This is a genomic window from Halalkalibacter oceani, from assembly GCF_023715705.1.
Lineage (GTDB): Bacteria > Bacillota > Bacilli > Bacillales > Bacillaceae_D > Halalkalibacter > Halalkalibacter oceani_A.
On the sequence record NZ_JAMBOS010000026.1, the window covers coordinates 1 to 56,783 of the forward strand.

General features: G+C 47.6%; 58 protein-coding genes and 2 pseudogenes (1 of these 60 running past the window's edge). 44 read left to right on the forward strand and 16 right to left on the reverse strand.

Annotated elements, in window-relative coordinates; translation table 11 throughout:
• Nucleotides 1-129: 129 nt before the first annotated feature.
• Nucleotides 130-945, reverse strand: a pseudogene (locus M3212_RS17770) (AAA family ATPase); the annotation flags it as partial.
• A 181-nt stretch (nt 946-1,126) separates the two neighbouring features.
• Here M3212_RS17770 and M3212_RS17775 point away from each other — a divergent pair.
• From M3212_RS17775 to M3212_RS17810, 8 genes and pseudogenes are all read left to right on the forward strand, one after another.
• Nucleotides 1,127-2,465: pseudogene (locus M3212_RS17775) on the forward strand (ISLre2 family transposase).
• Nucleotides 2,466-2,636: 171 nt separating this feature from the next.
• Complete coding sequence (locus M3212_RS17780) at nt 2,637-2,906, forward strand: hypothetical protein (protein ID WP_251195317.1); 270 nt, start codon at nt 2,637-2,639, stop codon at nt 2,904-2,906.
• Between the two features lie 30 nt (nt 2,907-2,936).
• Complete coding sequence (gene yidC / locus M3212_RS17785; RefSeq protein WP_251195318.1) at nt 2,937-3,698, forward strand: membrane protein insertase YidC; 762 nt, start codon at nt 2,937-2,939, stop codon at nt 3,696-3,698.
• Between the two features lie 149 nt (nt 3,699-3,847).
• A complete protein-coding gene (locus M3212_RS17790) occupies nt 3,848-4,219 on the forward strand; it encodes a hypothetical protein (protein WP_251195319.1) in 372 nt (123 codons plus the stop codon).
• 447 nt (nt 4,220-4,666) lie between these two features.
• On the forward strand, nt 4,667-5,350 hold the full coding sequence (locus tag M3212_RS17795) for a response regulator transcription factor (RefSeq protein ID WP_251195320.1): 684 nt from the start codon (nt 4,667-4,669) through the stop codon (nt 5,348-5,350).
• Complete coding sequence (locus tag M3212_RS17800; protein ID WP_251195321.1) at nt 5,347-6,735, forward strand: sensor histidine kinase; 1,389 nt, start codon at nt 5,347-5,349, stop codon at nt 6,733-6,735. Before M3212_RS17795 ends, M3212_RS17800 begins: the two co-directional genes overlap by 4 nt.
• A 173-nt stretch (nt 6,736-6,908) precedes the next feature.
• Complete coding sequence (gene yhaM / locus M3212_RS17805) at nt 6,909-7,868, forward strand: 3'-5' exoribonuclease YhaM (RefSeq protein WP_251195372.1); 960 nt, start codon at nt 6,909-6,911, stop codon at nt 7,866-7,868.
• A 67-nt stretch (nt 7,869-7,935) separates the two neighbouring features.
• The gene (locus M3212_RS17810; RefSeq protein ID WP_251195322.1) at nt 7,936-8,241 is read left to right on the forward strand and encodes a sporulation YhaL family protein; all 306 of its coding nucleotides are present in this window, start codon (nt 7,936-7,938) and stop codon (nt 8,239-8,241) included.
• A gap of 275 nt (nt 8,242-8,516) precedes the next feature.
• Here the strand turns inward: M3212_RS17810 and M3212_RS17815 are convergent, their stop codons facing one another.
• Nucleotides 8,517-9,428 (reverse strand): peptidylprolyl isomerase, encoded by a 912-nt coding sequence (locus tag M3212_RS17815; RefSeq protein ID WP_251195323.1) that lies wholly within the window; start codon nt 9,426-9,428, stop codon nt 8,517-8,519.
• A gap of 189 nt (nt 9,429-9,617) precedes the next feature.
• Between M3212_RS17815 and M3212_RS17820 the strand changes: the two genes are divergently transcribed.
• Both M3212_RS17820 and M3212_RS17825 read left to right on the forward strand, forming a co-directional pair.
• Nucleotides 9,618-9,701, forward strand: a complete 84-nt coding sequence (locus M3212_RS17820; RefSeq protein ID WP_251195373.1) for a YjcZ family sporulation protein — start codon at nt 9,618-9,620, stop codon at nt 9,699-9,701.
• Between the two features lie 68 nt (nt 9,702-9,769).
• The gene (locus tag M3212_RS17825; protein WP_251195374.1) at nt 9,770-9,856 is read left to right on the forward strand and encodes a YjcZ family sporulation protein; all 87 of its coding nucleotides are present in this window, start codon (nt 9,770-9,772) and stop codon (nt 9,854-9,856) included.
• A 209-nt stretch (nt 9,857-10,065) separates the two neighbouring features.
• On the opposite strand, the gene M3212_RS17830 is transcribed toward M3212_RS17825, so the two are convergent.
• Complete coding sequence (locus M3212_RS17830; RefSeq protein ID WP_251195324.1) at nt 10,066-10,245, reverse strand: hypothetical protein; 180 nt, start codon at nt 10,243-10,245, stop codon at nt 10,066-10,068.
• 150 nt (nt 10,246-10,395) lie between these two features.
• On the opposite strand from M3212_RS17830, the gene M3212_RS17835 reads away from it, so the two are divergent.
• Nucleotides 10,396-10,995 carry a YpmS family protein gene (locus tag M3212_RS17835; RefSeq protein WP_251195325.1) on the forward strand — a complete coding sequence of 200 codons (600 nt, stop codon included), beginning with the start codon at nt 10,396-10,398 and terminating at the stop codon, nt 10,993-10,995.
• Between the two features lie 50 nt (nt 10,996-11,045).
• Here the strand turns inward: M3212_RS17835 and M3212_RS17840 are convergent, their stop codons facing one another.
• The gene (locus tag M3212_RS17840) at nt 11,046-11,588 is read right to left on the reverse strand and encodes a DUF3267 domain-containing protein (RefSeq protein ID WP_251195326.1); all 543 of its coding nucleotides are present in this window, start codon (nt 11,586-11,588) and stop codon (nt 11,046-11,048) included.
• Nucleotides 11,589-11,762: 174 nt separating this feature from the next.
• Entirely contained in the window at nt 11,763-12,320 is a 558-nt protein-coding gene (locus M3212_RS17845; RefSeq protein ID WP_251195327.1) for an HTH-type transcriptional regulator Hpr, read from the reverse strand.
• 295 nt (nt 12,321-12,615) lie between these two features.
• Between M3212_RS17845 and M3212_RS17850 the strand changes: the two genes are divergently transcribed.
• Nucleotides 12,616-12,804 carry a hypothetical protein gene (locus M3212_RS17850; protein WP_251195328.1) on the forward strand — a complete coding sequence of 63 codons (189 nt, stop codon included), beginning with the start codon at nt 12,616-12,618 and terminating at the stop codon, nt 12,802-12,804.
• A gap of 56 nt (nt 12,805-12,860) precedes the next feature.
• Here the strand turns inward: M3212_RS17850 and serC are convergent, their stop codons facing one another.
• Both serC and M3212_RS17860 read right to left on the reverse strand, forming a co-directional pair.
• Entirely contained in the window at nt 12,861-13,937 is a 1,077-nt protein-coding gene (serC, locus tag M3212_RS17855; RefSeq protein WP_251195329.1) for a 3-phosphoserine/phosphohydroxythreonine transaminase, read from the reverse strand.
• Between the two features lie 267 nt (nt 13,938-14,204).
• The gene (locus tag M3212_RS17860; protein ID WP_251195330.1) at nt 14,205-14,630 is read right to left on the reverse strand and encodes an HIT family protein; all 426 of its coding nucleotides are present in this window, start codon (nt 14,628-14,630) and stop codon (nt 14,205-14,207) included.
• A 164-nt stretch (nt 14,631-14,794) separates the two neighbouring features.
• Between M3212_RS17860 and M3212_RS17865 the strand changes: the two genes are divergently transcribed.
• The 4 genes from M3212_RS17865 (at nt 14,795) to M3212_RS17880 (ending at nt 18,613) form a co-directional block, all read left to right on the forward strand.
• The gene (locus tag M3212_RS17865) at nt 14,795-15,319 is read left to right on the forward strand and encodes a PCYCGC domain-containing protein (protein ID WP_251195331.1); all 525 of its coding nucleotides are present in this window, start codon (nt 14,795-14,797) and stop codon (nt 15,317-15,319) included.
• A 555-nt stretch (nt 15,320-15,874) separates the two neighbouring features.
• Nucleotides 15,875-16,618: an ABC transporter ATP-binding protein gene (locus M3212_RS17870; protein WP_251195375.1), complete on the forward strand. Its 744-nt coding sequence runs from the start codon at nt 15,875-15,877 to the stop codon at nt 16,616-16,618.
• Nucleotides 16,615-17,823: an ABC transporter permease gene (locus M3212_RS17875; RefSeq protein WP_251195332.1), complete on the forward strand. Its 1,209-nt coding sequence runs from the start codon at nt 16,615-16,617 to the stop codon at nt 17,821-17,823. Before M3212_RS17870 ends, M3212_RS17875 begins: the two co-directional genes overlap by 4 nt.
• A gap of 40 nt (nt 17,824-17,863) precedes the next feature.
• Nucleotides 17,864-18,613 carry an EcsC family protein gene (locus M3212_RS17880; protein WP_251195333.1) on the forward strand — a complete coding sequence of 250 codons (750 nt, stop codon included), beginning with the start codon at nt 17,864-17,866 and terminating at the stop codon, nt 18,611-18,613.
• A 120-nt stretch (nt 18,614-18,733) separates the two neighbouring features.
• Here the strand turns inward: M3212_RS17880 and M3212_RS17885 are convergent, their stop codons facing one another.
• Nucleotides 18,734-19,450 carry a cytochrome c biogenesis CcdA family protein gene (locus M3212_RS17885; RefSeq protein WP_251195334.1) on the reverse strand — a complete coding sequence of 239 codons (717 nt, stop codon included), beginning with the start codon at nt 19,448-19,450 and terminating at the stop codon, nt 18,734-18,736.
• A 268-nt stretch (nt 19,451-19,718) separates the two neighbouring features.
• Between M3212_RS17885 and M3212_RS17890 the strand changes: the two genes are divergently transcribed.
• From M3212_RS17890 to M3212_RS17920, 7 genes are all read left to right on the forward strand, one after another.
• Nucleotides 19,719-20,117: a LiaF transmembrane domain-containing protein gene (locus M3212_RS17890; protein ID WP_251195335.1), complete on the forward strand. Its 399-nt coding sequence runs from the start codon at nt 19,719-19,721 to the stop codon at nt 20,115-20,117.
• A 22-nt stretch (nt 20,118-20,139) separates the two neighbouring features.
• Nucleotides 20,140-20,784: a PspA/IM30 family protein gene (locus tag M3212_RS17895; RefSeq protein ID WP_251195336.1), complete on the forward strand. Its 645-nt coding sequence runs from the start codon at nt 20,140-20,142 to the stop codon at nt 20,782-20,784.
• A gap of 138 nt (nt 20,785-20,922) precedes the next feature.
• Entirely contained in the window at nt 20,923-21,783 is an 861-nt protein-coding gene (locus tag M3212_RS17900; protein WP_251195337.1) for a DUF4097 domain-containing protein, read from the forward strand.
• Between the two features lie 26 nt (nt 21,784-21,809).
• Nucleotides 21,810-22,631 carry a cell wall-active antibiotics response protein LiaF gene (liaF, locus tag M3212_RS17905; protein WP_251195338.1) on the forward strand — a complete coding sequence of 274 codons (822 nt, stop codon included), beginning with the start codon at nt 21,810-21,812 and terminating at the stop codon, nt 22,629-22,631.
• On the forward strand, nt 22,628-23,704 hold the full coding sequence (locus tag M3212_RS17910; RefSeq protein ID WP_251195339.1) for a sensor histidine kinase: 1,077 nt from the start codon (nt 22,628-22,630) through the stop codon (nt 23,702-23,704). Before liaF ends, M3212_RS17910 begins: the two co-directional genes overlap by 4 nt.
• Nucleotides 23,679-24,311, forward strand: a complete 633-nt coding sequence (locus M3212_RS17915) for a response regulator (protein WP_251195340.1) — start codon at nt 23,679-23,681, stop codon at nt 24,309-24,311. Before M3212_RS17910 ends, M3212_RS17915 begins: the two co-directional genes overlap by 26 nt.
• A 443-nt stretch (nt 24,312-24,754) precedes the next feature.
• The gene (locus tag M3212_RS17920; protein WP_251195341.1) at nt 24,755-26,902 is read left to right on the forward strand and encodes a transglycosylase domain-containing protein; all 2,148 of its coding nucleotides are present in this window, start codon (nt 24,755-24,757) and stop codon (nt 26,900-26,902) included.
• 765 nt (nt 26,903-27,667) lie between these two features.
• On the opposite strand, the gene M3212_RS17925 is transcribed toward M3212_RS17920, so the two are convergent.
• Nucleotides 27,668-28,903 (reverse strand): EAL domain-containing protein, encoded by a 1,236-nt coding sequence (locus tag M3212_RS17925; RefSeq protein ID WP_251195342.1) that lies wholly within the window; start codon nt 28,901-28,903, stop codon nt 27,668-27,670.
• Nucleotides 28,904-29,184: 281 nt separating this feature from the next.
• Here M3212_RS17925 and hemE point away from each other — a divergent pair, with 281 nt between their 5' ends.
• From hemE to hemY, 3 genes are read left to right on the forward strand one after another with little or no spacing between them, the layout of a single operon-like run.
• Nucleotides 29,185-30,222, forward strand: coding sequence for a uroporphyrinogen decarboxylase (hemE, locus tag M3212_RS17930; protein ID WP_251195343.1), 1,038 nt, complete (start codon nt 29,185-29,187; stop codon nt 30,220-30,222).
• An 11-nt stretch (nt 30,223-30,233) separates the two neighbouring features.
• Entirely contained in the window at nt 30,234-31,166 is a 933-nt protein-coding gene (hemH, locus tag M3212_RS17935) for a ferrochelatase (protein WP_251195344.1), read from the forward strand.
• A 6-nt stretch (nt 31,167-31,172) separates the two neighbouring features.
• Complete coding sequence (gene hemY / locus M3212_RS17940; protein ID WP_251195345.1) at nt 31,173-32,564, forward strand: protoporphyrinogen oxidase; 1,392 nt, start codon at nt 31,173-31,175, stop codon at nt 32,562-32,564.
• 328 nt (nt 32,565-32,892) lie between these two features.
• On the opposite strand, the gene M3212_RS17945 is transcribed toward hemY, so the two are convergent.
• The gene (locus M3212_RS17945) at nt 32,893-33,372 is read right to left on the reverse strand and encodes a hypothetical protein (protein WP_251195346.1); all 480 of its coding nucleotides are present in this window, start codon (nt 33,370-33,372) and stop codon (nt 32,893-32,895) included.
• 394 nt (nt 33,373-33,766) lie between these two features.
• Here M3212_RS17945 and M3212_RS17950 point away from each other — a divergent pair, with 394 nt between their 5' ends.
• Nucleotides 33,767-34,753: an aldo/keto reductase gene (locus tag M3212_RS17950; RefSeq protein ID WP_251195347.1), complete on the forward strand. Its 987-nt coding sequence runs from the start codon at nt 33,767-33,769 to the stop codon at nt 34,751-34,753.
• A 206-nt stretch (nt 34,754-34,959) separates the two neighbouring features.
• Here M3212_RS17950 and M3212_RS17955 read toward each other — a convergent pair whose 3' ends face one another.
• Genes M3212_RS17955 through M3212_RS17965 form a run of 3 tightly spaced genes read right to left on the reverse strand, consistent with a single transcriptional unit; the run spans nt 34,960 to nt 37,532 of the window.
• Entirely contained in the window at nt 34,960-35,970 is a 1,011-nt protein-coding gene (locus M3212_RS17955) for an aliphatic sulfonate ABC transporter substrate-binding protein (RefSeq protein WP_251195348.1), read from the reverse strand.
• A gap of 25 nt (nt 35,971-35,995) precedes the next feature.
• Nucleotides 35,996-36,754, reverse strand: coding sequence for an ABC transporter permease (locus tag M3212_RS17960; RefSeq protein WP_251195349.1), 759 nt, complete (start codon nt 36,752-36,754; stop codon nt 35,996-35,998).
• A complete protein-coding gene (locus tag M3212_RS17965) occupies nt 36,687-37,532 on the reverse strand; it encodes an ABC transporter ATP-binding protein (RefSeq protein WP_251195350.1) in 846 nt (281 codons plus the stop codon). Before M3212_RS17965 ends, M3212_RS17960 begins: the two co-directional genes overlap by 68 nt.
• 316 nt (nt 37,533-37,848) lie before the next feature.
• Between M3212_RS17965 and M3212_RS17970 the strand changes: the two genes are divergently transcribed.
• The 4 genes from M3212_RS17970 to pheA all read left to right on the forward strand — a co-directional run bounded on the left by M3212_RS17970 (nt 37,849) and on the right by pheA (nt 41,289).
• Nucleotides 37,849-38,379, forward strand: coding sequence for a Spo0B C-terminal domain-containing protein (locus tag M3212_RS17970; RefSeq protein ID WP_251195351.1), 531 nt, complete (start codon nt 37,849-37,851; stop codon nt 38,377-38,379).
• A gap of 11 nt (nt 38,380-38,390) precedes the next feature.
• Nucleotides 38,391-39,674, forward strand: coding sequence for a GTPase ObgE (obgE, locus tag M3212_RS17975; protein ID WP_251195352.1), 1,284 nt, complete (start codon nt 38,391-38,393; stop codon nt 39,672-39,674).
• 286 nt (nt 39,675-39,960) lie between these two features.
• A complete protein-coding gene (locus tag M3212_RS17980) occupies nt 39,961-40,407 on the forward strand; it encodes an ACT domain-containing protein (protein ID WP_251195353.1) in 447 nt (148 codons plus the stop codon).
• 15 nt (nt 40,408-40,422) lie between these two features.
• Nucleotides 40,423-41,289: a prephenate dehydratase gene (gene pheA / locus M3212_RS17985; protein WP_251195354.1), complete on the forward strand. Its 867-nt coding sequence runs from the start codon at nt 40,423-40,425 to the stop codon at nt 41,287-41,289.
• A 165-nt stretch (nt 41,290-41,454) separates the two neighbouring features.
• Here the strand turns inward: pheA and M3212_RS17990 are convergent, their stop codons facing one another.
• Both M3212_RS17990 and M3212_RS17995 read right to left on the reverse strand, forming a co-directional pair.
• On the reverse strand, nt 41,455-41,991 hold the full coding sequence (locus M3212_RS17990) for a transcription repressor NadR (protein ID WP_251195355.1): 537 nt from the start codon (nt 41,989-41,991) through the stop codon (nt 41,455-41,457).
• A gap of 2 nt (nt 41,992-41,993) precedes the next feature.
• A complete protein-coding gene (locus M3212_RS17995; RefSeq protein WP_251195356.1) occupies nt 41,994-43,130 on the reverse strand; it encodes an IscS subfamily cysteine desulfurase in 1,137 nt (378 codons plus the stop codon).
• A 116-nt stretch (nt 43,131-43,246) separates the two neighbouring features.
• Between M3212_RS17995 and nadB the strand changes: the two genes are divergently transcribed.
• The 12 genes from nadB (at nt 43,247) to yajC (ending at nt 55,132) form a co-directional block, all read left to right on the forward strand.
• Nucleotides 43,247-44,809 (forward strand): L-aspartate oxidase, encoded by a 1,563-nt coding sequence (nadB, locus tag M3212_RS18000; RefSeq protein WP_251195357.1) that lies wholly within the window; start codon nt 43,247-43,249, stop codon nt 44,807-44,809.
• A gap of 13 nt (nt 44,810-44,822) precedes the next feature.
• Entirely contained in the window at nt 44,823-45,665 is an 843-nt protein-coding gene (gene nadC / locus M3212_RS18005; RefSeq protein ID WP_251195358.1) for a carboxylating nicotinate-nucleotide diphosphorylase, read from the forward strand.
• Between the two features lies 1 nt (nt 45,666).
• A complete protein-coding gene (nadA, locus tag M3212_RS18010) occupies nt 45,667-46,770 on the forward strand; it encodes a quinolinate synthase NadA (protein WP_251195359.1) in 1,104 nt (367 codons plus the stop codon).
• A 321-nt stretch (nt 46,771-47,091) separates the two neighbouring features.
• Nucleotides 47,092-48,663 (forward strand): SafA/ExsA family spore coat assembly protein, encoded by a 1,572-nt coding sequence (gene safA, locus M3212_RS18015; protein ID WP_251195360.1) that lies wholly within the window; start codon nt 47,092-47,094, stop codon nt 48,661-48,663.
• Nucleotides 48,664-48,909: 246 nt separating this feature from the next.
• On the forward strand, nt 48,910-49,785 hold the full coding sequence (locus M3212_RS18020) for a YhcN/YlaJ family sporulation lipoprotein (RefSeq protein WP_251195361.1): 876 nt from the start codon (nt 48,910-48,912) through the stop codon (nt 49,783-49,785).
• Between the two features lie 195 nt (nt 49,786-49,980).
• On the forward strand, nt 49,981-50,532 hold the full coding sequence (locus tag M3212_RS18025) for a BofC C-terminal domain-containing protein (RefSeq protein WP_251195362.1): 552 nt from the start codon (nt 49,981-49,983) through the stop codon (nt 50,530-50,532).
• A gap of 169 nt (nt 50,533-50,701) precedes the next feature.
• Entirely contained in the window at nt 50,702-51,301 is a 600-nt protein-coding gene (gene ruvA / locus M3212_RS18030; RefSeq protein ID WP_251195363.1) for a Holliday junction branch migration protein RuvA, read from the forward strand.
• 43 nt (nt 51,302-51,344) lie between these two features.
• Nucleotides 51,345-52,346: a Holliday junction branch migration DNA helicase RuvB gene (gene ruvB, locus M3212_RS18035; protein ID WP_251195364.1), complete on the forward strand. Its 1,002-nt coding sequence runs from the start codon at nt 51,345-51,347 to the stop codon at nt 52,344-52,346.
• Nucleotides 52,343-52,561, forward strand: coding sequence for a DUF2905 domain-containing protein (locus M3212_RS18040; RefSeq protein WP_251195365.1), 219 nt, complete (start codon nt 52,343-52,345; stop codon nt 52,559-52,561). Before ruvB ends, M3212_RS18040 begins: the two co-directional genes overlap by 4 nt.
• An 81-nt stretch (nt 52,562-52,642) precedes the next feature.
• Complete coding sequence (queA, locus tag M3212_RS18045) at nt 52,643-53,668, forward strand: tRNA preQ1(34) S-adenosylmethionine ribosyltransferase-isomerase QueA (protein WP_251195366.1); 1,026 nt, start codon at nt 52,643-52,645, stop codon at nt 53,666-53,668.
• Nucleotides 53,669-53,697: 29 nt separating this feature from the next.
• The gene (tgt, locus tag M3212_RS18050; protein WP_251195367.1) at nt 53,698-54,837 is read left to right on the forward strand and encodes a tRNA guanosine(34) transglycosylase Tgt; all 1,140 of its coding nucleotides are present in this window, start codon (nt 53,698-53,700) and stop codon (nt 54,835-54,837) included.
• Nucleotides 54,838-54,868: 31 nt separating this feature from the next.
• A complete protein-coding gene (yajC, locus tag M3212_RS18055; RefSeq protein ID WP_251195368.1) occupies nt 54,869-55,132 on the forward strand; it encodes a preprotein translocase subunit YajC in 264 nt (87 codons plus the stop codon).
• A 228-nt stretch (nt 55,133-55,360) separates the two neighbouring features.
• On the opposite strand, the gene M3212_RS18060 is transcribed toward yajC, so the two are convergent.
• Nucleotides 55,361-55,735: a TIGR04086 family membrane protein gene (locus M3212_RS18060; RefSeq protein WP_251195369.1), complete on the reverse strand. Its 375-nt coding sequence runs from the start codon at nt 55,733-55,735 to the stop codon at nt 55,361-55,363.
• A gap of 187 nt (nt 55,736-55,922) precedes the next feature.
• Between M3212_RS18060 and M3212_RS18065 the strand changes: the two genes are divergently transcribed.
• Nucleotides 55,923-56,783: the 5' portion of an ArsB/NhaD family transporter gene (locus M3212_RS18065; protein WP_251195370.1), read on the forward strand. The gene runs 429 nt beyond the window's last position; 861 of the gene's 1,290 nt are visible here — the first part of the coding sequence; it begins with the start codon at nt 55,923-55,925; its stop codon lies off the right edge, out of view.

Below are 56,783 nucleotides of genomic sequence, written 5' to 3' on the forward strand. Positions count from 1 at the left end.
GATGTCTTTTTCCTTTCCTCAGAATTAAAAATGTCGAAATGTTTCGAATTATATACGGACATTATAATCGACTAATTCTGGACAGGCAATACCGTCAACTTTCGGTAATTTAAGGGTGTCAAAAACAAAGAAGGAACCAATTGGGCGATGCTTTGCCTTAAGACCAGCACGAGAGCGACGGATTGCTTTTGCTACTTTTTTGACAGCTTCATCTTGACCAATTACTTTCCCTGCTAAATTGTCAGCAAGGTTTTTCATTTTCGCTGAATCATCAGCTTGAAGCTTTCCAACAGGGATGCCTGTTTTCTTTTCGATAATGCTTTGAATGTGCTCCACATCAACGACAGCTTTTTCGTCTTCTTTATTTTGTAGACGTTTTTCAAGCGTTGCTTCTTCATCCCGGAGTTTAGCCGCGACTTCATAGTTTTCTTCTTTTAATGCTTTATCTTTTTCGGCAGAGATAGCAGCTAAGCGTTTCTCAATCTCATCATGACTTGTCACACCTGCTTGTAGATTCATTTTTGAACCAGCTTCATCGAGTAGATCAATCGCTTTATCTGGTAAGAAACGATCTTGGATGTAGCGATGTGATAACGTTACACACGCTTTAATCGCCTCATCTGTATAGCGAACATTATGGAAATTTTCGTATTTGCTTTGAATACCTTTTAAGATTTCCATTGCTTTATCAACAGTAGGCTCATGAACTGTTACTGGTTGGAAGCGACGCTCAAGCGCTGCATCTTTTTCAATTGAGCGATACTCTTTTAACGTTGTCGCCCCAACGACTTGAAGTTCACCGCGTGCAAGCGCAGGCTTCAAGATGTTCCCTGCATCCATCGAACCTTCTGCAGAACCAGCTCCAACTAATAAGTGAATTTCATCGATAAATAAAATCACATTTTTACGTTGTTGTAATTCAGCAATCAATTGTTGAATACGTTGTATGAGTAAAATGTTTGTGGGAGAAGAATTAACCTGATCAACCAGGTAATGGAAGTTCATTACCTGGTTGATCAGGCCACCAAGCGAAAGCGCGGTAGGGTTTAAGCAAAATGCATGAAAAAAAGGGTCTCTCCTTGGTAGAATCATAGTCGACAAAAAACCGATTCAAAGGAGAAACCCTATGCAAAAGAATAACACAGAATACCCAACTTTAAAAGAACTTGAACAGCTAGTTTGGAGGAAGTTACAGGAAACCTTCTCAAGTGTGATGACCTGCATACTAGAGGAATATGACGAAGAAATTATGCAACAACGTGATAAGCAACGCTTCCATTATAAAGATAAACGGCCTCTAAAAATAGACAGTTTATTTGGTGAGATTGAGCTGAAGCGTTCCTACTATCGAGATCGTGAAACAGGCAAATATGTTTATCTCCTTGACCAGTACCTGCAATTTGAGGGGATAAAAGGTTTAGCCCTTTGGTAGAAGAAGCCGCGATTGAGCTCGCTGTGACAAGTCCTTCCTACCGAAAGGCATCGAACACGCTTGAGACTCTTCTTGGTTATCGTGTCATTAGTCATGAAGCCATTCGCCAACATCTGTTAGAAGTAGAAGCGACGCAGAAAGACCGTCAGCCTATCACACATCCAGTATTGTTTATCGAGGTGGATGGACTGTATCTAAAGCGACAAGAGAAACGAATCAAAGGGAAAGAAGAGAAAATCGCAGCGGTTCATCAAGGCTGGGAGGTCAACGGAAAAAGGGTGAGTTTAAAGGAGAAGCGACATTATGTTCATCGGGGGAAAGAACCGTTTTGGGAGGGGCTTGAGACGTTTCTCATGGAGGCGTTTGACTATGATCCAGCGGTGCATCGACTTGTCATTAACGGGGATGGAGCGACTTGGATTACCGCTTGTCGAGACTATTTTCAAGGACGAGCCTTCTTCACGATTGATCGTTTCCATGTGGCACGTGATATCAGGAGACTGTTTCGAGATCACAGGCGTTATCGAGCCAGCAGAAAGCCCTCGCAAAGTACGATGGAGAAACACTTATAACAGAGCTCAACAGTGCAGTGGGAACGCTTGAGACAGAAGCGAAAGAAGAGCGTTTAGAGGCGTTGATTCATCAGCTTGAACAGTACCCCGAAGCATTGGGAGATTACAGACAATGGCTGAAAGATCAGGGGATTGATCCGACAGGGTTCCGCCCAATGGGAAGTGCTGAGGGAACCATGAGTGTTTTTGCGAAACGTTTGAAGAATGGACGAAGTTGGGTTGAAAAAGGCGCTAGTGCCATGATGACAGCGATGGTTGCGTTAATGGATAAACTCCCTCTCAAAACACTAATGGGACGCGTTGAAAAATGGACAGAGCCAAAGGAAGAACGTCCTCCCAAGTACTTTGTGGAGAAGGTCGAGAGTACAATTGGCGAAGCGACACGAAATAACATCATGTATCTCAAACAAAGAGCGAATATTCCAGTTTACCGAGCACTGAAAGACTTGAAAGGCTTTTAAAAGCCCTAAGATTCTTAACAGAGGAGAACCCTAACATTCTGAATTCGCTTACACCTATGAGAATGGAAAATATTCCTCCCACAAAAGGTTGACACAATCCAAAGAGAGCCTCCATTTGGTGGCAGGCTGTTTGTATGGTAAACTAATGAATGAAAGAGGAGGTGGGTAAGGATGCTGGAAGTGATTTCGGAGATGATGATGCTTTGGTACAGTGTCATTCTAACAGTATGGCTCGTCACAGCTTTTGCAAAAGCGAATATCGTACTGATGGAATGGGAGCTCCGGATGAGTTCACGGAGACAATGGCTGAAGCTGGAAGGCGGTCAGCCTCCAGGGATGCTCCTTATCCCTTCCCAACGAAGCAGCTATCGGCCGAAGATTCCGAACCGGGCCGATCACCATAAATCAGATGAGGAAGATCCTTCCCTTGTTGTTTGCTGACATTAGTGAAAACAACAAGGAGGATTATGAATGAAAAAACGATTACTGCTAGTGATGATGATTGGGCTGGTCGCCCTTTTAAGTGCGTGTGGAGCGGCGAACCAGGCTCCGATTACGATGGAGACGGAAGGATTTTGGAATCACTTCTTTGTCTTCCCGATGTCGTGGTTATTGATTCAAGTCGCGGAGCTGTTTGATGGCAGCTATGGCTTCTCAATTATCGTTGTCACGATTGCGATTCGGCTGTTATTGCTGCCGCTCGTATTGAAACAACAGAAGAGCGCGCGGGCGATGCAGGCGTTGCGTCCGGAAATGGAAGCCTTGCAGAAAAAGTTCAAAGCCGGTGATAAAGATCCAAAGAAGCAGCAGGAGATGCAAAAGGAACTGATGGGTCTCTACCAGACACATGGCGTCAATCCGCTTGCCGGCTGTCTGCCGCTCTTTATTCAAATGCCGGTTCTGATGGCGTTTTACTTTGCAATTATGCGGACGGAGCAAATTGTGCTCCATACGTTTCTATGGTTTGACTTAGGACAGCCTGATCCTTTTTACTTGCTGCCGCTCATTGCCGGCTTTACGACATTTTTGCAAGTGAAAATGACCGCTACAGGGCTGCAGGATCAGATGAAAGTGATGATGTATATTATGCCTGTCATGATTATCGTCGCCGGTATTACACTTCCCTCGGCCTTATCGCTTTATTGGGTAGTGGGCAACATCTTCATGATTATTCAAACATATTTTACCGTGACAAGATTTGAGCAGAAGCGGGCGGAAGTAAGCAACTCATAAAGTGAGACAGCAGAGCCTGGGAAAAGGGTTGAGATTATCCTTTTCCCGGGCTCTTTCTGTTATTTGCGCCCAAACCGGAAAGTGTGCCATAGACATTCACCTATTTTGCCTTTGCTGAATAAGGTAGAGTGAAGAGGAGGGAAGAGCAAATGACGAGTCAGCTTGAACAAATCAAAATGCAGTGCCAGCAATGTATCAACCAGGCGGTCCATGTTGAGGTCAATGGTCAGCATGGCTATAACGGAGTCGTTGAACACGTTGATGATGAATATGTTTATTTAATGGTCCCTGTTGATGAAAACGGACAATACCTTGACCTGGCAACGATGAATATGAATGCGATGCACCCAAATGGAGCAAACCAGGCTGTTCAGCCGATGATGAGACAGCAGATGGGAGCGCGTTATCCGTACAATCCATACTTTTCTCCGTATCCGTTTTACCCATACCCGCCGCGCCCTTTTGGCTGGAATCGCCTCGTTCTCCCATTAGCGGCCCTGACGGCTCTGGCGATTCTTTAACAGAATGAAAGAGGCTGGGAAAAAGGTTGTTTTTTTACCTTTTTCCCAGGCTCTAAGCAATGAGCGGAACCGCCACGATATTTTAAAGCCCGTTGTGAGTGGGTTTCTCACAACGGGCTTGTGGCGTGTGAAGCCATTGCCAGTAGGTCCAAAGCTAGTTTTGTCTCAAGCTCTTTTTTCGGAGAAAAGGAAAGTCGTCTTTTAAGGATTTGTTCATAAAGAGTGGCGGCGTTCCGCACTGCGCACAGCAGGAAGAAAAGAAGCCCGTATTCCTTTTGGCTTCCCCGGGAAATAATAGCTATAACGAATTCAGGAGAAAAGAAAAAATGCAGTGATATTATGAAAAAAGTTGTATTTCTGCATAACTTTTTCTAGGAAATGGTGTAAAGCTCGTTTCAAGCGGGAAAATACGGTACAATATGAGGTATAGAGAAGGAGGAATGAGCGATGAAGCAATATCTCGTTTATTTGGTGGAAGATGAGGAAAATTTGTCTGAAGTATTAAAAGCTTATTTAGAAAAAGAAGGCTGGGAGGTTCGTGTCTTTAATGACGGAGATGCGGCCCGGGACGCGATTACGGACAAGCCTCATCTCTGGATCCTTGATATCATGCTTCCTGGGACAGATGGCTATCAGCTATTAAAAGGGATTAAAGAAGAAACCGATACACCGGTAATCTTTATTTCCGCGCGGGATCAGGATTTGGATCGCGTGCTCGGACTGGAAATGGGCAGTGATGACTATTTAGCTAAGCCATTCCTACCGCAGGAGCTGATTATTAGAACGAAAAAACTGCTAAACCGTGTTTACGGGGCATCCACTCAAGATCAGAAAAAAATTGAGTTGAATCAATATACGATTGATCCAGTTGGACGGACGGTTATTGATGAAGAAGCAGACGGGGAAAAGCTTGTTGATTTAACGACAAAGGAAATGGACTTAATTTTATTGCTTACGGGAGAAATCGGCAAGGCTTTTTCACGCGAAAGTATTATCGAGCATGTGTGGGGAGAAAACTATTTCGGCTCAGAGCGGGCCGTTGACGATGTCGTCCGCCGCGTCAGGAAGAAAATGCCACGCATTCATTTAGAAACGCTCTATGGCTACGGCTACAGGGTTCTATCTTCATGATTAAAGTGAATTTAACGCAGCGGATCTGGCTTGCGTTTATTTCATTAATTGTCCTCGTCGGTCTTTCTATTATTATTATTTATCCGATTTCAATTAAAGGTACATTAACAGAGGAAACGTATCGCATCATTGAGAACGAGCAGCTTCGCTATGCGTATCCATTGCTTGATCTGATCAGCCCGAGGCGGGATGAGCCGGGCTTTGTTGAGCGGCGTGAAGCTGGCTCGGTCGGACATTTCTTTATTTATGATACGCTTGGCCGGTCTCCGGAGGGACAGCCGCCGCCGACAGAGGTTTTACAGGAAATGGCACAAAACGCGTACAACCAGGAGGCGAGCCGCGGTCGCTATGAAATCCAATACGGTGGAGCGACGGTTTTCTATGTAATTGCCAAGGCGCAAATTTCCGGGAATCCGGCTTATCATATTACGTATATGTGGGACACGTACCGCGATGAAATGGTCAACCGTCTCTGGGAACGTCTCGTCTATATTCTGTTAATTACAAGCGGTCTCAGCCTGCTGCCGGCAATTTGGCTGAAGCACTATTTGCGCCAGCCGCTGATCGTGCTTGGAAACCATTTGGATCAAATTGCGAACCGGGATTGGAAGGAACCGTTGAAATGGAAGGGCGATGAAGATTTCCAACGGCTGTCCGACCAATTTGAGAAGATGCGACAAAACTTAAATTTGTACGATCACGCGCAAAAGACTTTTATTCAGCATGCTTCTCATGAATTAAAAACCCCGATTATGGTCATTAAAAGCTACGCTCATTCGGTAAAAGATGGCATTATGCCGAAGGAAAATATGGAAAAAACGATGGACGTCATAGTTGAAGAAGCGAACCGGATGGAGCGCCGCGTGATTGATATGCTTTATTATACGAAGCTTGACTCACTCAAGGAAGAAACGCCGAAGCATGAGGATCTTGTCTTTGGCGACCTTGCCTTTCAAATTGAAGAACGCTTCCGCGTCCAGCGAGAGGATGTGAAGATTCTCGTTGAAGGAGCGGATACGCGCTTCAAAGGGGACCGTGAACAACTGGAGGTTTTGCTTGAGAACCTCGTTGAAAATGCGTTGCGCTATGCGCAAGATACGATCTGGATTAAAGCCGAAGCAGATGAACAGCGGACGAAAATTATCGTTGAGAATAACGGGGAGCATATCCCGGCCAGCGACTTGCCACAGCTTTTTAATCCATTTTATAAGGGGAACAAAGGGAAGTTTGGTCTTGGGCTGGCGATTGTAAAACGGATTTCAGAGCTGCACAATGGCTATCCGAAAGTCGAAAACAGCGATGTTGGCGTCAGATTTGTCGTGACGATTCCGAAGCAGGAAACTGAGCAGGGCAAGGCGGCGCGCCGGCATAAAAGGAAGGCTTAGACGCGGCGCTTGTTACTTGAAGATCCGGGACGGGGAGAGCGAGCCTGTCAACTGAATGAGCCTTCTCAAAATCAGGGGATGTGTCAAAAGGAAAAACAACCTTTTGGCACATCCCTCTATGCTATACTTATAGAAAAGAGACGATTAGCGATGAAGGAGAGGTTGATGAATTAATGGGAAAAGGGATTCGTTTTCAACAGGTCGGCGACCGCGTTGAAACCTATTATTTAATTAAATCGGCGACAAAAGGGATTGCGAGCAACAATAAACCTTTTTTAACGCTCATTCTTTGTGATCATACAGGGGAAATTGAAGCGAAGCTGTGGGGCGCTTCCCCTGAAGATGAAGCGACGTTTAAAAGCAGGGTCATCGTACATATCCAAGGGGAAGTAACGGAATATAGAGGCCGGCTGCAAATGAAAATTAGCAGTATCCGGCCAACGAGCGCGATCGACCAGGTGAAGGTTGCTGATTTTGTTCGCTCCGCTCCGATGGCTCCTGCTGAAATGCTGGAGCAAATCACGCAATATATTTTTGAAATGAAGAATGCTAATATTCAACGGATTACCCGCCATCTTCTGAAAAAGCATCAGGAGGCTTTCCTCGAATCACCGGCAGCGACGAAAAATCACCATGAATTTGCCTCGGGCCTTGCTTATCACGTTGTCTGCATGTTAAATGTCGCCAAAAGCCTTGCTGCGCTTTATCCGAGCCTTGATACCGACTTGCTCTATGCCGGGGTTATTCTCCATGATTTAGGAAAAGTACGCGAGCTTTCCGGGGCGATTGATACGACGTATACATTAGAGGGAAAGCTGCTTGGTCATATTTCGATTATCGTCAATGAAATTGCCGAAGCCGCAAAGGAGCTTGGAATTGAAGGGGAAGAAGTGTTAATGCTTCAGCATATCGCTCTGAGCCATCACGGCAAAGGAGAATGGGGCAGTCCAAAGGCGCCTGTGCTGCGTGAAGCGGAAGTTCTCCATATGATTGATAACATTGATGCGAAAATGAATATGATGGATCGCGCGCTTGAGCGGGTTCAGCCGGGAGAATTTTCCGAGCGGATCATGCCAATGGAAAACAGAACCTTCTATAAACCGAGCTTTCATGAAGCGCCGCTTGATCTTTAATTCTAGTTCTAAACCTCCGGGCTTGTACATAGATATACAGTAGTACAAGCTGCATGGAGGGAAGGAAATGGAAACAAAACAAAAAAACACACGACGGGCATTATGGTTGTTAGCTGTTTTAGTACTCGCATTTCTCTTGACTCAAACAAGACTTGGCATGATCCTTTTTTCAAGTCCCTGGTGGGTTTATCTCGTCATCATCGGAATTATCGTCAGTGGCTATTTCTCGCTGAAATATACGTTGGAGGACAAACGGTACGAGCAGGAATGGATTGAAAGTGAAGGCAAGGTCTACCTTGAGCGGATGGCGGCCGAAAAGGATCGGAGAAATCATATGAAAGAAGCTGTCTCCAAGGCGAAAAACACGCTCTAAAGACGGATGAAAAAAACGAGAGCGGGTCAAAAGTATTTCACCTACATGACTATCCGAACAAGGGAAAAGAGGGGAAGCCGCCGCTCCTGAAAGCGTGCCCCCCATCCCGGTAGCGAGGCCGAAGAGCCGGACCCCTGACTACGAAACAAAAAGAGCTTGAGACAAAACTAGCTTTGAACCTATTGGCAATGGCTTTAAAAGATCGTAGGGGTTCCACTCATTGCTAAGGGGCCGGGAAAAAGGTGAAAAAACAACCTTTTTCCCGGCCCCTTTTTTTATTCAGCCGCTGATTCGCTTGCGTCAGAAGTGAATAAATCAGAAAACTGCTGATCGCGGATATCGATGTCAGATTGCTCAAGCAGTTCATTCATCACTTCTTCCGTTGATTTGGACTGCTCCTGGATCAAAATTTGTTCAATGTCGGCAGCGAAATCTTCATAGCTTGCCTTTTGCCCCGTTACTTTAATAATATGGAAGCCGTAATCGGACTCAACCGGCTCACTGATTTCCCCGACTTCAAGTGAAAAGGCCGCTTCTTCGAAAGGCGCAACCATCCGTCCTTTGCCGAAATAGCCAAGTTCTCCACCGTTTGCCGCCGATCCATCAATCGAATACTCCTCGGCAAGTGCCGCAAAGTCTTCGCCAGCCTCTAGCTTGTCCAATACTTCCTGTGCGGTTGCTTCATCTTCCACTAAAATGTGGCTTGCTTCAACCTGCTCTGAAAACTGCTCGCTGTTTTCCTCATAATAAGCCTGCTTAGCTTCTTCCGTCACTTCCACATCGGCTGAAGCCAGCTGCTGTAAAATGAGAGGAGGGATAATGTATTCCTCAGTAAAAGTATCCAAAGAGTCTGCTTCGATGTTAAATTGTGAACGCAGGACATTGAGCAATTCTTCATCATCCTGAACGCCCAAATTGGTCCGGAACTTATCAAGCTCTGCCTGAATTTCTTCATCTGTCAACTCAATATTTTCTCCTGCTTTCAGCAGGATATCGCGCCGAATCATTTCTTCTAGTGTAGCCTCACCGTAGCGCTGCTTTAATGTATTGACGAATTCACTTTCAGTAATTTCTGTTCCATTCACTACAGCTACAGCTGTTTGGTCATCTGCCGCTTCATTATCATTACAGGCAGCTAACAAAGTTATGCAACAGAGGCCGACAGCGGCCAATAAATGCTTTTTCATTCCATTCACTCCTCAACTTCTGACGAAACATTAAAGTCTGTCTCTTCACTTAGATAACTATACCATAGTTCCTTAGCAGAGATAAAGAGGTCAAATAAGTTCCACCGTCAAGTAAATGGGAAAAAGGCCCAGTACTTATCCTTATGACGTGCATAGAATATTCTAACCAAGTAAGGAGGAGGTGTTACTATGTCTAACGCATACCAAGGTGGATTTGCGTTGATCGTCGTATTGTTCATCTTATTAGTCATTGTAGGTGCTGCTTGGCTATAAATGAGCAAGGATTCAACACCTTTGCGTAATAGAGCAGCTCCATATCAAATCAAGGAGGGAAAAACAATATGAGTCACGGCTACAATAACAGCTTCGCGCTATTGGTCGTCTTGTTTATCTTGTTAGTGATTATTGGGGCCTCCTGGTGGTTCTAATAATGAAAGAGATGCCTCAGCAGGACTGGTAAGACCTGCTGAGGCATCTCTGAAGCAGCGTGAAGCCGGAGGGCAGTTTATTCTTTCCTCCGGCTTCGCACAGTATCGAGCCGCTGTAGCTCGTTTTCAGTTAGTGGGAAACTCTCCGGCGCAGCCTTCAGCAATGGACAGGCTGCTTTTCACTTCTTCTGGGCATGCTTGTAGCCTGCCTATGTAAACAGAATCTTAACATATGTAGAAGTAAGTAAAATCGTAATAAGAATATTAATGGTTCGGAAAAGCTTCGGCTGCTTTTCAGTCGGGATCTCGCGCTTGATGCACAGAGCATCTGTCATCGAGTTAATCATGAACAGAATGAATAGCGCAAATAAAATAATAAAGAAGACCATGTCTCTGCCTCCTGACGGACAATGATAGTTAAACTTTATCAAAAGTTGACTGAAAAAGATAGGAAAATAGCTTAATTTATCTGGAGTGTTTATAATTTTGTCATAAGAGGGAAAGAGGGCGATACGGACTTCGTTCCGGAGGAGGAAAATATGAAAAAAATGGACAAGGTTAACTGGAAGGTCGCGTTTTTCACTTTGTTAGGCATACTCGTTTGTCTCGGTGTTGCCTGCTTGATCATCATCCTGCGCCTTTTTCCTGCGGCGGATGAAAATTATTTTGTACCAAAGGAGCGCGGGGCAGAAGAAGCCAGCTTTTTGATCCAAACTGACCGCAGCCGCTTAAATACATATTTAGCTAAGTATTTGCAGGAGCAGGAAAGCGAGGTTTCTTATTTGATTGAACTGACGGATGAGGAGGTTCACTTCCGTTCCTCTTTGCCTGTCATGGGGCAGAATGTGGCGGTTGAGATGGACTTTTTCCCGGTTGTGGCGGAGAATGGCGACTTGCTGCTGGAAGTGAGAAGTGTCGCTGTAGGACTGTTGCAGCTGCCCGTTGAGCGGGTGCTTCAACTGATTGATGCCTGGGTGGAGCGCCCTGAATGGGTCAATATTTATCCGGGAGAGAGGCTGGTGGAGGTCGGCATTACCGAACTCGAAGTCGGCGAAAATGAAGTTTTTTCATTCCGGATGGTGACCTTTGATTTGCCGAATGACCGAATTGAGCTTGAAATGATCGCAAACGAATCATAACAATAAGAAAAGGGTGTCACAAAACGAAATCGTTTGATCGACACCCTTGGTTAAGCAGCCTGTTTCACTAAAATATGAAACCCTTCTGCATGATTTTCGATATAGCTGTTCTTTGGCGCTTTAATGAGATAGGACGCATAAATGAGATCGAAAAAGGCAAGTCCGAAGTGGATCGAGCTCATAATCGAAATATAAGCGATATAAGCAGGAAATGCGATCGCTGCTGCGGCGCCAACCGTCGTCAGCACGAGCAGAGGCATCAACAAAGAAATTAAAAATAAATCACGTGACACCGGCTTCGTCATCTTAACAGCGAGCGTCGGAATGATGGAAAGCCGCTCTACTTTAAGCAGCACTCTTTTCCCGCAAAGCCAGATCGGGATCATATGAAGCACTTTGTGAACGAGAACGAGCACGGGAATGCTGAGAAGAAACAGGAAAAGACTTATATTGGTTAATTGTGAGGCTCCGACAAAGGAACTCACCGCTAAATAGTACAGCAGAAAAGAAAAAAGCATCGTACATACTGAATAGAACACGAGGCGTGACGCTCCGTAATCCTGTGTAATGCGTATGGTTTTCCAGCAATTCATAATGGGTGCCACCTCCTCAATCTAATTGCTTAATTTACGCCTGTTTTGCAAAAAAATCAAGGGGCTGATGAAAAATAAAAGGATTTCGACAATAAAAACCGCTTTCATGAAAAAAAGCCGCCTCAAATCGGGTGTTCTTCCCTTTTTGAAACAGCTCCCAAATCAGGCGGCTTTCTATCTTTTTTTCACGAGCTTGCCTTCCTCTTCGGTAAATTCTTCATCAAATTTATGCAATGTTTCTTCAAAAATTTCGACAAAATCAGGGCCGTAAATATGGCGGACGATACTGATCAATTCTGAGAATTCAGGGAATTTACCGTAAAGATTACGAATTGGCAAGGCTCCCTCGTATACGCCGTAAGTAGTAGGCTCATAGGCTTCGAGAGTTTGCAAAAATAAATCCTGACCTTCCTGCGTCAAGCAGACATAGGTGTTACGTTTATCGTTTTCCTTTTTCGAAAAAATGAGCAATCCTCTTTCTTCCAGTTTTTTCGAGAAATTGAAGGCGGTCGAGACATGCATAACACCAAATTTCGCAATATCTGAGATAGAGGCTCCATCCAGATGATACGCGATCCATAAGATATGATGCTCATTAATATTAAGGTCGAATGGTTTAATCCACGTTTGCCAGTCCTTCTCTACTGATTTCCACAATGCTTTACTTAGCTGCGCTACCTTATGGCTGAAAATAACAGATTGTTTTAAGGAGCAAGGTATTTGGTGATCCATCTTTCTCCCCCCATCTTAAAGTTGATTATCCCATCAATCTGTCCGAGTCAGAGAAACTATTCATGAATAGTTTATCACTATTCCGATCCAAGAAATGAGCAGTGATAACTTATTCGTTACGCAATGAAAAAAGGGAAAACCGGAGATGTCTTTCAAGGAAACCCTTTTTTCAGACATCTGCCGGAAATGCTTTCATTCATTCGGGCTTTTCATTCTTGTTCATTTGTTTTAGAGCGAAAAACGAGTCATTTTTCCTTACCTTCCTCCATATATCTAATAGGCAAGGAGGGATTTTATGGAAGCATTTATTTTGTTATTGATTTCAGTTTTTTTACTTTCCATATACGGCTTTATCTATGTGTCTTACCGTCTCCTTCGGAAAGTGAAACAGGAAGAGAGGTCGCAATTTAAAAAGACCTTTTTCATCCTGTTGTTTCTTGCGGTGCTGAGCGGCTCAAGCGCTACCTGGCTCGTTCTTCCATAAGAACGAGAAAAGGAGGAAGGAACCGGCTTTTATTATTGTACAATATCGGCTCGCCTTTAACGGCGATAGCTCTTCATATAGTCACTCAGCGCTACACATGCTTCCAGCGGAACAGCGTTATAGGTCGAAGCGCGGCAACCGCCGACGGAACGATGCCCATTAAGACCGACAAAGCCGAGTTCCTTCGCCTTGGCAAGGAAGCGTTTATTTTCTTCTTCGCTCGGCAGGTTGAACGTAATGTTCATCAGCGAGCGTGAATCTTTTTCAGCATGACCGCGATAAAATCCGTCACTTTCATCAATCGCGTCATAAATCAGCTTCGCTTTTTCTTCATTTCTTCGTTCAATCGCTTCAATTCCACCCTGGTCTTTGACCCATTGCAGCACTTGATTCAGCATATAAATCGAGAATGTCGGCGGTGTATGATAAAGAGAGTTCGCCTCGCTATGTGTCCGGTAACGTAAAAGAGTCGGCACATGGTCAACCTCTTCCTCAAGAAGGTCTTCACGGATGATAACGATCGTCACACCGGCTGGACCGAGATTCTTCTGAGCACCGGCATAGATCATGCCGAATTTTTCAATCTCAATTTTCCGTGAAAGAATATCACTCGACATGTCAGCAATTAAAGGAGCATGCGTCACAGTCGGGAATTCTTTCCATTGTGTTCCGAAAATCGTATTATTCGAAGTGAGGTGAACATAGGCGTCATTCTCATTGTATGTGATAGCATCAAGTGCCGGAATAGAGCGGTACTGTGTCTCCTTCGTCGAAGCACCGACCGCAGTGTCGCCAAGAAGTTTCCCTTCTTTCAGTGCTTTCTCTGACCACGAGCCTGTTAACAGGTAGTTTCCAATCTTCCCGGGCTTTAAAAATTGCAGCGGAACCATCGCGAATTGGAGGCTGGCGCCGCCTTGTAAAAACAGAACCTTATATGAATCAGGAATCGCAAGCAGTTCCTTCAGTAAGGCAATTGCTTCTTCATGAACAGCTTCAAAATCCTTGCTGCGGTGACTTAATTCCATCACGGACATGCCAGTGCCGTTAAAATTCGTTAATTCAGCCTGCGCTTTCTCTAAGACGCTTTTTGGCAAAGCTGATGGACCGGCATTAAAGTTAAAAACTTCCTGCATTTTCTCCACTCCTTTAACTCTTCACCACATTAATAGGTGTTAGATTATGATTATCGTACCATAGTTTCGCTAAAAAATGCTTAGTTTTTTATGTATTTTCAGAATGTTCAAGAGTTAAAAAAAGGGTATGCTTTCAAAAGGTGGATAGCTCCCCTTTTTTTAGTTCGAACACCGGACGAAACCACTGGTTCTTCAGTCATGATGATGCCTCATCTTGTTAGATTTAACGACGGAGTCATCATTATATAATGAAAATAATCCTGGGCCTTATAAATAACTGGAAATGGCTTTTGCCAGATCATGCAGCTTGTCACCGCTGTACTGGGAGCTGTTGTCTTTCCAGACAGCGCCAAAGCCGTCACCCTGCCCATAACGCGGAATTAAGTGGACATGGTAGTGAAAGACAGTTTGACCAGCATCCTTACCATTATTATTTACCATATTCAACCCCTTCGGTTGAAATGCAGCTTTCTGCCCGTTCGCAATCGTTGGAATAACCGAAAACAGCCGGCTAGCTTGTTCTGCTGGAAGCTCAAATAAATCTTGGTGATGATTTTTTGGAATGACAAGCGTGTGGCCCTCGGTTACCTGGCTAATATCGAGGAAGGCCAGCACATGTTCGTCTTCGTATACTTTTGCCGCTGGAATGTCGCCTTTCACAATTTTGCAGAAAATACAGTTTGCTTCAGACATCTTCCGTCATCCTTTCTAGAACATGTTTTTAACCACTATAACGAAGGTCGACAATTGTGGCAAGTTGAGAAATAAGAATCGTACTTTTTTTGTTGGAAAAGACAAGGAGGCCCGGTCTTTTTTCACAATTTCGTCTTATTTGACCAGTTTGGAAGAATGCTATAATGAAAACGGTCGACGTATTAGCCGGAGGTGATGACGACATGAAGAAAGCCCGGTTTGTTCTTGCGGCTGTTATGCTGTTCTTATTCAGCGGCTGTCAAGGCACAGAAGAGAGCCATCATTCACATACAAATGAACTTGGTGATGTGCGGGAAGCAACTGCTTCACCTGATAGTATGCCTGAATTTCTTACTCATTATGCAGAACCGATTGGCGAGATCTACGCACTTGTTCCCTCTTATCAGAGCGTTTTGGAACAAATGCCTTGCTACTGTGGCTGCGGAGAGTCAGCCGGTCATCGCAGCAGCTATGATTGCTTTATTTATGAGCATCAGGCTGATGGAGGCCTTGTTTGGGACGATCACGGCGCGAAATGCGGAGTCTGCCTGGAAATTGCTCATCTTTCAATCGAATTGCATGATCGTGGGGTGTCAATCAGTGAGATACGTCAATTTGTTGATGAGCGCTACGAGGAAGGCTTTGCCAAACCGACTCCTACGCCTCAGCCTGGAGCGGCAGCATCATAATAGGAGAAGCGTTTTAGGAGAGCCGGTATACATTGAAAAAGATAAAGCGAGTCCGCTTTGCATAAAATAACGGAGGCTCACTGTTTCGGTCAGGCACACTTCGTTTGCCGCTTTAAGCCTTGGACAAAAGGGGAAACAGACCTTTTATCGAAGCTGCTGAAAAAGTATGATTTTCACTTTTTCAGCAGCTTTTTAGTAATGAGCTAGGCGCGTAACGCGTGCAGCCATAACTCTTCTTCGAGTTACGAAAAAGGAAGTTTTTCAGTGGCCTCCTTTTTATCCGGGGCTCTAATCAAACTTATTGCAGATTGATAGCACTATAAGAGAGAACAGCGCCGAGTGACAGAAGCAAAGCCGTGTTAAGTGAACCATAGGGCAGTAGTCTCTTTATCTGTGTGGGGCTGGTAGCGAAGCGCCCTTCGGTAGAGGGTTTTACCATCATTCAGAGGCTTCGCAAAAAAGGTGGTTTCTCCCTTTTTTTCTATGCTGTGCAGGACCCACTGGTCGCGGCTGACAGTAATTTGGTAAGATAAGCTTTGAAGGAGAGTGGTAATGGTGGCAACTGGGATTAAAATTGAAGGGCTGACAGGGGGATATCACCAACGAAAGCCCGTGCTTCATGATGTGACGTTTGAAGTGAACCATCAGGAAATCGTTGGACTAATCGGCTTAAATGGGGCCGGGAAAAGTACAACGATTAAGCATATTCTCGGACTGCTTCAGCCGCAAAAGGGTGAAGTGAAGGTGGAGGACATCCGGTTCGAGGATAATGTTAATCAGTATCGTCGTTCCTACGCTTATATACCGGAAACTCCAATATTATACGATGAGCTGACATTGTGGGAGCATCTTGAACTGACCGCGCTCGCTTACGGGCTGGAAGAGTCCTTGTTCGTCGAGCGGGCCGGGCACCTGCTGGCTGAATTTAAAATGGAAAAAATGAAGCAGTGGTACCCGAGTCATTTTTCAAAGGGGATGCGGCAAAAGGTGATGATTATGAGCGCTTTTTTAATCGAGCCACCTGTCTATATCGTTGATGAGCCGATTGTCGGCCTGGACCCGCTTGGTATTCAGTCATTTCTCAGCCTGCTTGAGGAGATGAAGAAGCGTGGCGCCGCTGTGCTGATGTCGACTCATATTCTTTCGACAGCCGAGCGCTATTGTGATCGCTTCATTATTTTGCACCATGGCCGGGTCGTGATGTCAGGTACCTTGGCGGAGATGAGAGCGCAGCTTGGGCAGCCGCGGGCGACACTTGATGATATTTATATTGAAATGACGAAGGAAGAAGCGCTATGAAGGATGGAATGACGATTTGGCGCGAGCGACTGGGAGCCTATTGGAACGAAGCGATTCGTTATTTGCGGCTGATCGGAAACAGCGGATTTCTTTTTACCGTTTACGTCTTAATTATTATCGGCAGCTATTATTACAGTGTCTTCATTGACTGGCTTCCGGCTTCTTTCCCGGTTATTTGGGTCTTTGTCGCCGTCTTTGCCCACTTCTTAACGAGGGGACAGATCCGCACCTTTGTCAAGCCGGCCGATGTTGTCTTTCTTCTCCCTTATGAATCGGAGCTGGGCAGCTATTTTAAAGCATCAAAGTGGTACTCATTCGCTTTGCAAAGCGGAGTGATTCTGCTTGTGCTGATCGTTTTTGCTCCGCTTTATCAGGCGAGGCTGGAAGGCGCTGGAAGTTTATTTTTGATTTTTGTCTGGTTGCTTGCCGCCAAAGGCTGGAATGTCCTGGCAAGCTGGGAGGAGCAGCGCTTCCAAAGCGAATCAGACAGAAGAAACCACTTTTTGCTGCGGGGTCTCATTAATCTCGTCTTTACATATTTGCTGTTTGCCGGAGCGAATTGGCTGTTTCTTCTCGCCATCCTAGTCCTGATGCTCGTGCTTTATGTTTTTTATTATCGCAGGCTGGCCGGGCGGCTGTCGTTAAAATGGCCACATTTAATTGAAGTCGAGGACAGAATGCTGCTTTTCTTTTACCGGATCGCCAATGCGTTTACCGATGTGCCGCAGCTACGGAACAAAGTAAAGGAAAGGCGGGCTTTCAATTGGCTGATTGGCATATTAATGGATAGTAAAGCGTCCGTCTACCATTATTTATTCGTCCGTTCTTTTTTGCGGGCAAATGATTATGCCGGCATCTATTTGCGTCTTTTGCTGATTTGTGCCGGGGTGCTCATCGTCCTGCCGACAGGCTGGATCGAGATTCTCGTTCTTGTCCTGTTTATGCACTTGATTACGAAGCAGCTTTCAACCATTTGGTATCATTATGATACAACGATGTGGACCGAGTTGTATCCGGTTGAGAGCGGGCAGAAAGCACAAGCGATTTCCCAGCTCGCTTTCCGCCTGCTAGCGTGTATGACGGCATGTCTGACCGGACTGCTGCTGATCATTTCCACCGTGCCGATCGCATTGGCCGCCTTGGGCGCCGGCGGGCTTTACACGTATCTTGGCAGCCGGACGTTTATTCATCAGCGCAAAAAATAAATGCCGCTGGGGAAAGTGAGAATGGAAGGAGCTGACTGTGATGTATGAAGATCAAGCACGTGAAGAATACGACCGCTGGAAGCGCAAGCTGCTAAAGCGACCATCGATTGCCGGTCGCTATACGAAGAGCTTGCAGGCGAAGATGAATCATCTCATTCCGGAAAAGGTCCATACGGTTGTGACGACCAGTATTAAAAATATGGTTCATGCGACATTGATCGGGTCCGAGTATACGGCTGCGAAGCAACCGGAAGAAGGACTGACGTTAAAAGAGCGAGAAGAACTGTTGGCAGAGTTGACGAAGAAATACCGAAATACAGCTGCGCTTGAGGGAGCAGGTACCGGAGCAGGAGGATTGCTTCTTGGGGCAGTTGATTTTCCATTGCTGTTAAGCATTAAAATGAAGTTTTTGTTCGATGCCGCTTCCGCCTATGGGTACGACGTGAAGGACTACCGTGAGCGCTTATTTGTTCTCCTGCTGTTTCAGTTGGCCTTCGCCCGTGAGGAGAAGCGGCCGGACCTTCTAAAACGCCTGGAAGATTGGGAAGAGGAGCGTCTTTCGCTTCCAAGGAGGAAGGATTATCTCGAGGCTGTTGATTGGAAGGAATTTCAGCTCGATTACCGTGACTTTATTGACCTTGTTAAGATGCTGCAGCTGATTCCTGGCTTTGGCGCAGTCGTTGGCGCAGCGGCCAACTATCACTTTCTTGATCTTCTTAGTGAAACGGCGAAAAACGGCTACAGAAGCCGCTGGTTTAACGGTGGAGAAGGAGATGGCAGAGAGGTGTAGTAGTTTGTTGAATAGTCAAAAGAGTAAGGGGCTGGGCAAAGGATTAACAACCTTTTGCCCAGCCCCTTGCTGTCTAATTGTCCCGCTAAGGTCAAGCCTCACCTTGCGGGACAACTTTTGTTAAAAATACCCGGGAACGAAGCGGGCAAGATAAGCGGAAATGACGCTGAACTGCCCGGTAAATAACAGAATACCGAGCGCCACCATAATCCCTCCACTCGCTTTTTGAATCGTCGGCAACCACTTATTAAGCCGGCGTATCTTATTAAGAGAGCGTGACCAGAGCAAAGCGACGGCGAGAAACGGAACGCCGAGTCCCATCGAATATAAGAAGAGCATTGAGACCCCCGTCCACATTGTTTCGGCGTTTCCAGCAAGAAGAAGAATCGACGTCAGAACGAGTCCGATACAGGGCGACCAGCCCGTCCCGAAAAGAAAGCCGAGCAGAACGGAATTGGCAAAGCTCGTTGTTCTTTTTGGTTTCGCCTTAATGCGTTTTTCACTCATCAGCATCCGAATGGAAATAACCCCCATCATTTGCAGACCGAAAACAGTGATAATAATTCCGCCGATCTGCTCCAGCAGCTGACGGTTGCTCCAAAATGCCTGACCGATAAATGTCGAGGAAAGTCCGAGCAGTAAGAAAATCGACGTAAAACCGATAATAAAACCGATGCTGCGCGAAATAATCAGCTTCCGGCTTGCGGCAACCTGATTATCGGCAATCGTCGTTCCGGTCAGCTGGGCCAGATAGGCGGGCACTAACGGGAAAATACAAGGTGATAAAAACGAAACAATACCGGCGAAGAAGGAAAGCCATATCGTTACTTCAGCCAAGATGACACCTCCAAACAAATCTGAAATCGGACAATACTACAATCTATTCAAGCAAACTGAATATGTATGAATCCAATTTTTAAAGCTGTTTCTATTATAACGAAAATCATGCAGCGGCAAAAGCAGGGAAGGTCAACGTTCACGGAAAGGACATAAGGCTGAGAGAAAGATCGGTCTGGAGGCGGAGAGAAAAACCGGCTCAAGAGCGGCGTAAATGATCGTGCTTTCTCCTAAACTGAAGATAGTTCAATTAAAGGAGGGAAACATAATGAAGCATCCAGGCAAAATGTTTGGTGGAATTCTGCTTATGCTAATCGGGGCCAGTATTTTGTTTAGTATGATCGGGGTTCATATTGGCGGGATTATCGGCCTTGCGATTGGCGCATGGCTCCTTTACTGGGGATATTCAAAGTGGCAGGAGCAGGGGAAATGGTCTTTTTCAAGCGTTCTTCTGCTGATTGTCGGCGCACTGATCGCCCTTGGAGGAATCGGTGGTGTAGTGTCACTCGCGATTGGAGTGATTCTCGTGTATTTCGGCTACCGACTTCTGAAGCCGAAGGATCAAGCTGAAGAAACGATAGAGGAAGAGGAAGATCTGGCTCCGGTGAAAACGACCTATGATGTGATTGACAAGGAATTTGAAAAATTATTAAACGAGCATAAATAAACAAATTTGGAGGGTGATCAATATGGTAATGGAAAGATTGAACCGGTTTTGTAAAGCATATTTGCACGAAGGATTGGAAAAGCTGGAAGACCCGGTCGTGATGGTGAAGCAATACATGCGTGATATGAAGGCTGATATTGGGAAGCAGCAGGCGACAATTGACAAGCATCTTCGTCTTGATGAAACGTTAAAAAGAAACTGGCAGACCGCTAAAGAGCTGGTCGAACGCCGCGAGCAGCAGGCGCGCCTGGCTGTGGAAAAGGAGAACGATGAACTGGCGAAAATGGCGCTTAGAAGCAAGAAGGAAGCCTGGGAGCAAATGAGTCGCTTCGCGACATTGCGCGAAAAGAATGAGCAGCAAATTGAGGCGCAGAAACAAACGCTTGCCGAGCTTGAGCAGAAGTACAACCAGCTGCGCGACCGCAAGCTTGAGCTTGTGCTGCGTGTCCAGGCCGTAAAAGCGAGTGAGCAGATAAAAAATACGAAGCGGAAGTACCGCCAGCAGGAAAGCATCATTGAAAATGAATTTGAGCGAATGGAAGATAAAGTGACTGATCTCGAATGGAAAAGCGGTGGCAGATCGGCTGTCGTGAGTGACCTTCCTGATGTGGATGAGGAAGAGCTTCAAACTGAACTGGAGCAGCTGAAGCAGCAGGCAAATCAATGAACAGAGCATTGGGCGCTTGTTCATCGCTCTGCCTCACGTTAAGATAAAGAGTGACAAAAAGAACAATCGGGCGCGGGAGGCGAAGCAGAGTACCGCTTCGCCTTCGTTCGTCCCCGGTCAAGCTGAAGGGAGAGATCAATGAAAAAACTAGCTGGGTTTGCACTGATCATTACGGGTATCGTCATTTTAATCGCTTCGCTGCCGGCTGTAATTCCTTCAACCTCAAAAGCAGTGGGAGATCAAGGTCAATTTGATTTGAAGCAGGTTGACGATTTAACCTTCACAAGCACCGCCGTTGATTGGGAAATCGAAACGTATTCAGGAACGGAGCTGCTTGTCCGGCTCGAGAATCAGAATAAACGAGTACAGCTTCAATCGGTCGAACAACGGTCGAGGCTTGAGGTCAAAATAGAAGAGGAGCGTTTTCATTTTCTGTCCTTTTCATTCACAAGAGAACCGACGAAAGCGATTGTTCAAATTCCGGAATCCTATCAGGATAGGGTGAACATCAAAACAGTATCAGGCGATCTGAACATGAGCGGGGAACAGGATCTGACGGGTCTAGACATTCGTACCGTGTCAGGGGATGTTGAGGCAGGTCCGGTTACAGCGCCGGACGTCAAGGTGGCGACAACTTCCGGAGATATCGAGATTCATGGACTGGACGGAGCTGCCATAACCTTGAACAGCACCTCCGGAGATATCGAAGTAAGCGGCTTGCATGGCGCGATAAACGCCAAAACCGTCTCGGGAGATATTATGGTCGACTATGTCGCTGGAAATCAGGCCGCTGACCTTAAGACGACCTCCGGTGATGTTGAAGTATGGTTGCCGGACGGCAATGCTGAGATCGAAGCGAAGACGACTTCGGGCGATATTCAGGTCAATGCCGAACTGCTTGATTCTTCGCTTCAATCAAAAGCGATTTCTGGTAAAATAGGCAAGGGAGAGCATCCGTTTTTCATTTCAACTACATCAGGTGATATCGATCTTCATTAAACGGAAACAGGGAAAGGAGCGGAAGCATGAAAAAACAAACCTTATTCGGGTTGATCATCGTCATCATCGGTTTAAATCTTTTATTTCATGCGCTGCGCATTTCAACGGGCTCTTTTGTCGCACCGCTCATTTTCTTCTGCCTTGGGATGTTCTTTTACCAGAGAAAGCACAAACTTTTAAGCATGATTTTTTTCATCATCAGCGCCAGCATCCTCTTTGATCTCGTGCTTGGGATGAACTTTATGGGGATGCTCGTTGCCGCCGTGATTCTTTATTACGGGGTCAAGCTTGTGAAATCACCGCGCAGCACAAAGAAAGAAAAAAGAGAAAAGAAGCAGCGCCGGAAGCGGGAGCCGGAGCCGAAACAGGAGGAGCCGGCTGCCGTTCATGAAAGTGGAGAATCGACTGCCTGGCAGGAAGAAAAACAAAGCACGGCCTCGTTTGCCTTTCAGGAGAAAGCCGGCAAAGAATACTTCACCGCGACCATACGCCGGAGCTGGATCGGTGACATTCATTATAGAGGGGAAGCATTTGAATTAAGTGATTTGACAATCTGGAACGGAATTGGCGATGTGCGGATTGATTTGTCGCGGGCGATTATTCCGGAGGGAGAAACAGTGATCATCGTTCAGGGAGGCATCTGCCAGGTTGATTTTTATGTGCCGAATGACCTTGCAACGAGTATCCAGGCTTCGTCCCTCTTCGGTTCTGTATCTTTATTTCATGAAAAGCACGAGGGGGTTAATTCTCAACTGGCCATTGCCACCAAAGGGTATAAAAGCGCTCCCCGGCGGGTGAAGCTTGTGCTGTCCACCGTGATTGGAGAAGTGAAGGTGAGGGATATATGAGGAAACGACTTGCCTTATTGCAATGGCAGTTTATTCGTCATAGTGTGATTGTGACCTTGCTGATCTCCTTCTTTTTTCTTTTTTTTATTACATATGAAGATCAACGCGGTCTGCTGCTCGTGTTTGACCGCCAGCTGGCCGGCTTTCCGATCATCGTCTGGATGCTTCTGTTGATCATCACGACCGGAATGATCAGCGGTTATTTGCAGGCTGCCCCGCTGCGGCGCCGGATTGACCAGCTCGTGCATGGTGCGACGCGTTATGAGCGCGGCACCTTCTCTCATCGGGTCGAGGTTGAGGGAGAGGACGAGATTGCTGAACTGGCGGCGAGAATGAACGGGATGGCCGCTCATATTGAAGAGCAGGTTGCGTCTTTACAGCGTCTTTCCTCCGAGCGCGTGCAGCTGCAGGAATCGGTGAAAAAAGCCGCCGTCACCGAGGAACGTCAGCGTCTGGCCCGTGACTTGCATGACGCCGTGAGCCAGCAGCTGTTTGCGATTTCGATGATGACGGCCGCGATTAAAGAGAGCCTGAATGCCGATGAGGCGGCCGCCCGGCAAATCGCCCTGGTTGAAAAAATGGCGAACACGGCCCAGGCTGAAATGCGCGCGCTGCTGCTTCATCTGCGACCGGCCCATCTTGAAGGGAAAAGCTTGCATGAAGGCGTGGAAGCGCTGCTGGCCGAGCTTGAGCAAAAATATAAAATCAAGGTGCGGATGGTGATGGATGAGGATGTCCAGATGCCGAAGGGGATCGAGGACCAGCTGTTCCGGATGGTTCAGGAAGCGATATCCAACGTGCTGCGCCATGCGAAGGCAAGTCAGCTTGAGATGCAAATCAGGCGGTCGGCGCGCGAACTGAAGGTGAAATTAATTGATGACGGAGTCGGCTTTGATCCGAAAAAGGTTCAGCAAGGCTCATACGGTTTGCATACGATGAGGGAAAGAATGAATGAAATTGGCGGTACGCTTCATATTGTCTCGGTACCAGGAAAAGGCACACAGGTGGAGGCCAACATTCCGGTGACATGGAAGGAGGGGGCGGACAATGATTCGGGTTCTGTTAGTGGATGATCATGAAATGGTAAGAATGGGGCTGTCAGCTTACTTGTCGACTCAGTCTGACATTGAGATCGTCGGTCAGGCAAGCAATGGGCAGGAAGGGATCGACTTGGCGGTCGAACAGAAGCCTGACGTGATTTTAATGGATCTAGTGATGGAAGGCATGGACGGAATCGCGGCGACGGCGGCGATTACAAAAAAGCTGGCGGATGTAAAGGTGATCGTACTGACCAGCTTCATTGATGATGAGAAGGTCTATCCCGTGATTGAGGCAGGGGCGTTCAGCTATTTGCTGAAAACGTCATCGGCCGCCGAGATTACGAGCGCGATTCGCAGCGCGGCAAAAGGCGAAGCGGTCGTTGAGGCGAAGGTGACGAATAAGATGATGCAGCGGATGAGAGGCGCAAAGGAAAAGCAGCCGCATGATTCGCTGACACCGCGTGAGCTTGAAGTTTTGCAATTAATTGGCGAAGGCAAAAGCAATCAGGAGATCGCCGATGAGCTTTACATCGGGATTAAAACGGTAAAGACCCATGTCAGTCATATTTTGCAGAAGCTGGGGCTTGATGACCGGACGCAAATTGCGGTTTATGCCCACCGCTGCGGACTTGTTAAGTAACGGCGAGAAGGGATCGGAATGAGGCGGTCGCTTTGTTTTTCCCATTTGGTCTTCAGCCGTCGCATAAACCGGCTCTCAACGGGGCGCTGAAAAACTTCCTTTATCGTAATGCTGAAAAAGGACGATTTTGACTTTTTCAGCAGCTTTCTCACAACGGGCTTAATAAAGCTAGCTTAAAGGCTGGGCAAAAGGGGGAAAAAACAACCTTTTGATCCGGCCTTTTAGCATGTGACAGGAATGACAGCAGCTGCGTCCGGAAAGGAAAGCCATTTCTGCGCTGCCAGAAAAGACAGTCAGCGGCAGGAGGAGAGATGAACGAGGCGATTTTATTTTTACTGCTGTAATATGCTACTCTTATAGCATAAATCGACATTTCCAGACAGGCGTGAAACAAACATGGTGTTTAATTCGTATAAAAGAGGTAACAAAGGAGGTGGTTACGAATGAAGAAAAAGATCGTATTTGGGATTTCTGCCCTGCTGGCAATGGTTCTTCTGGCTCTTATTATTTATCTTATTGTTATTTTGGCAGGTCAGTATGTCGTCAACGATCAAAGTCTTGTTATGAAAACGACGACCTCCCTCGTTGATCAGGAAGGACATCTGCTGACCCAGCTTTTTATCGAGAATCGTGAGCTTGTCTCAATCGAGGAAATTCCCGAGCATGTGCAGCAGGCATTTATCGCGATTGAGGATACACGCTTTCGTGAACATTTGGGAATCGATTTCCGCTCCATCGGCCGCGCTCTTTACCGGGATATCCTTGCCGGAGCGAAGGTGGAAGGCGGGAGTACGATTACGCAGCAATTGGCGAAAAATGCCTTTTTGTCAAACGAGAAAACGTGGCTTCGCAAAACAAAGGAAGTGTTAATTGCGATGAGCCTCGAACGGCAGTACAGTAAGGACGAGATTTTGGAAATGTATTTAAACCGTATTTATTTCGGTCATGGGGCCTACGGCATTCAGGCTGCTTCAAAGCTGTATTTCAACAAGCCTGTCACTGAATTGACGGTTGATGAAGGGGCGCTGCTCGCCGGGCTTCCGAAAGCGCCGAACTCCTATTCGCCGCTTGTCGATCCGGAGAGAAGCAAGCAGCGGCGTGACCTCGTTCTGACGGTGATGGAACGTCAAGGCTATATCAATGCTGAGGAAGCAGTCCGGCTGCAAGGGCGGACAGTAGCGGCTGATCATAACAGCATCTCGGAAAACGAGGCGTATTTAACCTATATTGATATGGTGTTGAATGAGGCTGAAGAGCGCTATCAATTAACGAACGAAGAGGTGCTTGAAGGCGGCTATACGATCGTTGTGCCGATGAACCGTCACGTTCAGGAAGCCGCTTATCAAAAGGTCAGGGAAGACCGTTTTTTCCCAGAAGGAAATGAGGATGCAGAAGCGGCGTTTGTCCTGATCGATACAGACACCGGCGGGGTTCTTGCCGTCCAGGGAGGGCGCGAATATGTCAGAAAAGGCTTAAACCGGGTCAATGTGAAGCGGCAGCCGGGCTCGGCTTTAAAGCCATTATCTGTGTTCGCGCCGGCGCTGGAAACAGGCATTTATCATCCTTATTCGTTATTGAAGGATGAGCTGGTTGAATATGATGGCGGCTACACACCGCGTAATTATCAAAATGAATACGCGGGCAACCGGACGATGTATGAGGCGTTGACGCATTCTGTCAATGCGCCGGCGGTCTGGCTGTTAAATGAAATTGGCATTGATCAGGCGTTGCCATTGCTAAAGCAATTTGGTCTTGAGCTGCCTGACCGGGGACTGGCGATAGCGCTCGGCGGCTTGCAGGAAGGCGTGACGCCGCTTGAGCTGACCACTGCCTATCGCGTATTTGCCGACGAAGGAAAGCGGGTCGAGCCTTATTTTATTCAGGCAATCTATGATCGGAATGGACATAAAATCGGCGAAGCTCCCGTCGAGGAAGAGGCAGTCGTTTCCCCGCAAACAGCCTGGTATATGACGAGAATGCTTGAATCCGTAGTCAAGGAGGGCACAGGAACAAATGGTACGGTCAATAGCCCGCTGGCCGGCAAGACCGGAACGACGACCTATCCGGATGTTGAAGGGGCGACGATGGATGCCTGGTTTGTCGGCTATACGCCGACCGTAGTCGGAGCGGCATGGATGGGCTATGATGTCACATCGACCGACCATTATCTGCGCGGAGGGAGCAGCTATCCGACTGTTTTGTTTAAGGAAATTATTAATGAGCTTCCTGGTGAGATGCGCGAGGTTGCATTTGAAAAGCCAATGGAGGTTCAGGAGCTCGACCCACCTGTCGATTTGCCGGTAATAGATGATTTGGAAGCGACGATGGCAATGGGAGGCCGTGGGATGATGAGCGTTCAGCTGCTCTGGTCGGCACCGGCTGATGAGCGAATCTATTATCAAATTTACGAGGTGGATGGCGGCGAGCGGACAAGGATTGCAACGGTCGTGAACGAGAATCATTATTTTATCGGCTCCCTTAATCCATTCTCAAATAAACGCTATCAGATTGTTCCTTATGATTCCACGACGGAGCAGACCGGACAGCCGTCTAATATCGCTGACGTCCACTTCCGCTTCGGCTTTCATTAGCAGCGGGTAAGGGGTGCCGGGAGAGGAAGGAGGAACCTCATTCGCTATTAGCGGTCAAAAGGGGATTTACCCACTATTTTTGCCTGGGAACGGAATCTCGTTCCTGTTGTCCACTTCAGACGAGAAAGCGGCCTAGTGACAGGCTTTTTTGGTATAAGTATTGTCCCGATCCAGAGCTTCAAACCCGCTCTCGTAATGGGGGGGCACGCTTTCCGCAGGAGGGCGTTGAACGAACCGAACCGGCACGCCGGTGGATTTCAACCTGCCCTTCTCTCCTACAGGAGTCGGCCCTCCCATCCCGTCCGCTTTTTCTAGTGGGATACTTGGGATACCATGAATACAGCTCCAATTCGCGTGTGTGTCAGAACTGGCCAGTGCTTTCCCGATGAACCAAAAACAAAGACCATAAGAAGCTGATCTTAGTGAAGGGGCTCGAAAAAAATTCCATGCAGGCGATGCTTGGTTTTGCTGCCATGTAGCCGGAAAACCATACGAAAAATGCAAAACAGGCTGGGCCATAACTACTGTGTTTACCTGAATGTCTAACAAAGCACTATCATTAGTGGATGAAATAGACGAAGACTCCTGCGGGAGAAAAAGCAACGGTGAGACCCCACAGGGCGGTAGCCCGAGGAGGCTCACCAGCTTCCCGCGGAAAGCGAAGTCTATTTCAGGAGCGACGGATTCCCCTCTTTTCATTTGTTCGGATAGTCATATAGAAAATACTTTTGACCCAGCTTCGATTTGTCTACGGTCTGAAGCGGCCTAGTGACAGGCCGCTTTGTTTTCGTTGTCCGCCAGAGGGAGGGTAATGTCGATAAATAGGTACGTGTCCTCACATACGGGGTAGGAGAAGGTTTGAATCATCTCGTTTGGGTCGTGATCGGTATAGGGCTCAGACAGTATGCCCCTTTGATTCAGCTCCATCTGAACGATGTTTTTCAGAAAATAGGGCCGCCAGCTCCAGTTTTTTTTCCGGTAATGGTGGAACACGGTCCATTCTCCGCGTGATTGGCGCTGATGATTACCGGAAAGCTGATAGCCAAGCCGGTTGCACACATAAGCGCGGAAGCAGTGGTCCGGAAGAGTGGAGCAAATGCTTTCCACATATTGATCATAATCGGCTGAGAAAGGGGTGGCTGGCAGCGTTTGCTCCAGGAGGTGATTCAGCTCTTCCTCAAAGGAATAATGCTTTTTTTGCCGGTCTATTTCCGCCTGAATCATTTTTTCCAGCTGGTTATGGAGGTTCTCAACAGAACTGACAGCTTCAATCAAAGTAGGCTGTGGCTTCGAAAAAAGAAATCCCTGATAGTATTGAGCGCCGTTTCTCCAGGCATTTTCGAGTAAATCAAGTGTTTCAATCCCTTCAAAAAGCAGCTGGGCGCCAAGTCGCTGGGAGAGAATGGAGAGGGCATGAAGAACGTCACGATGCGACTGGCTGTCGGCGCTTTTTTTGACCAGGTTTAAATCGACCTTCATTATATGCGGATGAAGCAGGGCGACGCGTTCGAGGTTGCTGAACCCTTTTCCTAAATCATCGACGGCGATTCTGCAACCAAGCTGGCGATATTTTTGTAAACGCTCTAAAAAAGCGGAAACATTCGCGGAAAAATCCGTTTCTGTGATTTCCAGCACAAACTGAAAAGGCTTGAATTCACGGTTGGTATCAAGCAGAGCGGTCAGCTGCCGATAGAAGAGCTCGTCCTCTTCTTCTGTGAAAATAGCGGAATCAAGATTGAAAAAGTAGGACTTGCGCAGGCCGGCATGATGATCGATCATTTTTAATGCTTTTGTCCGAATGTGACGGTCAACGCGCTGCTTCCTTTCCTTCTCCACCGTTGCCTGATGGAAGAATGGTCCGAGGCTGATAACATGATCTCCACTGCGGTAACGACCTAATATTTCATAGCCGACAATCGTCCGCTGATCGGCTCCGACAATCGGCTGAAAGTATGGAAGAATATGCTCTTCGTCATAGATATGTCGCGCTTCTGTCTTCATCGCTCTCCTCCTTGTTCGTTCTTTCTATCCAGATATCTTCATTTTATCAGGTTCGGGCAAAGAGAAGCGGAACTGTGTAGGATTACTTCACAAGGTTTCAGGTGGCTGACATTCATCAATTTTATGACAGTTTGCCAAGATGGCTATACAGGGTCAAATTGGGTCATTATAGTAGTAGGTGCGATGTAATTTATTAAGAGATTACAGTAAAATAAAGAAGCAGTGATGTGAGTGTTTGAAATCTGTCGCGAAAGACAGAAATGAAGAGAGGGTGTAACAGCATGGAATTTAATGATCAGTTTTTAAAGGCGTGTCGGGGAGAGGCTCATAGCCATGTGCCGGTCTGGTATATGAGGCAGGCGGGGCGTTCACAGCCAGAATATAGAGAGTTGAAGGAAAAGTATTCATTGTTTGAGATTACTCATCAGCCGGAACTATGTGCCTATGTCACAAAGCTTCCGGTCGACCAGTATCAAAATGATGCCGCCATATTGTATAAGGATATTATGACCCCGCTTCCGGCGATTGGAATTGATGTCGAGATCAAATCCGGCATTGGCCCGGTCATTGCCGATCCGGTGCGTTCGAGGCAGGATGTGGAACGGCTTGGTGAAATTACGCCCGAAGTCGATGTCCCGTATGTTCTGGAAACGATTAAGCTGCTTCGGACTCAATTAACGGTTCCGCTCATCAGTTTTGCTGGCGCGCCGTTTACACTGGCAAGCTATATTATTGAAGGTGGGCCTTCAAAAAACTACAATAAAACAAAAGCATTTATGTATGCCGAGCCTGAGGCCTGGTATTTATTAATGGACAAGCTGGCGGAGATGACGATTACATATGTGAAAGCTCAGGTTGCTGCCGGAGCCCAGGCGATTCAAATTTTTGATTCGTGGGTCGGGACGCTGAATGTCGCAGATTACCGTACGTTTGTAAAACCGGTGATGAATAAGATTTTTACAGCGCTCAAAGCAGAAAACATTCCTCTTATTATGTTTGGCGTCGGAGCAAGTCATCTGATCCATGAATGGAATGATCTCCCGCTCGATGTCATCGGTTTGGATTGGCGATTATCGGTGGCTGAAGCGCGCGAGGCCGGAGTGAAAAAGACGGTGCAGGGGAATCTCGATCCGGCGATTTTGCTTGCACCTTGGGAAGTGATTGAAGAAAGAACGAGAGCGATTCTGGATGAGGGAATGAAAAGCCCTAATTTCATTTTTAACCTTGGTCACGGTGTTTTTCCGGAAGTCCAGCCTGAGACACTAAAGCGCTTGACCGCGTTCGTTCATGATTATTCCGCTAGTAAAATGAAACGTTGAGGTGAACAAAAATGGCAAAGAAAAAAATAGGCCTGTTAATAATGGCCTATGGAACTCCGAGAACGAAGGAAGAAATCGAGCCTTACTATACGCATATTCGTCACGGGCGCAAGCCGTCGGCGGAAGCGGTGGCGGAGCTGACTGAGCGCTATGAAGCAATCGGCGGCATCAGCCCACTTGCAAAAATTACCGAAGATCAGGCGTTAAGCCTGGAAAAGTTCTTAAATGAAAACAGTGACGATATCGAATTTAAAGCCTATCTCGGCTTGAAGCATATTCAGCCGTTTATTGAAGATGCCGTTGCCGATATGAAAACGGATGGAATCGAGGAGGCGGTCAGCCTTGTTCTTGCTCCTCATTATTCGACGTTCAGTGTGAAGTCCTACAACAGCCGGGCTGAGCAGGAATCAGAGAGAATCGGCGGACCTCGAATCCGGACGATTGACAGCTGGTACAAAGAGCCGCTCTTTATTGAATACTGGGTGACGCAGCTGAAGCAGACGATGGAGCAAATCGCCGATCAGGAAAAAGCATGTGTCGTCTTCTCGGCCCACAGCCTACCGGAAAAAATTCTGGAAATGGGCGATCCATACCCTGAGCAGCTTCAGGAAACTGCCGATCTGATCGCAAAGGCAGCCGGAATCCGTCATTATACAATCGGCTGGCAAAGTGAAGGCAACACGCCAGACCCGTGGCTCGGACCGGATGTTCAGGATTTAACCCGTGAGCTGTATGGCAAAGACGGCTATACGTCAATTATTTATTGCCCGGTCGGTTTCGTCGCCGATCATTTAGAAGTGCTGTATGATAACGACTATGAGTGCAAGGTCGTATGTGACGATCTTGGTATCGATTATTTCCGTCCGGAAATGCCGAATGCCAAGCCGGAGTTCATTCGCTGTCTCGCAGCCGTTGTGAAGAAAAAGCTTGCAGAGAAAGAGTGAGAGCAGATGTCAAATGCCGAAAAACGAATCGCTGTCATTGGTGGTGGAATCACGGGACTTGCGGCAGCCTACCGGCTCGAGCAGGTGGAAGGAATCGAGTATCAGCTCTATGAAAAGACTGACCGCCTTGGAGGCAAAATTCAAACCGAGCTTGTCGATGGCTTTGTCATAGAGCGCGGTCCGGATTCCTTTCTCGCCCGGAAAGAAAGCATGTCGAGGCTGGCGCGTGAAGTTGGCATGGAAGGGGAGCTGCTTGCCAATGATACAGGACAGGCTTATGTGCTGAAGGGTGAGCAGCTCTACCCGATTCCAGGTGGCGCTGTGATGGGAATCCCGACAGAAATCAAGCCGTTTCTCAGCACACCTCTTTTTTCGGCTGCCGGTAAGCTGCGGGCGGCGCGCGATCTTTTCTTATCCCCGACGCTCAAGGCCAATGAGGATATTTCATTGGGCCATTTCTTCCGCCGGCGGCTTGGCGATGAAGTGGTTGATCATTTAGTAGAGCCACTTTTGTCGGGAATTTATGCCGGCGACTTAAACAAGCTGAGCCTGAAGGCGACCTTTCCGCATTTCCAGCAGCTTGAGCAGAAGCACGGCAGCCTGATTCGGGGAATAAAGGCGACAAGAGCGCCACAACCGAAGGCAATGGACAAAAAGTCCAAAGGGATGTTTCTCAGCTTCAGACAGGGGCTGGAGTCATTTGTTCATGCAATTGAACAACAGCTTACTCCAGCCGCTGTCCGCAAAAATGCCGATATAAGCTTTATCCGCAAAGAAGGGGAGCGCTACCTTATCGGGCTGGCAGATGGAACAATTGAATCATTTGATCATATTATTATGACGACTCCGCCGCATGTGACTGCCAGGCTGCTTTCAGCATACCCGTACTTTGATTACTTGCGGGAGATGGAGGCGACAACCGTGGCGACAGTGGCGCTCGCTTTTAAAGAAGAGGCAGTGAACAATCCCTATGAAGGAACGGGCTTCGTCGTCTCGAAAAAAAGCCCGTATACGATCACAGCATGTACATGGACCCATAAGAAGTGGCAGCATTCCGCCCCGCTGGGATACGCGCTTTTGCGTTCCTATGTCGGCCGGCCGGATGATTCTTCGATTGTGGAGCGAAGTGATGAGGAAATTGTCGAAACCGTCCTTCATGATCTGAAGCAGATTATGGAGATTGAAGGGCAGCCTGAATTTTTTCGAGTGACACGCTGGAGACAATCGATGCCGCAATATCATGTCGGTCACACATTTAAAATCGCTAAAATCAAAGAAGACGTCGCGCGAAACCTGCCTGGTCTCCACCTATGTGGAGCCGCTTTTGAAGGGGTTGGCCTGCCGGATTGCATTGATCAAGGAGAAGCCGCGGTCGCACGAATTGTTCAAAATTTGTAATCGATGTGAAAAGCAGCAAAATTCAGTGAAAACAGAAGATAGATGAAAATGAAAGACGCTTTCATATGGATTGTTATCGCTTTCTTGAAATAATGAAGACTTTGCCAAAAGATTACTCCAGTATGATAATAGAAGTATCTTAAGCAAAGGAAAGAAGGTTATTTCAGTGAAAAAGCTTTTCGCTACAATCAGAGATATTATTACCGAGTATAACGAGCTGCGTGCCCGCGTCGATAAAATGATGGAAAGATAATGACTTAATCTCAAAAGCCCTTCTCTGCCTGGTGGTGGAGGAGGGCTTTTTTATCATGCAGCAAGGTTGAGAATCTTAATCGAGCGGATCGACCTTTTTGCCGTATTTCAGCAGGTCATAAATCGCCATCGCATCACTCGGATGGTCATCGGAATACCTTGCCGGAAACAAAGAGAAAAAGACATAGTAAATCGAGAAATAGACGAAGTTATAAAAAAAGATATGTGGCGGGAGAATGTCGCTGTGAATCAGCCCATTCACGATGCAGATCGATATAATATTAAAAAGAGACCCGCCAAGAAAGATCATAATATGAGAGAAGGTTGTATCCTTTTTCAGCTTTTCATACTGGAAAAAGGAGTGCCAAAAATAGATCCGGCGAATCTCAAAACAGCCAATTTTACATAACCGTTTCCCTGCACCAAGAGAAAACTGCAATTTGCCGCCGAATAGCCAGACAAAAAAGACATGACCGGCTTGATGGATTAAGGAGATCAGCGGCAAAATCACGAGTAGCGAAACAAGAAAAATCGGAATATCCGCCAGTGTAAACATCTATTTTCCTCCTTTGCTACAATGAACTGTTATCTTCTATTGCCAACCGTATCCAAAAATAATCTTCTTTTTTTATGGAAAGTTGTAAAATTGAATGGTGTAAACAGAGGCGGACCGGCATGGAATGTGCCGGTCCGTTTAAAAGACTAAAAAATCGGTATTCATCCTAAAGCGATTGATTTATCCAGTGCCAGTATGTTTGGAGGTTAAAAGTTGGTAGAGAAACAATCCCTAATAGCAGAAGCTAGTGGAGAACAGTTTATACTAGCATCGATTAGTACACTTTCTGATATTAATTATCCTACTTTTGAGAGGAGGTTTAGACCTTAAGATGAACGGTAAAAGATGATAACGGTAAAAAATGATTATGAATGAAATAGGAGGAGAATGACACATGGATAACATAAAAGCAATACTGACTCAAAAAATAGGACTTGGAACAGCTCCACTTGGCAATATGTTTCGTGAAGTGCCGGAAGAAGAAGCACAAGCGACGATCGAAGCAGCCTGGAATGCAGGGATTCGTTATTATGACACAGCACCATTTTACGGGGCAGGATTGGCCGAGCTTCGCTTAGGTAAATTTCTTTCTAACAAAAACCGTGATGATTATGTATTAAGTACAAAAGTTGGTCGCGTCATTGAAGAGGAAACCGAGGAAAAAGAAGGACTTTTTGCGTACGGCCGAACCAATAAAGTTACGACAGACTACTCTGCAGAAGCGACCCATGCCTCTATCAACCAAAGCATGGAAAGACTACAAACCACTCGACTGGACTTTGTATTTGTGCACGACCTGTCACCTGATTTTCATGGAGACGAGTGGATCGCCAAATTTGAAGAAGCGCGAACAGGTGCCTTCCTTGTTCTTGATGACTTAAAGGAACAAGGCGTCATAAAAGGTTGGGGTCTCGGCGTAAACACAACAATACCAATTGAGCTTGCCCTTCAACTTGAAGAAGTACATCCCACTATTTGCTTACAAGCAACCCAATACACACTTCTTGATCATGAAGATACTCTTCGCAGAATGATGCCTGAAGTCGAGCAATCAAAATCAGCCATTGTTGTAGGTGCACCGTATAGCTCGGGAGCCCTACTTGGCGGAGATCACTATAACTACGGTGAGATCCCACCAGAAGTTCAAACGAAAATTAACAAATTAACAGAAGTAGCAGAGTCTCACGGCGTCAGCCTAAAAGCAGCAGCGCTACAGTTTTCAACTGCGCATCCAGCTGTAGCTGCGGTCATTCCTGGATCAACGAGACCTGATCGTATTGAGGAAGACCTCGAAGCCTTACGAGAGAAAATACCAGAAGCATTCTGGCAGGAATTAATTGAAAAACAACTCATTTCAGCGGTCGCACCTTTGCCGTTGTAAAGGACATTTTAATAAAGCCCAAGCTACTTCTAAAAGATGGGCACTGTAAGAGAGCGTTAAATAGTTTGTGTAAATGAATCCAAAGCACGAAAAAAGGAAGTCCTTTTCTAGTGGAATAAAGTCACATGATCTACTCACTGCCCGTCTAAGAAAAAAGCCGATAAAAAGGCGTTCTCCAAAAAATTTCGGAGAACGCCTTTGCTTTTTTATTCTGCTAAAATCGCATCAAGACGTGATGTGTCGACGAGTCCGTCTAAGTCAGGGTCCTGATCCATAAACTTTAATTCATAGGAAGCGTTCGCCCATTCCTGTAGGGCATCTGGATACGTTTCGGTCGTCACCTTCATCCGATTCCACGCTTTTTCAAGCACCGGCTCCGGAAGACGATTTTGCGTCAGGTCATACAAATGATCGTTAATGGTCGTCAACGTATCAGCGACATCCGCCTCTGTATAGTCGACTGCCTCCTTATGGCCGCGGAGGACAGCATCCACCGCTTCCGGATTTTCTTCGAGATATTGCTTTGACGTAACAACGACGACACTAGGCAATGTTTCGCCTAAGAAAACCTGATCCCATTCGGCGACGACATTGGCATTATGCTCTTCGACGAGGAATGTTCCCCATGGCTCAGGAGCGGCAGCCGCGTCAATTTGTCCTTGTTCAAACATCGCGACCATATTGGCTGGTGCAATACGGGACTGATGCTCGACCGTCCCGCCGACGCGATTTGACTCCAGTCCGAGTTCCTTCAGCATGATTTCAAGCTGAACATTGTGGGTGCAGCCGTTACCAGGTGTACAGAATGATTTACCGCCAAAATCTTCTAAAGTCTCAATCCCTGAGCCCTCGCGCGCCACGATCAATGTCGCTCCATTGGCCGCTGTCCCGAGGATGACGATGTCGCCCCCCGCAAGAAAATAGTTAATCGCTGGACCGGGACCTACATAGCCGATATCCAGGTTGCCTGTTTCCAGCGCTTCAATGAAATCATTTCCGTTTGGAAAATGAGTGTACTCCGCTTCTTTTTCACCGAGCTGCTGATCAAAAAAGCCTTTCTCTTTTCCGACAATTGCTGCGGCATGATCAAGATTAGGAAAATAACCAATTCTTACAGGACCGTCTTCGGACGAGGAACTGCCCGTGCCACCGGCTCCGCATGCTGTCAGTGCCGTCAGCAATATAGCAGCTCCGGTCATTTTTAACCATTTTTTCATATCTGTTTCTCCCCTTTGATTATGATTATGATTTGGCATATCCCCAGCGGGTGAGGACCTTTCGTTCAATTGGATTAAAAATAAAATATTCAACAATAAGACCGATAATTGCAATGATGATCATAATCGCAATGACAAGCTCCATATTGAAAAAGTCGCGCGCATCAAGCAATGTTCTGCCGAGCCCGCCGCGTCCGAGTAATTCCGCTGCCATTAACGCGCGCCAGCCAAATGCCCATGAGAGGCGGATTCCAGTAAGCGCGGATGGAATTGAAGCGGGAATCATCACTTTCCAAATTAATTCATAGCCTTTGTAGCCCATCGTCCGCGCGGCGCGGATCAGGAGCGGCTGGACGTTCTTGATGCCCATTCGGACATTCATCGTCATCGGCCAAGTGCCGCCAAGCACAATAACAAACAGGATCGCCCCGGTTCCGCCCTGGAACATGACGAGGGCGAGCGGCAGCCAGACGATACTCGGAACGGACTGCAAGGCAACGACAAGCGAGCCTAACGTTTCGTCAGCAAGCTTCGAGGTGGCGAGTACAATCCCTAAAATCGAACCGATGATGATGGCGAGTAAAAAGCCAAGTCCGATCCGGCCGATACTTGTCGTTAAGGCAGCCGTTAAAATCCCTGTCTCGAAAAATCCTTTATAAAGCTCAACAAAGGAAAGAAGAGGAGATGGGAACATCTGGGTGCCAAAGACGTCAAGTCTATATATGGTCTCCCATATTACGATGAGAGCTGTAAAGAAGAGTAGCCTTCTGACTACGGTAATCATCACCCATCTCCTCCTTCATTACTTTTTCAATCTCACCGGCCAACTGCTGGCTGATTTGTTCTTCGAGTGCAGCGAAGGCCGGATCTGATGATTTACGAGGACGGGCCATCGGCACATCGTAAATGTTGACAATGCCTCCGGGCCGGACTCCCATTAAGACGATTCTGTCAGAAAGCAGAATCGATTCACGAATGTTGTGGGTGACAAACAGAATTGTTTTGCCTGTCTGCTCCCAAATATATTGGACCTCTTTATGCAGCATCGAGCGCGTCTGTTCATCTAATGCACCAAATGGTTCATCCATCAGCAATACTTCCGGGTCCATCGCCAGAGCCCGCGCAATTGAAACACGCTGCTTCATTCCTCCGGAAAGCTCATGAGGGTAGGCGTCGACGAATTTGCTGAGATGAACGAGCTTTAAGTATTCGAGCGCTCTTGCCTTTGCTTCCTGTATGGAATATTGCTTTTTAATCGCAAAGATGACATTATCGAGAACCGACATCCACGGCATGAGAGCAGCCTCCTGAAAGACAACGCCACGATCAGCTCCGGGCTCTTTTACTTCGCGGTTCCCGACAAGAACTGTTCCCGTGCTCGCACTCTCTAACCCAGCTACGATATTAAGTAAAGTCGACTTTCCACATCCGGATGGTCCTAATAAGGAAACGAACTCACCGGATTTCACATGCAATTCTATATCCTCAAAAACGGTATAGGAGGTGTTCTCCTGTTTGTTTTCGAATGTTTTTCCAACTTGTTGAATTTGAATTTCAGACATCTTAGTCAGCCTCCCTCCCAGAAAGAAAATATTTTTATAAATCTTATAAAAATAGTCGGTTATTCATTTTAGTATATGTAGAGGGGCTGATGCTGTCAATTCTTTTTTCGAAAACAGCGCAGTATCCAGAGCAGCAGAATGAAAAGGACGGCAGACATTTTTATGCTGAAATACTCAGCAGGGAGGTAGGAATGAAAGCGGGAGGAGGGGAAAGGATCACGGGCAACTTTCTCAAAGCAACAAATATATGGTAAGATAGGCGTTGTAATGCACTTGATAGTGGGAAAAGAAATGGGCAAAGACAAGGAGAGCCGAAATGACGAATCATTTTGATATGGTAGAGGCGCTTCGTCATGCGCGTCACGACTGGTTGAATATTATGCAGCTCATTAAAGGAAATCTGGCGCTAAAACGCTATGATCGAATTGCTGACATTATTGACGAAGTGGCGCGACAGTCGAGTAGTGAAAGTGAAATTTCAAATATACAAGCCCCGAGTGTGTCCTATTTTTTGTTGACGTTTAATTGGTTCTGCCGCGAGATGAAATTAGAGATGGATGTGGCGGGAGATGTCTTTTCTTTGGCAAAGCAGGAGCAGGAGCTGTTACGCATCTGCAAGCAAATTATAGAACGCTTAGCTCGTGAAAGCACATTGGACACAGAAAACCATCTGCTATTGACTTTTTTATTTACCGATCAGCAGTGTGAGTTAACGTTTGATTATCAGGGAACATTACAGCAAGAAGGACAGTCTCTCGTGGAGTTTGCTGCTCAGGAGTCGGCTGTCGAACTCGTGGAAGTTAGTAAACAGGAATGTGTCCTACTAACTCGTTTTACAAGAAGCTGAGGTGAAGAAAGGTGTTTGTCGATAAAGTCAAGGTTTATGTAAAAGGTGGCGACGGAGGAAACGGGATGGTTGCGTTCCGTCGTGAAAAGTATGTGCCCGATGGAGGTCCGGCCGGCGGTGATGGCGGAAAAGGCGCAAGCGTCGTCTTTGAAGTGGAGGAAGGTCTGAGAACGCTAATGGACTTTCGTTATAAACGACATTTTAAAGCGGATCGGGGAGAGCACGGCCGCCCGAAAGGCCAGCATGGCAAAAATGCGGACGATATGGTGGTGAAGGTTCCTCCGGGAACGACGGTGGTTGATGAGCAAACTGGGCAGGTCATCGCCGATTTAACTGAACATGGTCAGCGCGCTGTTATCGCGAAAGGTGGCCGTGGCGGCCGTGGCAACATTCGCTTTGCGACGCCTGCCAATCCTGCTCCGGAAATCGCGGAAAATGGCGAGCCGGGAACGGAGCGCGAGGTCGTCCTTGAGCTGAAGGTGCTTGCCGATGTCGGGCTGGTCGGGTTTCCGAGCGTCGGCAAATCAACATTGCTCTCGGTCGTCTCGGCGGCCAAGCCGAAAATCGCCGATTATCATTTTACGACGATTACGCCTAACTTAGGTGTCGTTGAAACAGAGGATAACAGAAGCTTTGTCATGGCTGATTTGCCGGGATTAATCGAGGGGGCACATGAAGGCGTCGGGCTGGGACATCAGTTTTTACGTCATATCGAGCGGACCCGCGTCATCGTTCATGTGATTGACATGTCGGCACTTGAAGGGCGCGATCCTTACGAGGATTACGTGCTGATTAATGATGAATTGAAGCAATACAACTTACGTCTGCTGGAGCGGCCGCAGCTGATTGTCGCCAATAAAATGGACATGCCCGAGGCTGAAGAAAACCTCAAGCGCTTCAAGGAACAGCTTGAGGACGATCACCCTGTATTTCCGATTTCGGCCATTACGAGAGAGGGCGTACGTGAGCTTCTCTTAACGATCGCCGATAAAATTGAGCAGACGCCGGAATTTCCGCTTCATGAGGAAACAGAGCAATCAACCCGGGTCGTCTACAAGCACCAGAAAGAGGAAGCCCGCTTTGTGTTATCGCGTGATGATGATGGCGTCTTCGTCATTTCAGGGCCGGAAATCGAGCGCCTCTTCAAAATGACCGACTTCTCAAGAGACGAATCGGTCCGCCGCTTCGCCCGCCAAATGCGGCACATGGGGATCGACGAAGCACTCCGTCAACGCGGAGCCAAAGACGGCGACCTCGTCCGCATCCTAAAGTTCGAATTTGAATTTATAGACTAGACACGAACCCCCAGCCCGCCCTTGGCTGGGGGTTCGTGTCGTAGCGAAGAGCGGAGCCGCTGCAAGGCTTTGAAGTGCGCAAGGAGTGGGGTTCTCCTTGCGCACGGGCAGCGAGCGAAGCCGAAGCAGAGTCAGCCTGCCCTTGGCTGGGGGTTCGTGTCTGTCTCTTCGAGGAAGACAGCTTTTCATTAGTAAGAGACAAATTTAGGGAATGATGTTGTCAAAAGGGGTTGCGAATTCTATAATGAGAAGATAATGATCTACCTGAAAGAAGGTGAACCATGTTATGGCTTCGCGTAAATCATTTTATCTCGTGCGTGAGGATATGCTCACGGACGCCATGGAAAAAACACTGGAAGCGAAAGAACTGCTTCATTCCGGCAAAGTGAAAAAAATCAATGAGGCCGTACATAAGGTCGGGTTAAGCCGTAGCGCCTTTTATAAATACAAGGATGGAATTTTTCCTTTCCATACAATGGTAAGAGAAAAAATCATCACACTTTCGATTATTTTAGTTGATCGTTCTGGTTCATTGTCACAGCTGCTCGGGAAGGTTGCTGAAACAGGAGCAAACGTGTTAACGATTAACCAGACGATTCCACTGCAGGGACGCGCCCATATGACATTAACGATTGACACGGCTCCGATGAAGCTTGAATTTGATGAAGTAATGGAGTGGCTGGAAGGGCTTGAAGTAGTGGAAAAAGTCGAAATGGTAGGCTCGGGATCTTAGGGAGGAGAATGCAGCATGAAAATAAGTTACTTAGGACCAAAAGGAACATTTACAGAAATGGCAGCGAGAGGACTGTTTAACGAGCAGGAACTTGTTCCTTATCAAACGATTCCTTCCTGTATGGATGCCGTCGCCGCCGGAGAAGTCGATGCAGCGATCGTGCCGATTGAAAATGCAATTGAAGGATCTGTCAACATGACGCTCGATTATTTGATTCATAAACAGCGTCTGCCGATTATTGGCGGCGTTACGGTGCCGATCGCCCAACATTTACTCGTTCATCCGGAAAACAGGCGGCAGCCGATTGAGAAAATTGTTTCTCATCCGCACGCGATTGCCCAATGCCATGATTTCCTTCAAGCGGAGTTGAACGGCGCGGAGTGGGAATATATGAATTCAACTGGAGCGGCGGCTGAATTTGTCGCGAATCATCCGGAACAGAAAATTGCGGCGATCGCCAATGAACTGGCCGCTGAAGAATACAAGCTCGTGCCGTTGCATGAAAATATCCACGACTATTCCCATAACCGTACAAGCTTTGTCGTTCTGAGCAGAACGCTTGATATGCCGCACTTGCAAGAGCCGGAGCATATCGCTGATAAAACGAGTTTAATGGTGACACTGCCGTCTGATTTTTCCGGTGCGCTGCATCAAGTGCTGTCCGCTTTTGCGTGGCGCAAGCTGAATTTAACTAAAATTGAGTCGAGACCGACAAAAACAGGCTTAGGCAATTATTTCTTTTTAATTGATATCGATGGCCTGGCTGATGACGTGCTAATACCAGGAGCTGTTTCAGAGCTGGAAGCGCTAGGCTGCGGGGTCGATATTCTTGGCAGTTACTCGTGCTATCAATTAGTGCCACAGGCAGAAAAAATCCGCTGAAATCATGGAGAACAGGCGAGGAAATATGGAAGTAGCTTCTATGTTTGAGACAAGAGGGAAATCAACCTTTTGTCTTTTTTTATGTGGGAAATAGTGGTGCCGGCTTCGCATGTTAGGGGTGGCTGTCTGGAAGCGGGTTCTTTCAGACAGCCTTGCGAGTTTTTCTTAGTCATTTAAGATGAAGCCCCGCCGGTCAAGGGCGGCGATGGCGCTGTCCAATTGTTCTTCGGTTTGCGCCTCAATCTCATGCAGGTGGACACCATTGGTCAACTCGGATAGCAGGGCTGCTTTTGTCGATTGTAAATGAGTGCAAAACTGCTCAACATCATGGCGGCTCGATACCATTAAGGAAGCGGACAGCTCTCCGTAAAGGGCATGCTCGACGATCACCTGGCGCACGGTCACGCCGTGATCAACGAGGAGAAAAAGCTCTTCCTTCGTCTCCGCCGGCGTATGACGGCAGGCGATAATCCGGCTCGCTTTTGCCGGCCTTTCTGTCTGTACATACATATAGCCTTGGGCGGTCGCTAAAATAGGATGTTTTTTCGCTTTTAAGATCGATATATCCTGGACAATCACTTGCCGACTGACATTGGTCCGCCTTGCCAGCTCATTTCCTGTTAACGGCTTGCCGCTTGATCTAAGCCAGTCTATTAGCAGATTCCGACGTTCCTCGCCTAGTATTTTCTTGCCATTTGTCACATCTATCCATCCCCTTTATAGCTCAGCAAAATTTCTTTGATTGCTTCGATCAGCTGCATGACTTCCTGCTTCGTCGTGTGCTTGCCAAACGTTATTCTGACAAGCTCATGCGCTTCCTCCGCCGAACGGCCAATGCTGACCAGCGTCCGTGAGGGGGAGCTTTGTCCGGCCCGGCAGGCTGAACCGGTTGAGATCGCGAAGCCTTTGCGGTTGCATTCCAGCATCAGCAGCTGTCCTTCCATTCCTTTCGCCCGCAGCGCAATATGAAAAGGCAGCCGCACGGTCGGATGACCTTCAAAGCAGACATCAGGATGGTCGGCAAATGCCTTTACAAATTCATTCCGATATTGCGCAAGCCGGCTCATTTCCGCGTGGGCATTCGCGCTCAGCTCTTCTATCGCCGCGGCAAACGCCGCAATCGCCGGAACATCGACCGTGCCGGCCCGAAAGCCATTTTCATGAGTCGTCCCGTGGAAAAATGGAGCCCAGCCTACGGCATGCTGTAAATAAGCGGCGCCAACTCCTTTTGGTCCGTAGCATTTATGCGCAGAAAAGCTGGCGCTTGTCAGTACATCGAGCGGAATCGGCAGCTTACCGAAGGTTTGCACGCAATCACTATGAAACAGTATAGCATGCTCGGCGAGAATCTTTCCAAGGGCAGCGAGATCCTGTATGGTGCCAATTTCACTATTTGCATGACCGATCGTCACGAGAATGGTATCTTCATCGATGGCCGAGCGCAGCGCTTCTTCTGTTACTTGTCCATATTGATTGACGGGAAGATACCGAATGTGAAACCCTTCGCGCTCGTGAAGGAAGGCAAGAGCCTGATGAACGGAATGATGCTCGCCTTCTGTCGTCAAAATCGTCTTGCCTTTCACTTTATGTGCAATGGCCAGTCCGGTTAGCGCCAAAAATGTCGCTTCGGAGCCCGAACCGGTAAAATAAATGTCGTCCGGGCGTGCGGGTGGCAGGCTTGCCGCAATCGTCCGCCGGCTAATGGCTAAAATGTCCTCCGCCTCCTGGCCAAGTGTGTGCAGGCTTTGGCTGTTGGCGTAATACTGCTTCGCGATATGCTGATAGGTGTCCAACGCATGGTCGGACATCGGGGTCGTGGCGCTGTAATCAAAATAAAGCATAATCGGCTCCTTTTCATCCTCAAATTACGTGCGCTTTCGAAAAATCTCTTGTCACAATTCTTATTTTATGTAAAGATAAGTGACAAGACAACTGTAAATTACATGGAGGAATGATCATGGCTGATAAGGCGGTAGACGTGGTTATCATTGGTAGCGGCATTGCCGGATTAATGGCTGCCCATCTTTTAGCTGATCACTTGAATGTGATGATTATCACAAAGTCAAATTTGGCACAGAGCAATTCCAGCCTTGCACAGGGAGGGATGGCCGCTGCGATCAATCCGCCTGATAGCTGGGGCAGCCATTATGCCGACACGCTTGAGGCGGGTCATCACCATCATCATTTGGATCATCTTGAACTGCTGGTGAAGCGGGCGCCGCTCATTGTAAAAAAGCTTGAAGAACTCGGAGTGGAGTTTGACCGCGATCAACATGGCCGGCTGAAGCTTGGGATGGAAGGGGCGCACAGTCATCGCCGGATTGTCCATGCTGAGGGCGATCAGACCGGCCGGGCGATAACCGCCGCTCTCATTCGCCAGGTCCATCACCGTTTACAGGTGCTGGAGCAGACGATGGTCCAAAGCCTCTTGCTCACCGATGCCGGGGTAGCTGGCGTCGAAACAGACCGGGGCACAGTTCGCGCTCGGGCGACGATTCTCGCCACGGGAGGAGCCGGGCAGCTTTATCGGTATACATCCAATGTACCTGAAGCGACCGGCGATGGACTCGCGCTTGCTTATCGGGCGGGAGCACGGCTGATTGATATGGAATTTGTCCAATTTCATCCGACATTGCTTGTCCGTGATCAGCAAACGTACGGATTGATCAGCGAGGCCGTGCGCGGCGAAGGAGCGTTCCTTGTCAATCGAAATGGAGAGCGGCTGATGGCCTGGCATCCACTTAAAGACCTTGCCCCGCGTGACGTCGTTAGCCGGTCGATTGAGCAGGCTCTGCAATGCGAAGAGGCGATTTTTCTCGACTGCCGCGCTGTCGAAAATTTCGCCCAGCGTTTTCCGGGTTTGATGAAGCGCTGTCAACAGGCGCAGATCGACGAAAACCAGCCGCTGCTGCCGGTCGCCCCTGGTGCACATTTTTTTAGTGGCGGGATTGAAACGAATGCCATCGGTCAAACTTCGCTTCCAGGCTTATATGCGATTGGGGAGGTTGCCTGTACCGGCGTTCACGGCGCGAACAGGCTGGCGAGCAATTCGCTGCTTGAAGGGCTTGTCTTTGCCGAGCAGGTCGCCACCTATTTACGTGATGTTCCGCTGTTTGACGGGGGAGAATCACCGCTCGAGGAGGAGAGACCTGTTGCAGGCGGATGTCCGCCAACGAAAGCAGCGATTCAGTCCAAGATGACCGCTTATGTCGGAATGAACCGGGACGAATCCGGCTTACAGGAAATGAAGCGCTGGCTCGAACCGTATATGATGGGAGCGCTTTATCCAAGGGGAAGCACGTCACACGAGGAACTGGAACGAAGGAATATGGTGCTCGTTGCCTGGATGATTACCGAAGCTGCTCTGCTGAGGAAAGAAAGCAGAGGCGGTCACTATCGCAGTGACCATCCGGAAAAAGATGAAAGAGAATGGGCCGGGACGACAGTTGCCATTTCACAGGTGGAAGGCATCATAAAAGAAGAAAAAGCAAATCGGAGAATAATGCCGCTGCGGCGCTAAGGAGAGGAAGAACATGAATAAGCTGGCAATTAAGGAACGACTGCAACTTTTTCTGATGGAGGATATCGGCGAGGGGGATCTGACGAGTCAAACCGTGATTGCCCCAGGCAAAAGAGGAAAAGGAAATATGGTCGCAAAAGAAGCTGGTGTGATGGCCGGCGGTGAAATTGTCCGGCTTGGCTATCAATGTGTCGATGAAGAGGTGGAAGTCACGCTTCATGTCGCTGATGGAGAACATTTTCAGGCCGGAGATATTTTAGTAAGTGCGAAAGGGGCTTATCTTTCGCTGCTGGCCGGTGAGCGGGTATTGCTGAATATTTTTCAGCGGATGTGCGGGATTGCGACGATGGCCAGAAACGCGGTTCTACGTCTAGATGATCCAACGATCCGCATTTGTGATACACGGAAAACGACGCCAGGCTTACGCATTTTTGAAAAATATGCCGTGCGCTGTGGAGGCGGATTTAATCACCGCTTTGGCTTAAGCGACGCCATTTTATTAAAAGAAAATCATTTACTGGCCGGCGGCGGAATTACGAAGACGCTTCAGGCCGTTAAAGAAAAAGTAGGTCATATGGTCAAAGTCGAAGTGGAGACGACGAACGAGGAAGAAGTGCTTGAAGCGGTCGAAGCCGGAGCTGACGTCATCATGTTCGATAATGCGACACCGGAAGAAATCGCGGCTTATGTTAAGCTCGTCCCTTCCGTGATAAAGACCGAAGCATCCGGCAATATTTCCTTGGAGACGATTGCTTCCTATCGCGGCTGTGGTGTTGACTATCTTTCACTCGGCTGTTTAACGCATTCCGTCAAAGCCAAAGACATTAGTTTTTTACTCGAAGCGGAGGGAGAATAACATGAGTTTTCTTGAAGAGATTGCAAAAGTCAAACGTTTACCTGAACAGTACGCAACAATGACGACAGAAGAAAAGCGGTCACGCATCCGCGAGATCAAGCAGCAGTTTGGCAAGCGTTTATACATTCCAGGTCATCATTACCAGCGGGACGAGGTCATTGAATTTGCTGATGCAATTGGTGACTCCCTTCAGCTGGCCCAACTGGCGCAGGCCAACCGTGAGGCGGAATTCATCGTCTTTTGCGGCGTGCATTTCATGGCGGAAACGGCTGATATGCTGACAAATGGGGAGCAGCACGTTATTCTTCCCGATTTGAAGGCAGGCTGTTCAATGGCCGATATGGCGACGATCGCGCAAACCGAATATGCGTGGGGCGAATTGCAGGAGCTGCTTGGCGATACGATTCTTCCGTTAACGTATGTCAACAGTACGGCGGCGATCAAAGCCTTTTGCGGCAGGAATGGAGGAGCGACTGTGACCTCCTCGAATGCAAAAGCAATGGTCGAGTGGGCCTTTACGCAAAAGGAGCGGATTTTGTTTTTGCCTGATCAGCATTTAGGTAGAAATACCGCCTATGATCTCGGTGTCCCTCTGGAGCAGATGGCTGTTTGGGATCCGATTGAGCGCCGGCTTGACTATGAAGGGAACCTCGATGATTTGCAGGTCATTCTTTGGAAAGGACATTGCTCCGTTCATGAAAAATTTACTGTAGCGCAAATTGAACAGCTCAGAAAGGATTCCCCGGAAACGCGGATCATCGTGCATCCAGAATGTACGTACGAAGTGGTTCAGGCAGCAGATGAAAATGGCTCGACTCATTTTATTATCGAGACGATTAAAAAGGCAGCCCCGGGTACGAAGTGGGCGGTCGGGACGGAAATGAATTTAGTAAACCGTTTAAGTCAGCAATATCCAGAGCAGGAGATTACGTCGTTAAATCCGATTATGTGTCCATGTTTAACGATGAACCGGATTGATCTTGATCATTTGCTTTGGTCGCTGGAGGAATTGGAGGCGGGCAATTTACACTTCCCCATTAAGGTTGACCCATTAACGACCGAAGAAGCGAATCTGGCATTGCAGCGCATGCTGGAACGCGCCTGACGATGTGAAGAAAGGCCGGCTAAGCAGGAATAGGTCCTGTAAGTGCCGGTCTTTTTTTTATCGAAGTGATTTACACACGGTAGGAGTGAATCAGGGCAGGGTACTGCTCACTATCTCATCGCCCTAAACGAAAAAAAGACAGCTGTAAAGAAATGCCCTCGATAGGCATAAACCTATTTGTTATCTCATAAGATTTGCTGAGACCCTTTGGGTATTAGGCTTTTTCCCATTTTTATCTATTTTGTCAATTTAACGCACCGTGTCAATTCGCCTACAACATCATAAGATGTACGAAAAAGGTAAAGAGGAGGGAATGAGATCGTGAAAATTCACATTGTCCAAAAAGGGGATACGCTCTGGAAGCTCGCCAAAAAATACGGTGTTGATTTTGAACAGTTAAAAGCCGCTAATACACAACTCGCAAACCCAGATATGATTATGCCCGGTATGAAAATAAAAATTCCAACAGGAAGTGTCCCTGTAAAAAAAGAATTACAGCAGGCAGCCAACGTCCCGGTGAAGGAACAGCAATACCAGAAGGAAGGACCTGTGCCTCCGCCAACAACGACAACGCCTGCAGCGAAAGAAACACCGCAGCCAATGCCGCCACAGCCAGCACCACAGCCGATGCCGCCTGAGACACCAAAAGCGCCACCGAAGATGCAACAGCCACAGCCGAAGCCGGAGATGCCGAAAGCGCCGCCGAAGATGCATCAACCACAGCCGAAGCCGGAGATGCCGAAAGCGCCGCCGAAAATGCATCAACCACAGCAGCAGCCGGAAATGCCAAAAGCGCCATCAAAACCGATCATGCCTCAACATAGTCAGAAATATGATGTACACTTATACCAGCCACAAACAAAACCAATGCAGACGCCGATTCCAAAAGCACCAACACCGCCAAAAGCGAATCTGTCTTCACAAACTGGAAAAGGCCAGCCGAATCAAATGTCACCGCAAATGGGGCAAGGTCAGCCGAACCAGATGCCACCGCAAATGATGGGGCAAGGTCAGCCGAACCAAATGCCGCCGCAAATGATGGGTCAAGGTCAGCCGAACCAGATGCCACCGCAAATGATGGGGCAAGGCCAGCCGAACCAAATGCCGCCGCAAATGATGGGTCAAGGTCAGCCGAACCAGATGCCACCGCAAATGATGGGGCAAGGCCAGCCGAACCAGATGCCACCGCAAATGATGGGGCAAGGCCAGCCGAATCAGATGTCACCGCAAATGGGGCAAGGTCAGCCGAATCAGATGTCACCGCAAATGGGGCAAGGCCAGCCGAATCAGATGTCGCCGCAAATGGGTCAAAGCCAGCCGAATCAGATGTCGCCGCAAATGATGGGTCAAGGTCAGCCGAATCAGATGTCATCGCAAATGGGTCAAAGCCAGCCGAATCAAATGTCACCGCAAATGGGTCAAAGCCAGCCAAACCAGATGTCGCCGCAAATGATGGGGCAAGGTCAGCCGAACCAGATGCCACCGCAAATGAAGGGGCAGAGCCAGCCGAATCAGATGGCGCCATTCCCAATAGCGCCGCAGCAATTTGAACAACACGCTCATCATTCAGAGCCGCTGCCGATGATGCAGGGGGCGTTTGACATGTCTTCTCCATATGTAGAGCATTCACCATATTTTCAACCGGTCGGACCGCTGATGACGGGATATGGAAACGGATGTGCCCCAATGGGACCTTTTCATGGACCATTGTATCAGGCACCTCAAGTGCTGCCTGCTTTTGTGCCGCCGGTTCAAATGGGAAATGACTGCGTTCAATGTGGTCCTGTAGAGCCGATTATGTATGGGCCAAACGGGCAAATGATGTCCGTGAAGGATTTTGAACGTCATGAACAAATAAACAATTATCAGGAAACAGACGATTACGAAGACTAATCACAACCGATTGAGCCCAGCACGCCAAGCCGATACCGAAGAAAAAATCTTCGGTATCGGCTTAAAAACAAGGTTCCGATTCTGCGTTAAGACAAAAGCAGTTGTTGAGAAGCTCGGCAAAAGATGAAAACATCTTTTGTCCAAGCTTCTTTTTATGTCGGATTCAGGTGGTACAATCCCCAGTAACTAACAGAGTAAAGACACCTCCAATCAGCCACATTAAGTGTTGAAAGGGGGAATTCAAATATGAAAAAAATTGCGATGTCAATTGCAGCAGCGACAATGCTTGTTGGTGGATTAGCGGCTTGTGGTGCAGATAATCAGCAGGGAATGGGCGCGAATAACTACCGTCAAACCGGCTTTGAATCACAGGATATGAGCGGTGCTTATACGCACTCACGTTACCGCGGCCAAGGACCTGTCACCGATATGATGACACCTGATTACCGTGGTGGCGGCACGTATGGTCAGCTGGACCGCCAACGTACGCGTACGCATTTAAATAACTTCCAAACTAACCGTACGCACGGAAATCGTAACGGCTTTGGAGCGACTCAACATACTCCGGGCATGGGACGTACTGGCCTGACAGGGAATAACCGTCCTGGAATGGTTGATGAAGATGGACTATTGCGCAACAGAACGCGTACCCATCGCCAGCAATTTACCGGCGATCGCATCGGAAATGGGCGGATTACCAACCAACAAAGCGGTATCCACCGTTCAAACAGAGCGACTCGTAACCAGTATACCCAACAAAACGTCAACTATCATAAGGATTATGACAGCCAAACAGCGCAGCATGTTGCCAATCGTGTTCAGCGCATAAACGGAGTCGAGGACTGCCGTGTCATTGTCGATGATAACCACATTGTTGTCGGTGTTGAAACGAACCAAAATCATGCAAACCAGGTTCAACAACAAGTAGAGCAAGCTGTGCAAAAAATGACAAAAAATAAGCAAGTTCGTGTTGTGACGGATGAAGATCATGTTAACCGTATCCGGACGATGGATGACCGTTTGCGGACAGGTACAGCATTCGATGAAGTCGCAGCAACATTTACTGATATGGTAAATGATTTGGGACGAGCCGTTCAACGTCCTTTTGAACGTTCGCGATAAATTAATGTAAGGGGGCTGGGCCAAAGGTGTTGGTAACCTTTGGCCCAGCCCTTAAGCCATTTCGTTAGCGATTGTGGAGACTGCGGGGGGCCGGCTTTCAAGCGAAATCCAATAAACAGTGAATCAAATGGTTTTTTTTCGGGCATCCTTAGCGTAGTTGCTTAAATATGGATATGAAAAATGGTGGTGATGGAGATGAGGGAACACCAAAAGGTCCCGCAAAAAAACAGTCTTTCCGTTATTGTCGGAATCGGTCTTCTTTTGACCGCGCTTTTCATTTGCAGCGCGCTTGTTGCCGGTGGAAAACAACCTCAGGCGGAAGAGGCAGAAGCCGTTGAGGTTATGCAGCCAAAAACAGTACAAGTTACATTGGAACGAGTTTATTTGGACGGAGAAACAAGCGAAGAGATCATCGAAGAAACAATTTGGTCGATGGAGGATTTTTGGGCGCAGTATGAGGGGTGGAGCCTGGTGGATCAAAATGAAGACGAAATGGTTTTTAGGCAAACGGTCAATGATATCTCGCCACTGATGAAAATCAACGGGTATTTCGGCTTAACGGACGAAGGAATTCTGTCCATTTATGAAGGAGAGCCGGACCAACAGAAGATCATCCATTCTTTTTTTCAGCTGGATACGAGCAAGCTTGAAAGCAAACAGCATACTGATCTTGAAAAAGGAATTCCCGTCAAAGATCGGCACCACTATGAAGAAGTATTAGAAGCATTTCGGCAATATCAAAACTAAAAGGATTGTTCAAAGCAGCGAGCAGAATCATGGGAGGAGCATCCACTTTCCTTCCGGGCCGATCAGCGCTGCTTTTTTTGCTTTTTGCAGCTGGAAAGAGAAATGACGGAAAGGGGGGCTTATGATAAAATAGAAATAAATGTTCGCATAGAGAGAGGAAGAACGGGCTGTGATTGAATATGTTAAAGGGAAAGTAGTGGAAGTGGAGCTGCAATATGTGGTGGTCGACCATCATGGCTTAGGCTATCAGATTTATTGCCCGAACCCGTTTGTTTTTCAGGAAAAGCTTGAAGAAACGGTGCAAATTTATACATACCAGCATGTCAGGGAAGACTTAATTCGTCTGTTCGGCTTCCGTACGAAGCAGGAGCGGATGCTGTTTGAAAAGCTGTTAAATGTTTCGGGCATCGGGCCGAAGGGGGCGCTCGCCATTTTGGCGTCCGGCCAGCCGGAGAATGTCGTCTACGCGATTGAGGAAGAGGATGAAGCCTTTTTAGTGAAATTTCCGGGTGTCGGCAAAAAAACAGCCCGCCAGATCATTCTTGACTTGAAAGGAAAGCTCGATGACTTTGTGCCGAATCTGCTGCAACAGGAAAAGGCGACAACAGTTGAGAAAACGCCGGCAAATACAGCGTTGAAAGAAGCGCTTGAAGCTTTACAGGCGTTGGGCTATGTCGAAAAGGAACTGAAGAAAGTTCGCCCTCTTTTGGAAGAAGAGGAGCTGACGACCGATGGCTATATTAAAAAAGCGTTACAGCTGATGCTGTAAATGAATTGCGCGAATGCGGGATGTGGGAAAGAGGTGACAAGGGATGGAAGAACGGATGGTATCGGCGGATATGCAGAGCGCGGATGATTCAATTGAGCAACGCGTTCGTCCGCAGCAGCTTGCGCAATACATCGGACAGGAAAAAGTAAAGAAAAATCTCGATGTATTTATAGAAGCGGCGAAGATGAGAGAGGAATGTCTCGATCATGTTCTTCTTTATGGGCCGCCCGGTCTCGGAAAAACGACGCTTTCCGGGATTATTGCTGCAGAAATGGGCGTGCAGATGCGGACGACATCGGGGCCGGCGATTGAACGTCCCGGTGATTTGGCGGCGATTTTGACAGCTCTTGAACCGGGAGATGTGCTGTTTATTGATGAAATCCACAGGCTGAACCGCGTCGTCGAAGAGGTGCTTTATCCGGCGATGGAGGATTTTTGCATCGATATTGTGATCGGCAAGGGACCGACCGCGCGTTCCGTACGTCTCGATCTGCCTCCGTTTACGCTGGTCGGAGCGACGACAAGAGCAGGGATGCTATCGGCCCCGTTGCGCGACCGCTTTGGCGTTCTCGCCAGGCTGGAATATTATACAGAGGCTGAGCTGGCGTTGATCGTCAAGCGCACGGCTGAGATTTTTGATACCGTGATTGAAGACGCGGCCGCGATTGAAGTCGCACGCCGCTCAAGAGGCACGCCGCGGATTGCCAATCGCCTGCTCCGCCGCGTGCGCGATTTTGCCCAGGTTAAAGGAGACGGGACGGTTTCACTGGACGTGGCGGTGGATGCGCTTCAGCAATTGCAGGTCGACCGTTTAGGACTGGATCATATTGACCATAAATTATTGTATGGGATGATTGAGAATTATCGCGGCGGTCCTGTAGGTCTGGAGACGATTTCTGCGACGATCGGCGAAGAACCGGAAACGATCGAGGATGTGTATGAACCGTATTTGCTACAGATTGGCTTTATCCAACGAACGCCGCGGGGAAGAGTTGTAACCCCGGCATGCTATGAGCATTTTCAATTGGAGGGACCAGAGCAGTGAATTCATTTCCAAAGATCTTGATCCTTATCGGCATTGCTTTTATCATCATTGGCGTCCTCTGGTTCTTTATTGGACGCGTTCTGCCACTTGGGCGCCTGCCAGGTGACATCTTTATTAAACGCGAGAATATGACCGTATATATGCCGATTATGACCTGTCTGATTATTAGCGTAGTGCTGTCGCTTATTTTTTTCTTGTTTGGACGTTTTCGCTAATCTCTTGCATGGATGAAGCACTTTCGGTATGATGATAGGGATATGACAGGAACGGTTATGTGAAAAGGTGACGACATGACGATGAAAATAGACGATTTTGATTTTAATTTACCAGAGGAATTAATTGCCCAGACGCCGCTTCAGGATCGAACGGCGTCTCGTTTGCTTGTCTTAGATCGGGAATCGGGTGCAATTAAAGATGGAACGTTTTCCGATATGATCGACGAATTGGAGGAAGGGGACTGCCTCGTCTTAAACGATACGAGGGTTCTTCCGGCAAGACTATTCGGAGTGAAAGAAGATACCGGCGCTCAAATTGAAGTCCTGTTGCTGAAGCAGCTGGAAAATGATCAGTGGGAAACGCTGATTAAACCGGCGAAGCGCGTCAAGGCAGGAACGGTTATTCAATTTGGCGATGGCCGGCTGCGCGCGACCTGTGTCCGGGAAGCCGATCATGGCGGGCGGATTTTGCAAATGGAATATGAAGGCATCTTCCATGAAATTCTTGATGAATTGGGAGAAATGCCGCTCCCCCCTTATATTAAGGAAACATTGGCTGATCAGGAGCGCTATCAGACGGTCTACGCCAAGCACCGCGGGTCGGCGGCTGCGCCGACGGCCGGTCTCCATTTTTCCACTGAACTGCTTGAACGGATTCAGCAAAAAGGGGTCCATGTTACATTTGTAACGCTGCATGTCGGTCTCGGGACATTTCGCCCGGTAAGTGTAGAGCGGATTGAAGAGCATCAAATGCATGCTGAGTTTTATCAAATGAGCGAAGGGACAGCGCGGCTGCTGACGAGTGTCCGGGAAAACGGCAAGCGGATTATCGCTGTCGGCACAACATCGGTCCGAACGCTGGAGACGATTATTCAAGAGCACGGCGAGTTTTGCGAATGCTCGGGCTGGACGTCGATTTTTATTTATCCAGGCTATGTGCTTAAAGGGATAGACGCGATGGTGACGAATTTTCATTTGCCAAAATCGACACTCGTAATGCTCGTCAGTGCGTTTGCGGGGAAAGAAAACATCATGAAGGCTTATCAGCATGCCGTCAATGAACGCTATCGCTTCTTCAGCTTTGGAGATGCGATGCTGATTCGTTGACCCGTACACGCTCAAGGAGGAAAAAGGAAATGTCAGCTATCACATATGAGCATATAAAAACATGTAAACAGTCCGGCGCCCGGCTTGGGAAGGTCCATACGCCCCACGGGATGTTTGAAACACCGATTTTCATGCCAGTTGGTACATTGGCAACGGTAAAAACGATGAGTCCGGAAGATTTATACGATATGAACGCGCAAATTATTTTGAGCAACACGTACCATTTGTGGCTGAGACCGGGACATGACATTATTAGAGAGGCGGGCGGTCTGCACAAATTCATGAACTGGGACCGTCCGATTTTGACCGATTCCGGCGGCTTTCAGGTTTTCAGCTTGAGCGATCTGCGAAAGATTGAGGAGGAAGGCGTCCACTTTCGCAATCATTTGAATGGGGACAAGCTCTTTTTGAGCCCGGAAAAGGCAATGGAAATTCAAAACGCGCTCGGCTCGGATATTATGATGGCCTTTGATGAATGTCCGCCATACCCGGCTGAATATGATTATATGAAGAAGTCGGTCGAACGGACGAGCCGCTGGGCAGAACGCTGTCTCGAGGCACACGGGCGCCCGCAGGATCAGGGGCTGTTCGGAATTGTCCAAGGTGGCGAGTATGAAGAACTGCGCAAGCAGAGCGCGGCAGATTTAGTATCACTTGACTTCCCGGGGTATGCTGTCGGCGGATTATCGGTCGGCGAGCCTAAGGATGTCATGAACCGTGTGCTTGAATTCACGACGCCTCATTTGCCGGAAAACAAGCCGCGTTATTTAATGGGGGTCGGCTCTGCTGATTCCTTAATTGACGGAGCGATTCGCGGGATTGACATGTTTGACTGTGTGCTGCCGACGCGTATTGCCCGAAATGGAACGCTGATGACGAGCAAAGGTCGGCTTGTTGTGCGCAACGCCAAATATGCACGTGATTTTGGTCCGCTTGATGAAAATTGCGATTGCCATGTTTGTCGGAATTACACAAGAGCGTATATTCGTCATCTGATCAAATGTGAGGAAACATTCGGTTTTCGATTAACGTCTTACCATAATCTCTATTTCCTGTTAAACTTAATGGAAAAGGTAAGAGAGGCGATACGGGAAGATCGGCTTCTTGACTTTAGAGAAGAGTTTTTTGAACAATATGGCTTTAACAAGCCCAATGCCAAAAATTTCTAAAATGCTTTGAGTAAAGAAAGGGGGGAAAAAGATGGAGCTATTTGGAACATTGCTTCCGTTAATCTTAATGTTTGCGATCTTCTACTTCCTGTTAATCAGGCCACAGCAGAAGAAGCAAAGAGCCATTCGTGATATGCACAACTCATTACAGCGTGGCGATAAAATTATTACGATCGGCGGACTTCACGGTGTTATCGATTCAATCGACGAGGAGACAATTGTCATCCTGGTAAATGATAACCGTAAGCTGACGTATGATCGTGCCGCGGTAAGAGAAGTTGTCAATCCGGATTAACGGCATACATAAAAAGAGTTGTCCCAACGCGTAGGCTTTGAGACGACTCTTTTTTTGGATCTATTTAAGAGCTTGAGACACAAAAAGAGTGAGCATGGAGTAATAGTGGGTATATTCTCCATGAGTCTTATGTGAGAAGTCGACTCGTTCATTGTTTAAGCTTAAGGGGCTGGGAAAAGGTAAAAAAACAACCTTTTGTCCCAGCCCCTTGTTGTGTTTTTCTTTTCTTTAATCGCGCGACAGATTGACGCCGATCATGCCGCCGAATGCAGCGACAAGCAAGTAGCCGCCATGATAAAGGTATTGTTCCTTCGTGAAGCTGCTGTCATAGCCTAAATACTGGACGAGGAACGTTAGGAGCGAAAAGACGAAAGCGGTCGCCGCTCCGGCCAGCCAGCCCCGCCGGTGCGATTTTGCTCCTGAAATCGCTCCCCCGAGAAACATCGCTAAAAAAGCGACACTCGTAATCAGCCACTCGACAGAGCGCTCGGTGAAGGAAGTAAACGATAAGAACAACGAGATGACGAGACTGAATGAAAGAGCAATAATCAGAACGGTCGACAGCCCAAATAAAACAGCAGGCATGAATCCCCGATTTGCCATAAAGACCTCTCCTTTCAAATGGACAAAAATCCTTTACTACAGCTTATTCAGGCTTGTTTTAAATAGACGTAAAAATTTCCGGCATTATGCCTTCTTTCCTGAAATCATGGACAGACTTTTTTGCAGTGGACATGTTTCTGAATAAGGGGACATAGGATGTAGTAGTGGGAAGGAGAGGAGTGCATCTATGGGGGTCCCCTTGGCAATTGTGATTTTTATTTGCAGTTATTTCTTCATTATCACGGAAAAAATGAACCGGGCCGTCATTGCCTGCTTTGGCGGCGTCTTAATGCTGGTTTTTCACGTTTACGAAATCAATGCTGCTTTTCTCCACCATATTGACTGGCATACGATCACTTTATTATTAGCGATGATGATCCTTGTTTCGATTACAAGCCAGAGCGGTTTTTTTGAGTATGTTGCCGTCTCGCTCGCCAAGTGGGTAAAGGGGCGTCCGCTGCCTTTACTGATCGCGATTTCCTCCTTAACAGCGTTTGGCTCGGCTTTTTTAAATAATGTGACAACCGTGCTGCTCATTGTTCCGATTGTCTTCACGCTGACGTCGCTGCTAAAGCTGCCTGCTGTCCCTTTTCTGCTGTCGATTGTCATGGCTTCAAACATTGGTGGAACGGCTACACTAATTGGAGATCCGCCTAATTTAATGATCGGTCAAGCTGTTGATTATTTAAGCTTTAACGACTTTCTGATTCATTTAAGTCCGGTTGTGCTGCTGATTTTCCTGGTCGTTATGGCTTGTCTTGTCCTGATTTACAAAAGGCAGCTGGTCGTCTCGAAGGAGGATCGGACCAAATTGCTGGAAATTGTCCCTTCCACTTATATTAAAGACCGTAAGCTGCTCGTAAAGTCTGTTTCAATCCTCGGCTTGACGACAATCGGTTTTATCGTCCAGCCATTTATTCAAACGGAATTGACGAGCATCGCGATGACGGGGGCGCTCCTATTGATGCTGCTGACACATGAGGAACAGGATATGGAGGAAGTGTTCCGCTCGGTCGAGTGGGTGACGCTGTTCTTTTTTATTGGGCTG

Excerpts from the sequence above, each read along its gene's own strand:
- M3212_RS17780 (WP_251195317.1), top strand. The coding sequence starts at position 2,637 with ATGCTGGAAGTGATTTCGGAGATGATGATGCTTTGGTACAGTGTCATT.
- yidC (WP_251195318.1), top strand. The coding sequence starts at position 2,937 with ATGAAAAAACGATTACTGCTAGTGATGATGATTGGGCTGGTCGCCCTT.
- M3212_RS17790 (WP_251195319.1), top strand. The coding sequence starts at position 3,848 with ATGACGAGTCAGCTTGAACAAATCAAAATGCAGTGCCAGCAATGTATC.
- M3212_RS17795 (WP_251195320.1), top strand. The coding sequence starts at position 4,667 with ATGAAGCAATATCTCGTTTATTTGGTGGAAGATGAGGAAAATTTGTCT.
- M3212_RS17800 (WP_251195321.1), top strand. The coding sequence starts at position 5,347 with ATGATTAAAGTGAATTTAACGCAGCGGATCTGGCTTGCGTTTATTTCA.
- yhaM (WP_251195372.1), top strand. The coding sequence starts at position 6,909 with ATGGGAAAAGGGATTCGTTTTCAACAGGTCGGCGACCGCGTTGAAACC.
- M3212_RS17810 (WP_251195322.1), top strand. The coding sequence starts at position 7,936 with ATGGAAACAAAACAAAAAAACACACGACGGGCATTATGGTTGTTAGCT.
- M3212_RS17815 (WP_251195323.1), bottom strand. The coding sequence starts at position 9,428 with ATGAAAAAGCATTTATTGGCCGCTGTCGGCCTCTGTTGCATAACTTTG.
- M3212_RS17820 (WP_251195373.1), top strand. The coding sequence starts at position 9,618 with ATGTCTAACGCATACCAAGGTGGATTTGCGTTGATCGTCGTATTGTTC.
- M3212_RS17825 (WP_251195374.1), top strand. The coding sequence starts at position 9,770 with ATGAGTCACGGCTACAATAACAGCTTCGCGCTATTGGTCGTCTTGTTT.
- M3212_RS17830 (WP_251195324.1), bottom strand. The coding sequence starts at position 10,245 with ATGGTCTTCTTTATTATTTTATTTGCGCTATTCATTCTGTTCATGATT.
- M3212_RS17835 (WP_251195325.1), top strand. The coding sequence starts at position 10,396 with ATGAAAAAAATGGACAAGGTTAACTGGAAGGTCGCGTTTTTCACTTTG.
- M3212_RS17840 (WP_251195326.1), bottom strand. The coding sequence starts at position 11,588 with ATGAATTGCTGGAAAACCATACGCATTACACAGGATTACGGAGCGTCA.
- M3212_RS17845 (WP_251195327.1), bottom strand. The coding sequence starts at position 12,320 with ATGGATCACCAAATACCTTGCTCCTTAAAACAATCTGTTATTTTCAGC.
- M3212_RS17850 (WP_251195328.1), top strand. The coding sequence starts at position 12,616 with ATGGAAGCATTTATTTTGTTATTGATTTCAGTTTTTTTACTTTCCATA.
- serC (WP_251195329.1), bottom strand. The coding sequence starts at position 13,937 with ATGCAGGAAGTTTTTAACTTTAATGCCGGTCCATCAGCTTTGCCAAAA.
- M3212_RS17860 (WP_251195330.1), bottom strand. The coding sequence starts at position 14,630 with ATGTCTGAAGCAAACTGTATTTTCTGCAAAATTGTGAAAGGCGACATT.
- M3212_RS17865 (WP_251195331.1), top strand. The coding sequence starts at position 14,795 with ATGAAAACGGTCGACGTATTAGCCGGAGGTGATGACGACATGAAGAAA.
- M3212_RS17875 (WP_251195332.1), top strand. The coding sequence starts at position 16,615 with ATGAAGGATGGAATGACGATTTGGCGCGAGCGACTGGGAGCCTATTGG.
- M3212_RS17880 (WP_251195333.1), top strand. The coding sequence starts at position 17,864 with ATGTATGAAGATCAAGCACGTGAAGAATACGACCGCTGGAAGCGCAAG.
- M3212_RS17890 (WP_251195335.1), top strand. The coding sequence starts at position 19,719 with ATGAAGCATCCAGGCAAAATGTTTGGTGGAATTCTGCTTATGCTAATC.
- M3212_RS17895 (WP_251195336.1), top strand. The coding sequence starts at position 20,140 with ATGGTAATGGAAAGATTGAACCGGTTTTGTAAAGCATATTTGCACGAA.
- M3212_RS17900 (WP_251195337.1), top strand. The coding sequence starts at position 20,923 with ATGAAAAAACTAGCTGGGTTTGCACTGATCATTACGGGTATCGTCATT.
- liaF (WP_251195338.1), top strand. The coding sequence starts at position 21,810 with ATGAAAAAACAAACCTTATTCGGGTTGATCATCGTCATCATCGGTTTA.
- M3212_RS17910 (WP_251195339.1), top strand. The coding sequence starts at position 22,628 with ATGAGGAAACGACTTGCCTTATTGCAATGGCAGTTTATTCGTCATAGT.
- M3212_RS17915 (WP_251195340.1), top strand. The coding sequence starts at position 23,679 with ATGATTCGGGTTCTGTTAGTGGATGATCATGAAATGGTAAGAATGGGG.
- M3212_RS17920 (WP_251195341.1), top strand. The coding sequence starts at position 24,755 with ATGAAGAAAAAGATCGTATTTGGGATTTCTGCCCTGCTGGCAATGGTT.
- M3212_RS17925 (WP_251195342.1), bottom strand. The coding sequence starts at position 28,903 with ATGAAGACAGAAGCGCGACATATCTATGACGAAGAGCATATTCTTCCA.
- hemE (WP_251195343.1), top strand. The coding sequence starts at position 29,185 with ATGGAATTTAATGATCAGTTTTTAAAGGCGTGTCGGGGAGAGGCTCAT.
- hemH (WP_251195344.1), top strand. The coding sequence starts at position 30,234 with ATGGCAAAGAAAAAAATAGGCCTGTTAATAATGGCCTATGGAACTCCG.
- hemY (WP_251195345.1), top strand. The coding sequence starts at position 31,173 with ATGTCAAATGCCGAAAAACGAATCGCTGTCATTGGTGGTGGAATCACG.
- M3212_RS17945 (WP_251195346.1), bottom strand. The coding sequence starts at position 33,372 with ATGTTTACACTGGCGGATATTCCGATTTTTCTTGTTTCGCTACTCGTG.
- M3212_RS17950 (WP_251195347.1), top strand. The coding sequence starts at position 33,767 with ATGGATAACATAAAAGCAATACTGACTCAAAAAATAGGACTTGGAACA.
- M3212_RS17955 (WP_251195348.1), bottom strand. The coding sequence starts at position 35,970 with ATGAAAAAATGGTTAAAAATGACCGGAGCTGCTATATTGCTGACGGCA.
- M3212_RS17960 (WP_251195349.1), bottom strand. The coding sequence starts at position 36,754 with ATGATTACCGTAGTCAGAAGGCTACTCTTCTTTACAGCTCTCATCGTA.
- M3212_RS17965 (WP_251195350.1), bottom strand. The coding sequence starts at position 37,532 with ATGTCTGAAATTCAAATTCAACAAGTTGGAAAAACATTCGAAAACAAA.
- M3212_RS17970 (WP_251195351.1), top strand. The coding sequence starts at position 37,849 with ATGACGAATCATTTTGATATGGTAGAGGCGCTTCGTCATGCGCGTCAC.
- M3212_RS17980 (WP_251195353.1), top strand. The coding sequence starts at position 39,961 with ATGGCTTCGCGTAAATCATTTTATCTCGTGCGTGAGGATATGCTCACG.
- pheA (WP_251195354.1), top strand. The coding sequence starts at position 40,423 with ATGAAAATAAGTTACTTAGGACCAAAAGGAACATTTACAGAAATGGCA.
- M3212_RS17995 (WP_251195356.1), bottom strand. The coding sequence starts at position 43,130 with ATGCTTTATTTTGATTACAGCGCCACGACCCCGATGTCCGACCATGCG.
- nadB (WP_251195357.1), top strand. The coding sequence starts at position 43,247 with ATGGCTGATAAGGCGGTAGACGTGGTTATCATTGGTAGCGGCATTGCC.
- nadC (WP_251195358.1), top strand. The coding sequence starts at position 44,823 with ATGAATAAGCTGGCAATTAAGGAACGACTGCAACTTTTTCTGATGGAG.
- nadA (WP_251195359.1), top strand. The coding sequence starts at position 45,667 with ATGAGTTTTCTTGAAGAGATTGCAAAAGTCAAACGTTTACCTGAACAG.
- M3212_RS18020 (WP_251195361.1), top strand. The coding sequence starts at position 48,910 with ATGAAAAAAATTGCGATGTCAATTGCAGCAGCGACAATGCTTGTTGGT.
- M3212_RS18025 (WP_251195362.1), top strand. The coding sequence starts at position 49,981 with ATGAGGGAACACCAAAAGGTCCCGCAAAAAAACAGTCTTTCCGTTATT.
- ruvB (WP_251195364.1), top strand. The coding sequence starts at position 51,345 with ATGGAAGAACGGATGGTATCGGCGGATATGCAGAGCGCGGATGATTCA.
- queA (WP_251195366.1), top strand. The coding sequence starts at position 52,643 with ATGAAAATAGACGATTTTGATTTTAATTTACCAGAGGAATTAATTGCC.
- tgt (WP_251195367.1), top strand. The coding sequence starts at position 53,698 with ATGTCAGCTATCACATATGAGCATATAAAAACATGTAAACAGTCCGGC.
- yajC (WP_251195368.1), top strand. The coding sequence starts at position 54,869 with ATGGAGCTATTTGGAACATTGCTTCCGTTAATCTTAATGTTTGCGATC.
- M3212_RS18060 (WP_251195369.1), bottom strand. The coding sequence starts at position 55,735 with ATGGCAAATCGGGGATTCATGCCTGCTGTTTTATTTGGGCTGTCGACC.